The 56,960-nt window shown below is 72.5% G+C and carries 53 protein-coding genes, 1 tRNA gene and 1 pseudogene (2 of these 55 running past the window's edge); 25 read left to right on the top strand and 30 right to left on the bottom strand.

Translation table 11 applies throughout. The features are described from left to right. Positions 1 to 3,164, top strand: partial view of an NACHT domain-containing protein gene (locus QBL21_RS01375; protein WP_407560110.1) — the 3' portion only. Its footprint begins 91 nt before the window's first position; only the last 3,164 of its 3,255 coding nucleotides appear in the window; the start codon falls outside the window, past its left edge; the stop codon is at positions 3,162 to 3,164. Between the two features lie 9 nt (positions 3,165 to 3,173). Here QBL21_RS01375 and QBL21_RS01370 read toward each other — a convergent pair whose 3' ends face one another. The 4 genes from QBL21_RS01370 to dnaK are packed head-to-tail and all read right to left on the bottom strand — an operon-like array spanning position 3,174 to position 7,551. Then, positions 3,174 to 3,641 (bottom strand): heat shock protein transcriptional repressor HspR, encoded by a 468-nt coding sequence (locus tag QBL21_RS01370; RefSeq protein ID WP_407560109.1) that lies wholly within the window; start codon positions 3,639 to 3,641, stop codon positions 3,174 to 3,176. Between the two features lie 5 nt (positions 3,642 to 3,646). After that, a complete protein-coding gene (gene dnaJ / locus QBL21_RS01365; RefSeq protein ID WP_407560108.1) occupies positions 3,647 to 4,834 on the bottom strand; it encodes a molecular chaperone DnaJ in 1,188 nt (395 codons plus the stop codon). Positions 4,835 to 4,876: 42 nt separating this feature from the next. Continuing rightward, entirely contained in the window at positions 4,877 to 5,680 is an 804-nt protein-coding gene (gene grpE, locus QBL21_RS01360) for a nucleotide exchange factor GrpE (protein ID WP_407560107.1), read from the bottom strand. Continuing rightward, a complete protein-coding gene (gene dnaK / locus QBL21_RS01355; RefSeq protein ID WP_407560106.1) occupies positions 5,677 to 7,551 on the bottom strand; it encodes a molecular chaperone DnaK in 1,875 nt (624 codons plus the stop codon). The genes grpE and dnaK overlap by 4 nt, the downstream gene beginning before the upstream one ends. Positions 7,552 to 7,901: 350 nt before the next feature. Here dnaK and QBL21_RS01350 point away from each other — a divergent pair, with 350 nt between their 5' ends. The 5 genes from QBL21_RS01350 to QBL21_RS01330 all read left to right on the top strand — a co-directional run bounded on the left by QBL21_RS01350 (position 7,902) and on the right by QBL21_RS01330 (position 16,547). After that, complete coding sequence (locus tag QBL21_RS01350) at positions 7,902 to 10,226, top strand: heterodisulfide reductase-related iron-sulfur binding cluster (RefSeq protein ID WP_407560105.1); 2,325 nt, start codon at positions 7,902 to 7,904, stop codon at positions 10,224 to 10,226. Between the two features lie 292 nt (positions 10,227 to 10,518). Continuing rightward, positions 10,519 to 12,066 carry an FG-GAP repeat protein gene (locus QBL21_RS01345; RefSeq protein ID WP_407560104.1) on the top strand — a complete coding sequence of 516 codons (1,548 nt, stop codon included), beginning with the start codon at positions 10,519 to 10,521 and terminating at the stop codon, positions 12,064 to 12,066. 178 nt (positions 12,067 to 12,244) lie between these two features. Further along, the gene (locus QBL21_RS01340) at positions 12,245 to 13,738 is read left to right on the top strand and encodes an FG-GAP repeat protein (RefSeq protein ID WP_407560103.1); all 1,494 of its coding nucleotides are present in this window, start codon (positions 12,245 to 12,247) and stop codon (positions 13,736 to 13,738) included. A 214-nt stretch (positions 13,739 to 13,952) separates the two neighbouring features. After that, a complete protein-coding gene (locus QBL21_RS01335) occupies positions 13,953 to 15,413 on the top strand; it encodes an FG-GAP and VCBS repeat-containing protein (RefSeq protein ID WP_407560102.1) in 1,461 nt (486 codons plus the stop codon). A gap of 255 nt (positions 15,414 to 15,668) precedes the next feature. Beyond that, positions 15,669 to 16,547: a Yip1 family protein gene (locus QBL21_RS01330; protein ID WP_407560101.1), complete on the top strand. Its 879-nt coding sequence runs from the start codon at positions 15,669 to 15,671 to the stop codon at positions 16,545 to 16,547. A 15-nt stretch (positions 16,548 to 16,562) separates the two neighbouring features. On the opposite strand, the gene dcd is transcribed toward QBL21_RS01330, so the two are convergent. Beyond that, positions 16,563 to 17,138, bottom strand: coding sequence for a dCTP deaminase (gene dcd, locus QBL21_RS01325; RefSeq protein WP_407560100.1), 576 nt, complete (start codon positions 17,136 to 17,138; stop codon positions 16,563 to 16,565). 404 nt (positions 17,139 to 17,542) lie between these two features. Between dcd and QBL21_RS01320 the strand changes: the two genes are divergently transcribed. Continuing rightward, positions 17,543 to 17,616: transfer RNA gene (locus QBL21_RS01320), tRNA-Gly, on the top strand. A gap of 328 nt (positions 17,617 to 17,944) precedes the next feature. On the opposite strand, the gene QBL21_RS01315 is transcribed toward QBL21_RS01320, so the two are convergent. The 3 genes from QBL21_RS01315 to QBL21_RS01305 all read right to left on the bottom strand — a co-directional run bounded on the left by QBL21_RS01315 (position 17,945) and on the right by QBL21_RS01305 (position 20,624). Continuing rightward, entirely contained in the window at positions 17,945 to 19,015 is a 1,071-nt protein-coding gene (locus QBL21_RS01315; RefSeq protein ID WP_407560099.1) for a ParA family protein, read from the bottom strand. Continuing rightward, positions 19,012 to 20,208 (bottom strand): ATP-binding protein, encoded by a 1,197-nt coding sequence (locus tag QBL21_RS01310; RefSeq protein WP_407560098.1) that lies wholly within the window; start codon positions 20,206 to 20,208, stop codon positions 19,012 to 19,014. Before QBL21_RS01310 ends, QBL21_RS01315 begins: the two co-directional genes overlap by 4 nt. A 290-nt stretch (positions 20,209 to 20,498) precedes the next feature. After that, entirely contained in the window at positions 20,499 to 20,624 is a 126-nt protein-coding gene (locus QBL21_RS01305; RefSeq protein WP_407560097.1) for a hypothetical protein, read from the bottom strand. A 1,046-nt stretch (positions 20,625 to 21,670) separates the two neighbouring features. Here QBL21_RS01305 and QBL21_RS01300 point away from each other — a divergent pair. From QBL21_RS01300 to QBL21_RS01290, 3 genes and pseudogenes are all read left to right on the top strand, one after another. Then, the gene (locus tag QBL21_RS01300) at positions 21,671 to 23,443 is read left to right on the top strand and encodes a serine/threonine-protein kinase (protein ID WP_407560096.1); all 1,773 of its coding nucleotides are present in this window, start codon (positions 21,671 to 21,673) and stop codon (positions 23,441 to 23,443) included. Between the two features lie 207 nt (positions 23,444 to 23,650). Further along, complete coding sequence (locus QBL21_RS01295; RefSeq protein ID WP_407560095.1) at positions 23,651 to 23,818, top strand: hypothetical protein; 168 nt, start codon at positions 23,651 to 23,653, stop codon at positions 23,816 to 23,818. Positions 23,819 to 23,847: 29 nt separating this feature from the next. Beyond that, positions 23,848 to 24,138: pseudogene (locus tag QBL21_RS01290) on the top strand (NAD(P)H-binding protein); the annotation flags it as partial. A gap of 530 nt (positions 24,139 to 24,668) precedes the next feature. On the opposite strand, the gene QBL21_RS01285 reads toward QBL21_RS01290, so the two are convergent. From QBL21_RS01285 to QBL21_RS01265, 5 genes are all read right to left on the bottom strand, one after another. Then, positions 24,669 to 25,073: an Imm53 family immunity protein gene (locus QBL21_RS01285; protein WP_407560094.1), complete on the bottom strand. Its 405-nt coding sequence runs from the start codon at positions 25,071 to 25,073 to the stop codon at positions 24,669 to 24,671. Continuing rightward, positions 25,034 to 25,567 carry a hypothetical protein gene (locus QBL21_RS01280; RefSeq protein ID WP_407560093.1) on the bottom strand — a complete coding sequence of 178 codons (534 nt, stop codon included), beginning with the start codon at positions 25,565 to 25,567 and terminating at the stop codon, positions 25,034 to 25,036. Before QBL21_RS01280 ends, QBL21_RS01285 begins: the two co-directional genes overlap by 40 nt. Before the next feature lie 381 nt (positions 25,568 to 25,948). Continuing rightward, positions 25,949 to 26,344, bottom strand: coding sequence for a VOC family protein (locus QBL21_RS01275; RefSeq protein WP_407560092.1), 396 nt, complete (start codon positions 26,342 to 26,344; stop codon positions 25,949 to 25,951). Then, positions 26,341 to 26,634: an ArsR/SmtB family transcription factor gene (locus tag QBL21_RS01270; RefSeq protein ID WP_407560091.1), complete on the bottom strand. Its 294-nt coding sequence runs from the start codon at positions 26,632 to 26,634 to the stop codon at positions 26,341 to 26,343. The genes QBL21_RS01275 and QBL21_RS01270 overlap by 4 nt, the downstream gene beginning before the upstream one ends. A gap of 140 nt (positions 26,635 to 26,774) precedes the next feature. Continuing rightward, the gene (locus tag QBL21_RS01265) at positions 26,775 to 27,080 is read right to left on the bottom strand and encodes a hypothetical protein (protein WP_407560090.1); all 306 of its coding nucleotides are present in this window, start codon (positions 27,078 to 27,080) and stop codon (positions 26,775 to 26,777) included. A 166-nt stretch (positions 27,081 to 27,246) separates the two neighbouring features. On the opposite strand from QBL21_RS01265, the gene QBL21_RS01260 reads away from it, so the two are divergent. The 3 genes from QBL21_RS01260 to QBL21_RS01250 all read left to right on the top strand — a co-directional run bounded on the left by QBL21_RS01260 (position 27,247) and on the right by QBL21_RS01250 (position 29,093). Then, the gene (locus tag QBL21_RS01260) at positions 27,247 to 27,651 is read left to right on the top strand and encodes a hypothetical protein (RefSeq protein WP_407560089.1); all 405 of its coding nucleotides are present in this window, start codon (positions 27,247 to 27,249) and stop codon (positions 27,649 to 27,651) included. A gap of 779 nt (positions 27,652 to 28,430) precedes the next feature. Continuing rightward, complete coding sequence (locus QBL21_RS01255) at positions 28,431 to 28,622, top strand: hypothetical protein (RefSeq protein WP_407560088.1); 192 nt, start codon at positions 28,431 to 28,433, stop codon at positions 28,620 to 28,622. 117 nt (positions 28,623 to 28,739) lie between these two features. Beyond that, positions 28,740 to 29,093: a hypothetical protein gene (locus tag QBL21_RS01250; protein ID WP_407560087.1), complete on the top strand. Its 354-nt coding sequence runs from the start codon at positions 28,740 to 28,742 to the stop codon at positions 29,091 to 29,093. A gap of 27 nt (positions 29,094 to 29,120) precedes the next feature. Here QBL21_RS01250 and QBL21_RS01245 read toward each other — a convergent pair whose 3' ends face one another. The 3 genes from QBL21_RS01245 to QBL21_RS01235 form a co-directional block, all read right to left on the bottom strand. Continuing rightward, complete coding sequence (locus QBL21_RS01245; RefSeq protein ID WP_407560086.1) at positions 29,121 to 30,044, bottom strand: hypothetical protein; 924 nt, start codon at positions 30,042 to 30,044, stop codon at positions 29,121 to 29,123. A 304-nt stretch (positions 30,045 to 30,348) separates the two neighbouring features. Beyond that, entirely contained in the window at positions 30,349 to 30,933 is a 585-nt protein-coding gene (locus QBL21_RS01240) for a TerD family protein (protein WP_407560085.1), read from the bottom strand. Between the two features lie 1,458 nt (positions 30,934 to 32,391). Further along, on the bottom strand, positions 32,392 to 33,774 hold the full coding sequence (locus QBL21_RS01235) for a BTAD domain-containing putative transcriptional regulator (protein ID WP_407566266.1): 1,383 nt from the start codon (positions 33,772 to 33,774) through the stop codon (positions 32,392 to 32,394). 100 nt (positions 33,775 to 33,874) lie between these two features. On the opposite strand from QBL21_RS01235, the gene QBL21_RS01230 reads away from it, so the two are divergent. Beyond that, entirely contained in the window at positions 33,875 to 34,402 is a 528-nt protein-coding gene (locus QBL21_RS01230; protein WP_407560084.1) for a hypothetical protein, read from the top strand. A gap of 68 nt (positions 34,403 to 34,470) precedes the next feature. Here QBL21_RS01230 and QBL21_RS01225 read toward each other — a convergent pair whose 3' ends face one another. From QBL21_RS01225 to QBL21_RS01165, 13 genes are all read right to left on the bottom strand, one after another. After that, the gene (locus QBL21_RS01225; RefSeq protein ID WP_407560083.1) at positions 34,471 to 34,758 is read right to left on the bottom strand and encodes a type II toxin-antitoxin system RelE family toxin; all 288 of its coding nucleotides are present in this window, start codon (positions 34,756 to 34,758) and stop codon (positions 34,471 to 34,473) included. Next, a complete protein-coding gene (locus QBL21_RS01220; protein WP_407560082.1) occupies positions 34,755 to 35,042 on the bottom strand; it encodes a type II toxin-antitoxin system Phd/YefM family antitoxin in 288 nt (95 codons plus the stop codon). Before QBL21_RS01220 ends, QBL21_RS01225 begins: the two co-directional genes overlap by 4 nt. A gap of 63 nt (positions 35,043 to 35,105) precedes the next feature. Further along, positions 35,106 to 35,840, bottom strand: a complete 735-nt coding sequence (locus QBL21_RS01215) for a BTAD domain-containing putative transcriptional regulator (RefSeq protein ID WP_407560081.1) — start codon at positions 35,838 to 35,840, stop codon at positions 35,106 to 35,108. 193 nt (positions 35,841 to 36,033) lie between these two features. After that, positions 36,034 to 37,071 (bottom strand): ABC transporter ATP-binding protein, encoded by a 1,038-nt coding sequence (locus QBL21_RS01210; protein ID WP_407560080.1) that lies wholly within the window; start codon positions 37,069 to 37,071, stop codon positions 36,034 to 36,036. Next, positions 37,068 to 38,120 carry an ABC transporter ATP-binding protein gene (locus QBL21_RS01205; RefSeq protein WP_407560079.1) on the bottom strand — a complete coding sequence of 351 codons (1,053 nt, stop codon included), beginning with the start codon at positions 38,118 to 38,120 and terminating at the stop codon, positions 37,068 to 37,070. Before QBL21_RS01205 ends, QBL21_RS01210 begins: the two co-directional genes overlap by 4 nt. A 17-nt stretch (positions 38,121 to 38,137) precedes the next feature. Then, positions 38,138 to 39,040 (bottom strand): ABC transporter permease, encoded by a 903-nt coding sequence (locus QBL21_RS01200; protein WP_407560078.1) that lies wholly within the window; start codon positions 39,038 to 39,040, stop codon positions 38,138 to 38,140. Beyond that, entirely contained in the window at positions 39,037 to 39,966 is a 930-nt protein-coding gene (locus QBL21_RS01195; RefSeq protein WP_407560077.1) for an ABC transporter permease, read from the bottom strand. Before QBL21_RS01195 ends, QBL21_RS01200 begins: the two co-directional genes overlap by 4 nt. Then, entirely contained in the window at positions 39,963 to 41,042 is a 1,080-nt protein-coding gene (locus tag QBL21_RS01190; RefSeq protein WP_407560076.1) for a LacI family DNA-binding transcriptional regulator, read from the bottom strand. The genes QBL21_RS01195 and QBL21_RS01190 overlap by 4 nt, the downstream gene beginning before the upstream one ends. Before the next feature lie 19 nt (positions 41,043 to 41,061). After that, on the bottom strand, positions 41,062 to 42,597 hold the full coding sequence (locus tag QBL21_RS01185) for an ABC transporter substrate-binding protein (protein WP_407560075.1): 1,536 nt from the start codon (positions 42,595 to 42,597) through the stop codon (positions 41,062 to 41,064). Between the two features lie 15 nt (positions 42,598 to 42,612). Next, entirely contained in the window at positions 42,613 to 43,044 is a 432-nt protein-coding gene (locus QBL21_RS01180) for a hypothetical protein (RefSeq protein WP_407560074.1), read from the bottom strand. A 7-nt stretch (positions 43,045 to 43,051) separates the two neighbouring features. Beyond that, positions 43,052 to 43,987 (bottom strand): DUF6772 family protein, encoded by a 936-nt coding sequence (locus tag QBL21_RS01175; protein WP_407560073.1) that lies wholly within the window; start codon positions 43,985 to 43,987, stop codon positions 43,052 to 43,054. Then, positions 43,984 to 45,081: a hypothetical protein gene (locus QBL21_RS01170; RefSeq protein WP_407560072.1), complete on the bottom strand. Its 1,098-nt coding sequence runs from the start codon at positions 45,079 to 45,081 to the stop codon at positions 43,984 to 43,986. The genes QBL21_RS01175 and QBL21_RS01170 overlap by 4 nt, the downstream gene beginning before the upstream one ends. A gap of 206 nt (positions 45,082 to 45,287) precedes the next feature. Then, complete coding sequence (locus QBL21_RS01165; protein WP_407560071.1) at positions 45,288 to 46,226, bottom strand: threonine/serine dehydratase; 939 nt, start codon at positions 46,224 to 46,226, stop codon at positions 45,288 to 45,290. Between the two features lie 24 nt (positions 46,227 to 46,250). Between QBL21_RS01165 and QBL21_RS01160 the strand changes: the two genes are divergently transcribed. The 4 genes from QBL21_RS01160 (at position 46,251) to QBL21_RS01145 (ending at position 49,829) form a co-directional block, all read left to right on the top strand. Next, complete coding sequence (locus QBL21_RS01160) at positions 46,251 to 46,778, top strand: peptide deformylase (RefSeq protein WP_407560070.1); 528 nt, start codon at positions 46,251 to 46,253, stop codon at positions 46,776 to 46,778. Continuing rightward, complete coding sequence (locus tag QBL21_RS01155; RefSeq protein WP_407560069.1) at positions 46,775 to 47,446, top strand: GntR family transcriptional regulator; 672 nt, start codon at positions 46,775 to 46,777, stop codon at positions 47,444 to 47,446. The genes QBL21_RS01160 and QBL21_RS01155 overlap by 4 nt, the downstream gene beginning before the upstream one ends. Before the next feature lie 165 nt (positions 47,447 to 47,611). After that, positions 47,612 to 48,370 (top strand): hypothetical protein, encoded by a 759-nt coding sequence (locus tag QBL21_RS01150; RefSeq protein WP_407560068.1) that lies wholly within the window; start codon positions 47,612 to 47,614, stop codon positions 48,368 to 48,370. A 52-nt stretch (positions 48,371 to 48,422) separates the two neighbouring features. Further along, complete coding sequence (locus tag QBL21_RS01145) at positions 48,423 to 49,829, top strand: serine/threonine-protein kinase (RefSeq protein ID WP_407560067.1); 1,407 nt, start codon at positions 48,423 to 48,425, stop codon at positions 49,827 to 49,829. A 16-nt stretch (positions 49,830 to 49,845) separates the two neighbouring features. Here the strand turns inward: QBL21_RS01145 and QBL21_RS01140 are convergent, their stop codons facing one another. Beyond that, positions 49,846 to 50,520: a ribonuclease H gene (locus QBL21_RS01140; protein ID WP_407560066.1), complete on the bottom strand. Its 675-nt coding sequence runs from the start codon at positions 50,518 to 50,520 to the stop codon at positions 49,846 to 49,848. Positions 50,521 to 50,993: 473 nt separating this feature from the next. Here QBL21_RS01140 and QBL21_RS01135 point away from each other — a divergent pair, with 473 nt between their 5' ends. From QBL21_RS01135 to QBL21_RS01105, 7 genes are all read left to right on the top strand, one after another. Further along, positions 50,994 to 52,343, top strand: coding sequence for a polyprenyl synthetase family protein (locus QBL21_RS01135; RefSeq protein ID WP_407560065.1), 1,350 nt, complete (start codon positions 50,994 to 50,996; stop codon positions 52,341 to 52,343). After that, on the top strand, positions 52,340 to 53,137 hold the full coding sequence (locus QBL21_RS01130; protein WP_407560064.1) for a class I SAM-dependent methyltransferase: 798 nt from the start codon (positions 52,340 to 52,342) through the stop codon (positions 53,135 to 53,137). The genes QBL21_RS01135 and QBL21_RS01130 overlap by 4 nt, the downstream gene beginning before the upstream one ends. Before the next feature lie 17 nt (positions 53,138 to 53,154). Next, positions 53,155 to 53,733, top strand: a complete 579-nt coding sequence (locus tag QBL21_RS01125) for a hypothetical protein (protein ID WP_407560063.1) — start codon at positions 53,155 to 53,157, stop codon at positions 53,731 to 53,733. Between the two features lie 104 nt (positions 53,734 to 53,837). Then, positions 53,838 to 55,064, top strand: coding sequence for an FAD-dependent monooxygenase (locus QBL21_RS01120; RefSeq protein ID WP_407560062.1), 1,227 nt, complete (start codon positions 53,838 to 53,840; stop codon positions 55,062 to 55,064). Further along, on the top strand, positions 55,061 to 55,972 hold the full coding sequence (locus QBL21_RS01115; RefSeq protein WP_407560061.1) for a UbiA family prenyltransferase: 912 nt from the start codon (positions 55,061 to 55,063) through the stop codon (positions 55,970 to 55,972). Before QBL21_RS01120 ends, QBL21_RS01115 begins: the two co-directional genes overlap by 4 nt. Positions 55,973 to 56,026: 54 nt before the next feature. Then, positions 56,027 to 56,362: an ArsR/SmtB family transcription factor gene (locus tag QBL21_RS01110; RefSeq protein ID WP_407560060.1), complete on the top strand. Its 336-nt coding sequence runs from the start codon at positions 56,027 to 56,029 to the stop codon at positions 56,360 to 56,362. Positions 56,363 to 56,364: 2 nt separating this feature from the next. Continuing rightward, a protein-coding gene (locus QBL21_RS01105) for a cation transporter (protein WP_407560059.1) crosses the window boundary here: on the top strand, positions 56,365 to 56,960 show its 5' portion. The gene runs 100 nt beyond the window's last position; only the first 596 of its 696 coding nucleotides appear in the window; the start codon lies at positions 56,365 to 56,367; its stop codon lies beyond the right edge, outside the window.

Raw genomic sequence — 56,960 nt, 5'->3', positions numbered from 1 at the left:
GGCTCGCGGAGCGGCCGGTGCGGATGGCGGCGCTGGTGTCGTTCCGCGGCGAGCAGCGGGAGTTGGACGAGGGCGGCCTGCGCAAGCTCGCGGACACCCTCGTACGGCGTGCCCGCCGCGACGCCGGCCGGGCAGGCGACCGCGAGGCGCCCGTCCCCGCCGACGAGGCCGGGGCCGTCGCCGGCGCGCTCGCCCGCAGCCTCACCGCCCTCGGCGACCTCGACCTCGACGACGTACAGGCCGTCCAGCTCGGCCCCGAAGCCCTCGCCCGCCGGCTCCGCCAGGCCGCCGCGCGGAGCGGCGGCAGCGGCGGTCCCGTACGCGAACTGTCCGCCGACGCCGCCTACTTCCACGACGCCCTCCTCGACACCGCCTGCCTGCACATCCTGCACTTCTTCAGCCAGCGCTCCACCTTCGTCGCGCGCACCCTCGTCGAGCAGTCCCGCCGCCAGGCCGAGCAGATCGCCCGCCTCGACGCCCTCATCGCCCGCACCCCCCTGCCCGCCGCCCGCGACGCGGCCTTCGAGCGCGAGTACTTCGCCTACGTCGCCAGGAAGCACGGCAAGCTCACCATCTACGGCGTCGACCTCGCCGACTCACCCGCGAAGTGGCCGCTGGACGTGGCCTACCTGCGGCTGGAGGCTTCCGCCGAGCACCACACCGGCGCGACGTCGCACGACCCGCTCCCCTTCGACGCGTTCGCCGAGGGCGACCCCCTCCCCGACCCCGTACTCCCCGCCGACCAGGTCCTCGCCACCTACGAGCGCGTCCTCCTCCGCGGCGCCGCCGGCTCCGGCAAGACCACCCTCGTGCAGTGGCTCGCCCTCTCCGCCACCCGCGCCGACGCTCGAACAGCGGACGCCATGGACTACCTCGCCGGCCGCGTTCCGTTCGTCCTGCCGCTCCGCACCCTCACCCGCCACGGCCAACGCCTCCCCTCCCCCAGCGACTTCCTCTCCGCCACCGGCAGCCCCCTCGCCGGGGCCCAGCCCGACGGCTGGGAACACCGCGTGCTCGCCGCCCGCCGCGGGCTGCTCCTCGTCGACGGCATCGACGAGGTCCCCCGCGCCGAACGCGACCGCACCCGCCGCTGGCTCTCCGACCTGATCGACGCCTTCCCCGGCAACCGATGGCTCGTCACCTCCCGCCCCTCCGCCGTCGGCGAGGACTGGCTGGCCGCCGAGGGCTTCACCGAGCTGACCCTCGCCCCCATGCGCCCCGCCGACCTCGCCCGCTTCATCGCCCGCTGGCACGCCGCCGTACGCACCGGCGCCGGCGCCCCCGCGGCGGACGACGCGCAGTTGGCCACGTACGAGCAGCAGCTCACCGCCGCCGTACGGCACACCTCCGACCTCGGCCGGCTGGCCACCAACCCGCTCATGTGCGGCCTGATGTGCGCCCTCAACCGCGCCCGCCGCGGCTACCTCCCGCGCGGGCGCAAGGAGCTGTACGAGGCCGCCCTGTCGATGCTGCTCACCCGCCGCGACCGCGAACGCGACATGGCCGTGCCAGACCTGCGCGAGGAACCCCAGCTCCAGGTCCTCCAGCGCCTCGCGTACTGGCTGATCCGCAACGGCCGCACGGAGCTGGACCGCGCCCGCGCGGAAAGCCTCGTCGCCGCCGCCCTCCCGGCCGTCCCGGAGGTCGCCGCCCTCGGCGACGCAGCGGTGGTGCTGGAGCACTTCCGCGACCGCAGCGGCCTCCTCCGCGAACCCGCCCCCGGCGCCGTGGACTTCGTCCACCGCACCTTCCAGGACTACCTGGGCGCCCGCGCGGCGGTGGAGGAGGGCGACATCGGCGTGCTGGCCGCACACGCCGCGGACGACCAGTGGGAGGACGTCATCCGCATGGCGGTGGCGCAGGCCCGCCCGCGGGAGCGCGAGGAGATCCTGCGGGAGCTGCTGGCGGCGGCGAAGGCGAGGGAGGGCGTCGAGGGCGTACGCATCCGCCTGCTCGCCACCGCCTGCCTGGAGCACGCGGTGGAGCTGGCCCCGGCGGTACGGGAGGCGGTCGAGCGGGAGACGAAGGCGCTGATCCCGCCGCGGACGGTGGTGGAGGCACGGGCACTGGGCGCGGCCGGCCCGCTGGTGCTGGACCTGCTGCCGGGCCCGGAGGAGGCGGACGACGACGTGGCGCGCCTGGTTGCCGTCGCCGCGACTTACGTGGAGTCGAACCGCGCCATCGCCTTCCTCGCCCGCTTCGCCGCCCACCCCTCGCTCGACGTCCGCCGGCAACTGGCCTGGGCCTGGCACCGCTTCGACACCGAGGAGTACGCCGACGAGGTCATCGCCCGGCTCGATCCCGAGCTGCTGTTCTTCACCGTCACCTCCGACGCCGAACTGCGGGCACTGCGCCGCCTCGGCGGCCGTCCCATGGTCGAGGTCCGCGGCCCGCTGCACCCCGCCGAACTGCGCGCCGCGCTCGCGGAGTCCCGGCTCACCGAACTGATCGTCCGCGGCCAGCCCGGACTTGCGGACCTGGCCTGCCTGCGCGGGCAAGGCGAGCTGCGCTACCTGCGGCTGACCGAGTGCGTCGACCTCCGTGACGCCTCGGCGCTGGCCGGGCTGCCCCTGCACACCCTGGTACTCGACACGGTGCCGGGGCTGGCGGACGGGGTCCCCGAACTGCTCGCCACCGTCCCGTCGTTGCGCCACCTCTCGCTCTCGCCGGAGCGCCGGCACCCGCTGGACCTCGGCGCGCTGCCGGAGCTGCCGGAGCTGACGACGCTCAACCTGCTGACCGGCCACACCTCCGACCTGCGGCCCCTGGCCAGGTACGCCAAGCTCCTGTACCTCTACCTGGGCTGGCGGCACGAGCGTTCCGCGGACGACTGGCCGGCGATGGCCGCGCTCCCCCTGCTCAAGGGCCTGCGGTGCCGGCCGGACCTGCTGGCCGTCGCGCCCGCCGGCGCGGAGCTGCCCGGCATCGGGTTCCTCGGCCTGGTCGACGACCGGCCCGCCGACGAACTCGACCTCGGCCGTGTCCGGCAGCTCTTCCCGGGGCTCGACCAGCTCGTGCTCGATCTGCCGCCGGGCAGCCGCCCGCTGGACCTCTCCCCGCTCGCCGGGCTCGACTCGCTGGACCAGGTCTCCCTGCGGCCACAGATGAGAAACCTCCACGCCGGGCTTCCGCCCCACGTGGAGGTCACGTACCTCACCGACTGAGCCGCGAGGCTAGTCGCGCTTCTTCTTCGGCTTCCACACCACCAGCGCGCTCGTCTGCTGCACCTGCTGGTACGGCACCAGGTCCCGCCGGTACGACGCGTGCACCTGCGCCTCCCGCTGTGCCATCGCCGACGCCGCGCCGTCCAGCGCGTCCGTCAGCTCCGCCACCTTCTCCTGCAACGCCGCGACCTGCGTCTCCAGCTCGATGATCCGCTTGATCCCGGCCAGGTTGACGCCCTCGTCCTGGCTCAGCGCCTGGACCTGCCGCAGCAGCGCGATGTCCCGCGCCGAGTACCGCCGGCCGCGCCCGGCCGTGCGGTCCGGGGAGACCAGGCCGAGGCGGTCGTACTGGCGGAGGGTCTGCGGGTGCAGGCCCGAGAGTTCGGCGGCCACGGAGATGACGTAGACCGGCGTCTCCTCGGTCAGCTCGTACGGGTTGCGGCCGCGGGCGCCGCGTCCGCCGTTTCTGCCGTTCATCGTCGTCAAGCTCCCTTCGCGGCCTTGAACAGCTCCGCGCGCGGGTCCTCGCCCGCCGTCGCCTTCCGGTACGACTCCAGCGACTCGCGCGCCGTGCCGTCCGTCTCCTTGGGCACCGTCACCTCGACGGTGACGAGCAGGTCCCCGCGCGTGCCGTCCTTGCGGACGGCGCCCTTGCCGCGGGCGCGCATCGTACGTCCGTTGGGGGTGCCCGGCGGCAGCTTGAGGGTGACGGGCGGGCCGCCGAGCGTGGGCACCTTGATGTCCGCGCCGAGGGCCGCCTCCGGGAAGGAGACGGGGACCGTGACCAGCAGGTTGTCGCCCTTGCGGCCGAAGACCGGGTGGCCGTCGACGTGGACGACGACGTACAGGTCGCCGCCCGGTCCGCCGCGCTCGCCCGGGCCGCCCTTGCCGCGCAGCCGTATCCGCTGCCCGTCCTGCACCCCCGCGGGGATGCGGACCTGCATCGTGCGGGACGACTTGGCCCGGCCGCTGCCCTTGCAGATGTCGCAGGGGTCCTGGGCGATGAGCCCGCGGCCCTTGCAGTCCACGCACGGGTCGGTCAGCGAGAAGCCGCCACCGCCGCCGCGGGAGACCTGGCCGGTGCCCACGCAGGTCGGGCAGACCCGCGGGGAGCCGTTCTTGTCGCCCGTGCCGGCGCACGTCTTGCAGGGGGCCGACGACGACATCCGCAGCGGCACCGTGGCGCCCTCGATGGCCTCCGTGAAGCTGAGCGTGACCTCCGACTCGATGTCCTGGCCGCGGCGCGGCTGCGTACGCCCGCCGCCGCGGTTGAACAGCCCGCCGAAGACGTCGCCGAGACCGCCGCCGAAGCCGCCGGGGGTCGTCTGGCCGCCGGCGCCGCCCGGGCCGGGGCCCGAGCCGCCGAAGAGGTCGCCGAGGTCGAAGTTGAACGAGCCGCCGCCCGCGCCGGGGCCCGGGCGGAAGCCGCCGTTGCCGAAGAGGCTGCGCGCCTCGTCGTACTCCTTGCGCCGCTGGGGGTCGCCGAGCACGTCGTTGGCCTCGGAGACCTCCTTGAAGCGCTCCTCGGCCGCCGCGTCGCCCTTGTTGGCGTCCGGGTGGAACTGCCGGGCGAGCTTGCGGTACGCCTTCTTGATCTCGGCCTCGGTCGCGTCCTTCGGGACGCCGAGGACCTTGTAGTAGTCCTTCTCGATGAAGTCCTTGGTGCTCATCCCCGGCGTCCCTCCTCTCGTCCCTCGGCGGCTGCTACGGCGTCACCCCTCGTCCGGGCCACCGCTGTCCGTCTCTCCCCCGGCCGCCCCGCCGGACCCGGCGGGGCCCGGCTTCGCGGAGCCGGAGGCGTCCGAGCCGCCGGCGTCCGCGGAGCCGGCGGACGAAGGTCCGCCGTCGTCCCCGTCGGCCTGCTTCTCGTCCGACTTCTCGCCCTCCTTGCCCTGTGCCGCCGACGCACCCGGCTGCGGCTCCGCGACGGCGACCCGCGCGGGGCGGATCGTACGCTCGCCGATGCGATACCCAGGCTGGAGAATCTGCACGCACGTGGTCTCGGTGACATCCGGCGAGTAGCTGTGCATCAGCGCCTCGTGGATCAGCGGGTCGAAGGGCTCGCCCTCCTTGCCGAACTGCATGAGACCCATCTTGGCCACGACGGTCTCCAGCGACTCGGCGACCGACTTGAACCCGCCGACCAGCTCGTCGTGGTCCCGGGCGCGGCCGACGTCGTCGAGCACCGGCAGCAGCTCGGTGAGCAGGTTCGCGATCGCGACCTCCTTGACCGCGACCCGGTCCCGCTCCACCCGCCGGCGGTAGTTCTGGTACTCCGCCTGTAGCCGCTGGAGGTCCTTCGTGCGCTCCTCCAGCGCCTTGCGGGTCTCGTCCAGACGACCCGAGAGAGGGCTGTTCGCGTCCCCGTTCCCGGCGGCCCCCGGCCCGGCTCCCTCGGCGCGCCGTGCGCCGGGCGAGGTGGCCGAACCGTCGGTGCCGCCGGGCTGTGCCTCCGCTGTCTCTGCGTCGGTGGGGACGTCGGGCTTCTCCTCGAAGCCCGGGGTCTCCTCCGTCACGCGGCACCGTCCTTGGGCTTGTCGTCGTCCACGATCTCGGCGTCCACGACGTCGTCGTCGGCGCCGGCGGCGGCACCGGGGGCGTCGTTCGGCGCCTGCTGCGCGCCCTCGCCGCCGGCGGTGGCGGCGCCGGACGCCTGGGCGTCGGCGTAGAGCGCCTGGCCGAGCTTCTGGCTGGTGGCGGCGGCCTTCTCGGTCGCCTCGCGGATCACCGCGGTGTCCTCGCCCTTCAGCGCTTCCTTGAGGTCGCCGACCGCGGCCTCGACCTCGGACTTCACATCGCCGGGCACCTTGTCCTCGTTGTCCTGGAGGAACTTCTCGGTGGTGTAGACGACCTGCTCCGCCTGGTTGCGGGTCTCGGCCGCCTCGCGGCGCTTGTGGTCCTCCTCGGCGTACTGCTCGGCGTCGCGCATCATGCGCTCGATGTCGTCCTTCGGCAGCGCGGAGCCGCCGGTGACGGTCATCTTCTGCTCCTTGCCGGTGCCGAGGTCCTTCGCGGCGACGTGCATGATGCCGTTGGCGTCGATGTCGAACGTGACCTCGATCTGCGGCACGTTCCGCGGGGCCGGCGGCAGGCCGGTCAGCTCGAACATGCCGAGCTTCTTGTTGTACGCCGCGATCTCGCGCTCGCCCTGGAAGACCTGGATCTGCACCGACGGCTGGTTGTCCTCGGCCGTGGTGAAGGTCTCCGAGCGCTTCGTCGGGATCGTGGTGTTGCGCTCGATGAGCTTGGTCATGATGCCGCCCTTGGTCTCGATACCGAGGGACAGCGGGGTGACGTCGAGCAGCAGGACGTCCTTGACCTCGCCCTTGAGGACGCCGGCCTGGAGGACGGCGCCGACGGCGACGACCTCGTCCGGGTTGACGCCCTTGTTGGCCTCCTTGCCGCTGGTCAGCTCCTTGACCAGTTCGGCGACGGCGGGCATGCGGGTCGAGCCGCCGACGAGGACCACGTGGTCGATCTCGGCCAGGTCGATGCGGGCGTCCTTGATGACGTTGTGGAACGGCGTCTTGCAGCGCTCCAGCAGGTCCTGCGTGAGCTGCTGGAACTGCGCGCGGCTCAGCTTCTCGTCCAGGTGCAGCGGGCCCTCGGCGGACGCGGTGATGTACGGCAGGTTGATCGTCGTCTCGGAGGACGACGACAGCTCGATCTTCGCCTTCTCCGCGGCCTCGCGGAGCCGCTGGAGGGCCATCTTGTCCTTGGCGAGGTCGACGCCGTGGCCGTTCTGGAACTGCTTGACCAGGTAGTCGACGACGCGCTGGTCCCAGTCGTCGCCGCCGAGGTGGTTGTCGCCGTTGGTGGCCCTGACCTCCACCACGCCTTCGCCGATCTCCAGCAGCGAGACGTCGAAGGTGCCGCCGCCGAGGTCGAAGACCAGGATGGTCTGGTCTTCCTTCTCCATGCCGTAGGCGAGGGCCGCGGCGGTGGGCTCGTTGACGATGCGCAGGACGTTCAGGCCGGCGATCTCGCCGGCTTCCTTGGTCGCCTGCCGCTCGGAGTCGTTGAAGTACGCCGGGACGGTGATGACCGCGTCGGTCACCTTCTCGCCCAGGTACGCCTCCGCGTCGCGCTTCAGCTTCTGGAGGATGAACGCGGAGATCTGCTGGGGGGTGAACTCCTTCTCGTCGATCGGCTGCTTCCAGTCGGTGCCCATGTGGCGCTTGACCGACCGGATCGTCCGCTCGACGTTGGTGACCGCCTGGCGCTTCGCCACCTCGCCGACGAGCACCTCGCCGTTCTTGGCGAAGGCGACGACGGACGGCGTGGTCCTGGCGCCCTCGGCGTTGGTGATGACGCTGGGTTCACCGCCCTCGAGAACACTGACGACAGAGTTCGTCGTGCCCAGGTCGATGCCGACCGCACGTGCCATGTTGTCTATCCTCCGGATCAGATGCTCTGCCTTGAGCTGGTCAGGCTCAAGAGTGCCATGCCCACCACCCCAGGCGCAATTCACCTGAGTCACAGCCACTCAAGTTTTGTGCGTCAGTGCAGGTGGGAACGGGTTTTCGGGGTACGGGCCGGGGGCCGCGGCGGCGCCGGGGGCGCGACGCACATCACCGGCCGGGCGGCTTCAGAGGCCCGGGGACACCCGGGTACCCTCAGGCGGAGAAGAGATAAGTTACCGCTTAGTAGTAGCTGGGTAAGCCGAGTCAGTAGCACGTACCAGAGCACGTACCAGCACACCGCAGCACGCAGAGCAGTCAGGCCGAGGAGCCCTCCATGCAGCTCGCCGCCATCGTCGTATCGCTGGTGATCACCGCGGTCGGCGTCGCGCTCTTCGCTCGCGCCGTCGGGCAGATCATCAGCTTCGTCCGGCTCGGCACACCGGTCCCCGCCGGCAGCCGCACGGACGACCCGGTCGCCCGCAGCACCACCCTGGCCAGGGAGTTCCTGGGGCATACCCGGATGAACCGCTGGGGCGTCATCGGCTTCGCCCACTGGTTCGTCGCCATCGGCTTCCTCACCCTGGTGCTGACCCTCGTCAACGCCTTCGGGCAGTTGTTCAAGGCCGACTGGCTGCTGCCGGTGCTCGGCGGCTGGCTCCCGTACGAGCTGTACGTGGAGTTCATCGGGCTGATGACCGTGCTCGGCATCCTCACGCTGATCGGCGTCCGGCTGCTGAGCCTGCCGTCGCGGCCCGGCCGCAAGTCGCGCTTCACGGGCTCGACGATGTGGCAGGCGTACTTCGTCGAGTACGTCATCCTCGTCATCGGCGTCTGCATCCTCGTGCTGCGCGGGCTGGAGGGCGCACTGCACCACGTCGAGGGCTACGAGGCCGCCTACTTCGTGTCGTACCCCGTCACCGCCGCGGTCGACGGGATGGGCACCGGCACCGTACAGAACCTCGTCTACCTCGTCGCGATGATCAAGATCTCGGTCTCCTTCATCTGGGCGACCGTCCTCGGCCTCAACACCACCATGGGCGTGGCCTGGCACCGCTTCCTCGCCTTCCCCAACATCTGGTTCAAGCGCAACGCCGACGGCGCGGTCGCCCTCGGCGCGCTCCAGCCGATGGTCTCCGGCGGCAAGCCCATCGACTTCGAGACCGTCTTCGACGACGAGGACGGCGAGGAGGCGGTCTTCGGCGTCAGCCAGGTCGAGCACTTCTCCTGGAAGGGCATCCTCGACTTCTCCACCTGCACGGAGTGCGGGCGCTGCCAGTCGCAGTGCCCGGCCTGGAACACCGGCAAGCCGCTGTCGCCCAAGCTGCTCGTCATGTCGCTGCGCGAGCACGCCGCCGCCAAGGCCCCGTACCTGCTCGCCGGCGGCGGCAAGTCGGCCGAGGGCGAGGAGAAGGCGACCGCCGAGCAGCTCGCCGACGTGCCCGCGGACGCGCTCGCCGAGGCGGAGCGCACGCTGATCGGCACCGCGGCGCAGCAGGGCGTCATCGACCCCGACGTGCTGTGGTCCTGCACCACCTGCGGGGCGTGCGTCGAGCAGTGCCCCGTCGACATCGAGCACGTCGACCACATCGTCGACATGCGCCGCTACCAGGTGATGATCGAGAGCGCGTTCCCGTCCGAGGCGGGCACGATGCTGAAGAACCTGGAGAAGAAGGGCAACCCCTGGGGGCTCGCCAAGAAGCAGCGGCTGGAGTGGACCAAGGAGCTGGCGGCGGAGACGGGCATCGAGATCCCGGTCGTCGGCAAGGACATCGAGGACCTGGCCGGGGTCGACTACCTGTACTGGGTCGGCTGCGCGGGCGCGCTGGAGGACCGGGCGAAGAAGACCACCAAGGCGTTCGCGGAGCTGCTGCACATCGCCGGCGTGAAGTTCGCGATCATGGGCGGCAACGAGAAGTGCACCGGCGACTCGCCGCGGCGCCTGGGCAACGAGTTCCTCTTCCGGCAACTGGGCGAGGAGAACGTCGCGATGCTCAACACGGCCTTCGGTGCTGCGTCTGACAGCGGCTCCGCCGCGGGCGCGGACGAAGGGGTGACGGTCGAGAAGGCGAAGAAGAAGATCGTCGCCACCTGCCCGCACTGCTTCAACACCATCGCCAACGAGTACCCGCAGCTCGGCGGCCACTACGAGGTCATCCACCACACGCAGTTGCTCCAGCACCTCGTGGACGAGGGCCGGCTCGTCCCGGTGACGCCGGTCGAGGGGATCATCACGTACCACGACCCCTGCTACCTGGGCCGGCACAACAAGGTCTACACGCCGCCGCGCGAGATCATCGCCAAGGTCCCGGGCTTGCGGAACGAGGAGATGCACCGGCACAAGGAGCGCGGCTTCTGCTGCGGCGCCGGCGGCGCGCGCATGTGGATGGAGGAGCGCATCGGCAAGCGGATCAACGACGAGCGCGTGGACGAGGCGCTGTCGCTGAATCCGGACATTCTGTCCACAGCATGCCCTTTCTGTCTCGTGATGCTTACGGACTCCGTAAATGGCAAGAAGAACGCGGGAACGGCAAAGGAGTCGCTGACGGTCGTGGACGTGGCGCAGCTTCTGCTCGACTCGGTGAAGACGCCGGCGGAGGACCCGCCGGCGGACGGCGCCGCGGCGGCGGAGAGCGAGCCGGAGCCGCAGCCGGCGACGTAGGGGCGGCGAGCAGAACGGCGAGGCAGGGCCGCGGGCCGGGTCGTACGGCACGCGGCACTGACGGCGACACGGCTGCACAGCGCACAGCGGCACAGCGGCACCGCAGCACAGCGACACAGCGCAGGACGCCACAGGCAACCCCCCACGGCGGCCGGCCCCGTGACCCATACGGGGTCGGCCGTGGGCGTGTTGGCGCAAGCGTTGGTACAACCTTCGCGGGGCGAGGCGTGTCGTATGACGCGGGAGTGAACGCAACCCGCTGCTCGTCAGACCGTCACCGGAAGGACCCCCCATGCGCATCCGCACCCTCGCCGCCTTAACCGCCTGCCTCGCCACCGCCGGCACGGCGGCCGTCACCGCCCAGGCGACGGGAGCGGAGGACCCGGGCGGCGCGGCGCGTACGGTGTCGGCCTCCGGTGCCTCTTTCGCAGCCTCCGGTGCCTCCTCCGCGGCCTCCGGCGCCGCCGACGCCCGTGCCGTACGGGCCGACTTCGACGGCGACGGCTACGCCGACCTCGCCACCGGCGCCCCCGGCGGCACCGTCGCCGGCCACGCCGAGGCCGGCTACGTCCTCGTCAGCTACGGCTCCGCGGACGGCGTCGGCGCCCCCGCGTCCGTCGTCCTCAGCCAGCGCACCGCCGGCGTCCCCGGCGCCCCCGCCGAGGGGGACCGCTTCGGCGACCGGCTCGCCGCCCGCGACCTCGACGGCGACGGCCTGACCGACCTCGCCGTCACCGCCCGCTCCGACGAGGGCGACGCGGCCGGCTCCGTCACCGTCCTGTGGGGCCGCGAGGGCGGCCTGACCGGCGCCGGCGCCGCCCGCGCCCAGGTGCCCGGCGGCGGCGGCCTCGCCCGCGACCTGCACGGCGGCGACTTCGACGGCGACGGCGAGGGCGACCTGCTGGTGCCCAGCACCCGCAGCGACAGCGCCGAGGCGTACACCGTCCTGTACGGCCCGTTCACCCGCGCCGGCGTCCCCGCGCGCGAGGGCGGCCTCATCGAGATGAAGCCCGAGGACAGCCTCGACGGCGTGGCCGTCGGCGACGTCACCGGCGACGGCGCCGACGACCTCGTGGCGTTCTTCAGCTACCAGGGCAACGCCGAGGGCGGCTGGTTCTGGAAGGGCGGCCCCGACGGGCTGACGCGGACCGACGCCGCGCTGCCCAACGGTGGTTCGCCGACGATCGGCGACTTCGACGGCGACGGCCGGGGCGACCTCGCGTACCGCTCGATCGGCGCGAGCGTCGAGGACTTCCCGTACGACAAGGGCACGGTCAAGGTCGTCTACGGCACCGCGAACGGCCCCGACGGGACCCGGCGCCAGACCTTCACCCAGGACACCGCCGACGTGCCCGGCACGGGCGAGCGCGGCGACCAGTTCGGCGCCCGGCTCGCGGCGGGCGACGCGAACGGCGACGGCCGCGACGACCTCGCCGTGGGCGTGCCGTACGAGGCCATCGGCAGCAAGCGGGCGGCCGGTTCCGTGGTGCTGCTCAAGGGTGGCTCCGGCGGGCTGAAGGCCGCCGGCGCGCAGGCGTTCCACCAGGACACGGCCGGGGTGAAGGGCGTGGCGGAGGCCGGGGACCGGTTCGGCGCGGCGCTGGCGTTCGGGGACGTCACGGGCGACGGCCGGGCGGAGCTGGCGGTGGGCGCCCCGGACGAGAACGGGATGGGCGCGATCTGGTCGCTGCGCGGCGCCGCGAACGGGCTGACGGCGACGGGGTCGGTGGCGTTCAGCCCGGACAACTTCGAGGGGCCGGGTGCCACGGATGCGGGTGCGCGGTTCGGCGCGGGCTTCGCCGGAGAGGACGCGGGTCACTACCTGTGGAGCGGGGAGTGACGGGCAGAATCCGAATCCCGTAAACCAGGTGTATTCCACAACAAGTTCGCTGAAAGCCGGATGAAATACGGCTGTTCATCGATCGTTTGTACAACCTCGGGTGAACGTCGGGTGTCTCACAGGGTGAGAGGCCCACTGAGTATCCGCACCCCGCCGCACCGACGTTCAGGAGCCCGACATGCCGCACCACCGCCGTAACTCCACGACTGCCGCCGCCTTAGCGGCCTCTCTGGCCGTCGTCGCCGGCGCCGCCCTCGCGGGCGGCGCCGCACCGGCCGCGGCAGCGCCTGCCGCACCCGCAGCGCCCGCCGAAGCCGCCGCGGCGCCCGCGAAGTTCCACGACGACTTCAACGGCGACGGCTACCGCGACCTCGTCACCGCCGCCCCCTCCGGGACCGTCGACGGCGTCAAGCGCGCCGGGTACGTCGCCGTGCTCTACGGCTCGGCCGGCGGGCTCGACACCGCCAAGCGCAAGGTCGTCAGCCAGGCCACCGCCGGCGTCCCCGGCTCCCCCGAGGCCGGCGACGCCTTCGGCGCCACCCTCACCTCCGCCGACTTCGACCGCGACGGCTACGCCGACCTCGCCGTCGGCATCACCGGCGAAGACCTCGGCGGCGTCGCGGACACCGGCTACGCCGCCATCCTGTACGGCTCCTCCGGCGGCCTGTCCGGCACCGGCGCGGCGGGCATGCGGCCCGCCTCCCTGATCGAGGGCAACGCCTACGCGACGGGGCTGGCGGCGGGCGACTGGTTCCGCGACGGGTCGACCGCGCTGGCGATCCTGTCGAAGGACCACGTCGAGCTGTACGGGGGCTGGGGCGCTGGCCCCTCCGCACGGGTCCGGGAGGGCAACCCGCTCGGCGACTTCCCGCAGGACTTCACGCCCACCGGCCTGGTCGCCGGCGACTTCGAGGGCGACGGCGCGGACGACCTCGTCGTCACCGGCACGAAGTGGTACCTGGAGAACCTGGAGGGCCACTCCCTGTACCTCAAGGGCGGTGGCCCGGAGGGCTTCACGCGCACGGAGTTCGGCGGCGGGCCGGTCGGCGTCGCCGGGGACATCGACAAGGACGGCGCGGACGACCTCGCGATCGGCGACCCCACGGTGCTGGAGCACGGCGAGTGGGACCTGTCGGGCGGCGTCGTCGAGGTCTGGTACGGGTCCGCGGGCGGGCCCGGCGCGGGGCAGCCCGAGGTGTGGCAGCAGGGCAGCGGCGGCGTCCCCGGGTCGTACGAACTGGAGGACCGCTTCGGCAGCGACGTCTCGCTGGGCGACGTCAACGGCGACGGCTACCCCGACCTGGCGGCCGGCGCCGAGGGCGAGGCGATCGGCACCGACGACGACGCGGGCGCGGTCTGGCTGCTGCGCGGGGCGGCCGGCGGGCTGACCACGAGCGGGGTGCAGCACTTCAACCAGGACACCGCGGGCATCCCGGGCGCCGCGGAGCCCGGCGACCTCTTCGGCTCCGACGTCCGGCTGCACGACGCCAACCGCGACGGCCGGGCAGGCCTGATCGCGGGCGCGCCGGGCGAGAACGCGGGGCAGGGGTACGCGTGGGTGCTCCAGGCCCGTGGCGGAGGGCTGACGGCGGACGGGTCGTGGACGTTCAACGGGGCGTCGGTGGGCGCGAACGGGGCGAACGCGAGGTTCCCGGAGACGCTCGCGGAGTAGGGCGGGACGGGGTGTGGACGGGGTGTGGACGGGGCGATGAAGGCGGCGTGGAAACCGCCACCCATTCCCGTCCCACCCCACCGTTCTCCGTCCCCGTACACGGAATGACACCTTCTGTCACCATACGAACCAACTAGCCGCATTCATACAACCTTTGACCGCGGTCGGCGGTCTTCTGATCACCTTCTCCGAACGCCTGTCCGGGAGCTGCCGCATGCACCACAGAATCCGTATCGCCCTGGCCGCCGCGACCGCCGCCGCGGTCTCCGGCGGACTGCTCGCGGTCGCCTCGGGCCCCGCGTCCGCCGCCGAACCCTCAGGCGCGGTGGTCGACTTCAACGGCGACGGGGTACGCGACGTCGCGGTCTCCGCACCGGGCGCGTACGTCGCCGGGGTAAGGGACGCCGGCCAGATCGTCGCCCATTACGGCACGAAGAACGACGGCACCGCCGCCGGCATCTCCGGCAGCCGCGCCAAACGGCTCAGCCAGCACAGCGCCGGCGTCCCCGGCACCGCCGAGGACGGCGACGGCTGGGGCGGCTGGACCGCCGCCGCGGACTTCGACGGCGACGGGTACACCGACCTCGCCGTCGCCGCCCCCGGGGAGGCGGTCGGCGGCGACGTCTACGGCGGCACGGTCCAGCTCCTGTGGGGCGGGCCGGACGGCCTCTCCGGCGGTACGACGCTGCCCGACCCGCGCCCGTACGAGCACGACCTCTTCGGCCGCGGGCTGGCGGCCGGGGACTTCGACGGCGACGGCACGACGGACCTCGCCGTCGCCTCCACGAGTGCGTACATCGACGTCTTCGAGGGCGGCTTCGGCCGCACGAAGGGCGACCACGGCGAGTGGTACATGTTCGACTCGCAACTCCAGAACGGGCAGATCTGGGGCCCCGAGGGCCTGGCCGCCGGCGACGTCGACGGAGACGGCACGGACGACCTCGTCGTGGACGGCTACCGGGACGAGGCCAACGCCGCCTCCTACGTCCCGGGCACCGACAACGGCCTGGCCCTCCCCGAGACGCTGCTGCCCGGCGGCGGCTCGACCGTCCTCGGGGACATCGACGGCGACGGCCACGACGACGTCGTCACCGGCCAGGCCGACGAGAGCGGGCCCGCCACCGACCCCCTGCCGGGCGGCAAGGTCAGCATCACCCGCGGCTCGGCCGACGGCCCCGCGGGCACCACCGTCCTCAGCCAGGCCAGCCCCGGCGTGCCCGGGACGCCCGAGCAGGGCGACTCCTTCGGCGGCGAGGTGGCCCTGGGCGACGTGGACGGCGACGGCCACCCGGAGCTGGCCGTCTCCGCGGCGAACGAGGACATCGGCGCGGCGGAGGACACCGGCACCGTCACGGTCCTCCGCGGCGCGGCGGACGGCTCGGGCTTCGGCACCGCGGGCGGCACGCAGCTCCACCAGGACGCCCCGGGCGTACCCAACGCCAACGAAACCCGCGACCGCTTCGGCACCTCCCTCCTCCTCACCGACCTCAACGGGGACGGCTTCGCCGACCTGACCACCGGCACGGTCGGCGAGAACGCCAGCAACGGCGCGGTCTACGCCCTGCGCTCCACCGCCTCCGGCGTGGCGCCGGACGGGGCGGTGGCGATCTACCCGTCGTCGGTGGGGATGCCGACGACGGGCAGGCCGGGGTACGGGGCGGAGTCGGCGGGCTGAGGACGTAGGGCCGCCGCACAGACGGCCAGGGCCCGGACCTCCCCCGGCCGGGCCCTGGCTCACCCCAGGAAGGACAACCACACCCGCAAGCGCCCGCACCACCGCCGCACCACAACCCCCACCCCGCCCCCTCCCCCCTAAGGCGGATCCCCTACGGGAAGTACCGTCTTGGCCACAAAGGTCCCCCGTATTCCCGGGCTCCGGTGCACTCGGCGGGCGAGACCAGGTACGTTCGATTGCGTGGCAGGATTCAGGATGGGCCGAGGACGCCAGCCCCACGGCAGCAGGCAGCAGGGCCGGCCGCAAGGCCCGCCGCAGGGCGGCCCGCCGCCCCACGGCGGCCCGCAGTACGGCGGTCCCCCGCCGCCCCACGGACAGGGGCCGGGGCAGCCCCCGTACGGCGGTCAGTGGCAGCAGCCCCGGGGCAGCCACGGCCCGGGTCCCGAGTACTACGGCGGCGGCCACGACCCGTACGCCGCGGACCGGCCGGGCAACACCCAGCCGTACGGCGTGGGCGTCGGCCCCGACGACTACGGCCCGTACCAGGACGGCCAGGTCTACCGCGCGGGCGAGACGGCGGCCCCGCCCGTAGGCCCGCGGCTGCACTGGAAGGACCTGCTCCGCGGGATCGTCTTCCACCCGAACCGCACGTTCTGGCAGATGCGGGACCACAGCATGTGGGGCCCGGCGCTGACGGTCAGCTTCCTCTACGGCATGCTCGCGGTCTTCGGCCTGGAGCAGGCGCGCGACGAGGTGCTCAACTCCACGATCTCCGCGAGCATCCCGTGGATCATCTCCACGGGCGTCGCCGTGACGCTCAGCGGCCTGGTGATGGGTACGGTCACGCACACCCTGGCCCGCCAGATGGGCGGGGCGGGCGCGCTGGCGCCGACGGTGGGGCTGGCGATGCTGGTGGTGGCGATCACGGACGCGCCGCGGCTGCTGGTCGCGATGTTCATGGGCGGCGAGGACACGTTCGCGCAGGGCGTGGGCTGGCTGACGTGGCTGGCCGCGGGGGTGCTGCTGACGTCGATGGTGAGCAAGTCGCACGACCTGCCGTGGCCGCGGGCGCTGGGCGCGTGCTCGATCCAGTTGGTGGCGCTGCTGGCGCTGATCAAGCTGGGCACGCTCTGAGGCGTACGGCCCGGATCAGACGACCGTACGGTGGAAGTTGAGGAATGACCGGGACGGCGTGGGCCCCCGCTGTCCCTGATAACGGGAGCCGTACTTGGCGGACCCGTAGGGATGCTCGGCGGGCGAGCTGAGCCGGAACATGCAGAGCTGGCCGATCTTCATGCCGGGCCAGAGCTTTATGGGCAGCGTGGCGACGTTGGACAGTTCGAGCGTGACGTGACCGCTGAACCCGGGGTCGATGAAGCCGGCGGTGGAGTGCGTGAGCAGCCCGAGCCGCCCGAGGCTGGACTTGCCTTCGAGCCGGGAGGCGATGTCGTCGGGCAGGGAGATGACCTCGTACGTGGAGGCCAGCACGAACTCCCCGGGGTGCAGGATGAAGCACTCGTCGCCCTCGGGCTCCACGAGCCGCGTGAGGTCGCCCTGTTCGACGGCGGGGTCGATGTGGGGATAGCGGTGGTTCTCGAAGACCCGGAAGTAGCGGTCGAGGCGTACGTCCACGCTGGACGGCTGGATCATCACGTCGTCGAAGGGCTCGATCCGTACCCGCCCGGCATCGACTTCGGTCCGGATGTCCTTGTCAGAGAGCAGCACGCCCCGACCCTACCGGCTGCCCCGGCGCGCTACCGCGCCCCGTCCTTCCCCACCGGCACGACGTTCCGCAACCGCGCACAGCGCGGACACCGTACGAGTCCGCCGGACCCGATCCGCCGGGCGGCGCCGACGCTCTGCATCGGGAGCGAGTTGGTGCTGAAGACGTGCCCTTCGGCACATCGGACGACGGTGGACTCCATCAGGCTCCTTCCCCGTAAAGCAACAAAAGCCACACTACGGGACCAACCACCCCACCCCAACGCCACCCCCACCCACCGTAACCCCAACTCCCACCCCCACCTGGCCCCTCCACGCCGCAACACCAAGCAGCCCCCCGACGACCTCGCCGGGGGGCACACATACGGTAGAGTGACACCGGTGAGGCGCCCCACGGGGGCGCCCACGCGGGCGTAGTTTAATGGTAGAACATGAGCTTCCCAAGCTCAGAGCGCGGGTTCGATTCCCGTCGCCCGCTCCACGACGAATCCCCAGGTCAGCGACCTGGGGATTGTGCATCGTCTAGACCTGCATTGGGCCTTGCACCAGATCCGCACCAGTAGCTTCGGTCCCGGCCCGGGCTTGCGCCCCTCCGGCGCCCCCGGTCATCCACTGAAGCGGCGACTCACTCTGATGCCCCTAACCCGAACGTTCCCGTCCCTGCGACTAGCACCAGCCTGACCGCTACCGGGGAACCCGGCGCCCGCCCGACGGGACAGTCCTGCCATCAGCCTGGCCGCCACCATCCTGAACAACTGACACGGCCCACCGAAGGATCCGAGACTGTCACGAAAGTCAAAGAATCCAAGCTAGCTCGGGCCGGCCGGTGCCAGCGGGCGAACCCCCTCCAAGGGCTCGCCGACCCGTACGAGCACCTCGCGGGACAGCGTCTGGAACTCCTTAAAGCAGGTCTTCACGTACTGCTGGGTGCTGCCCAGTGCGCCGTCCGCCGGCTTCAGATCGAACATCGGCTTCCTTGCGTCGTGTGCCAGAGGCATCAGACTCCGGTAGTTCCGCATGGTCGCGATGCGGTGCTGGTCGTCGTCACGGGTGGGCTGCGACTCGGCGAGAACCGCTGAGGAGTAGACCCAGGGAATCCGCTTGAGCCACCGCTCGTACGCCCTGACCGGCCGGTCGAGTCGCATCTCCGGCTGCATGATCACGTACCCGAGGGGCCGCATCCCGGCTTCGGGCGCGGAGATGCTTGGCGGCACCCTGGGAAGGACGAGCTGCTGCCAGTCGGCGCGCCACTGGCGCAGTGTAGGCCCCAGGTTGCTGAGGCCCTTAAGCGAGAACAGGTCCGCGGCCAATGGCATCAGTACCGAGTCGGCGGAAATCAATGCGGCCCGGTTGATGGCTCCTAGGTTGGGGCCGACGTCGATCAGCACGATGTCGGCGGCCACAGCACTCGCCGCCTGCTCCATGATCCGGTGGAATGCTGTCGATGTACGGATGGCCGCGATGTCACCCGCGTAGGCACGTGACCATTCGTTGGACAACTTGTCCTCGAAGCGGCTGAGGTCAAGGCTGCCGGGCAGCAACCAGAGGTCGGGCTGGAGCCTGGCAGGCTCGATAGCCGCGATGTCGCCCGTCCCTTCGAGGATGGGGCGGACGGCATCGGCGATGGTCTGTCCGCTGCGAACCCGTCCGACCCCCGGCAGGCCCGCCGGAACCGCGCCCTGGTTGATGAGCTCGGAGGGGTTCTCCCAGAGCTCCTCGATCTCCGTCTCGTCCAGGCACATGGAGGTCAGGTTCGCCTGGGGATCCAGGTCGACGGCGAGAACGCTCAGACCAAGGCGCCGGATCATGTGGGCCAGGTGGTAGGTAAGGGTGGTCTTTCCCACGCCTCCCTTGTTGTTGAACAGGGCGATCGATGTCATGCAGCTCTCCTGATCACGACGACCCACGACGAATCGTCCACCTGGAACTCGGGGGGCGGATTTCTGTTGTCCTCTAGCGCCCTTCTCGCTCGCCCGATTCCCCGTCCGAACCGGTTCACATATCCAAGCCCTTTCATCGCGGCGGCCAGGGACGGATTGCGGTAGTCAGTAACACGGTCGAAGTTGTCGTCCCGGACTTGCCCGAACGGTCCGCCGGGATTGGTGATCTCGATTCGGTCGTCGAACCAGACGATCCGGGTCGGTGCGTAGGAGGTCTCGTAGTTCCGGTGCATGAGCGCGTTCATGCAAAGCTCGCGCAGTGCCTCCAGTGGATAGTCCGGGCGGGGCGTCTCCCGGAACCCGTCCTCCACGAGCCTCGTGCGCAGATTGCTGCGCAGGAGAGGTTCCAGACGTGCCGAGAGCCCTACCAGGTTCTGCCGGAGTTCCTGCTCATCGACGATCGGGGCATCGAGGTCAACGCCCTGGTAGCGGACGAACTGGACGTAGGCCCCGGGCACATGATTAGTGGGGTCGAGTCCAACGGCCAGCACTCCGAGCGTGGTCGGCGTGCCGCCGGGGGTCATCAGGTGGAGTGAGGAGAGCTGCCGGTCGATGGGGCGGCCGTTCTCCTCGATGACGTCCGGGGCGACCATGGAAGGCAGATACGACTGCCGGAACACATCCAGATCCAGGTCATCGACGCGGACCAGCTCCATTGCACGCGTGTCGAAGGGACGGTCTATGGCTCGTCGGCGCTCGGTGAGAACCCGCTCGTCCTCCCGGCTGGCCTTACGCGTGGTCGGGCCCGGACGGACCCAGATGACACCGTCGAACCGCACCGGCGGGGTCGCGGATGCGGCCACGTGGAGCCGGACGACGGGTTTGCCTCGGTAGACGGCCCGCTCGACCGTGAGGGACGGGCGGTCGAGGATGAGGCCGGAGTCTCGGATCTCGGTGAGCTGGAGGAGCGCACGATCGCTCAGATCGACATCGTCGACGGGCATCCCCTTGTCGTCCACTCCTACGAGGATGTCACCCCCGCCACGACCACTCAGGTCGTTGGCCATGGCGCATACTGCGTTGCCGATGGCGTCTCCTCGCCTGCCCTCGCGCTTGGGAGTGCGCTTGAACTCAAGGCAGGCGGATTCCTGAGTTCCCAGCAGGTCGGCCAGATCCACGTCTTCGTCGCTCACGATCTCATTCTGCCGTGCCGACCCGCGCTGCGGCCGGTAGGCCGGACGATGGCTTCCGGGCTCGCGGGGCCCACCGTCGGCATGCCCAGACCTCGTCGAGGGCTGCCGACCAGGCCGCGCGGGGGGCCGTCGAGCCGGTATCCGCCGCTACTGAACGAAAGGCTTCACCTGATCGAGCGTGAGCTGGCGACCGGCGCCACGCACGCGTACCCCATCCATTCCCGTTCTTGAACTTGTCGGCGTGATGTCGTCCGAGGCTCGCAGGTGGTGGGCTGCGCGGTACGCCCGGTCTATGAGACCGGGCCCGCGATCTCCTCCACCGCGTCGAACCCCTGCTCCAACCGAGTGATCGCGCCGACGCGCTGTAGCTCGTCCATCTCCGGAGCACCATCCGCGATCCGGTCGTCTACCGTCACGACGTACGTCACACCGTCAGCTTTGCAGGACTCATGCGGCTCACGGGAGCAAACGCCGGGAATGCGGCGCACTGGATCACCACGCCCGTCAAGATTCTGCCCATCGCCAGTGCAGCAACTGGCTGTCGCCTCGGCCTCCGTGCCACTCACGTGCCATACACCGCGGGGAAGACGAGACAACGACGGACAGAGAGTGCGCGCTCCTGCGAGCCACTTCAGGTGCGTCGCCGCAGGTCGGAATCGCATCGGCGGCTCAAGGCTGTGGGATTCCCAAGCTCAGAGCGCGGGTTCGAATCCCGTCGCCCGCTCCAGAAGAAAGTCCCAGGTCAACAACCTGGGCTTCTATGTTGTCTAGACCACTTCAACCCCCGCGTCGAGTGCGTCTGCAATCTCCCGCTGGCGTTGCAGGTTCGAGTGCTGGTAGATCAGCGCGGCCCGTCGGTGGACTGGCCGGCACGCACCATGCTGTCCTTCAGCGTCGCGCCGTCCCGCGTTCATCGCCCATACCCGCTCATACTTCATCGACAAGCCTGAACCACCGATCACCGGACAGACCACGGTTCTGTCCGCCGAGCGGCCAGCGGAGCACGTCGCCCAGGAGATACGGGTACTGGCCGACGACGGAGGTGGGCGAGCCTGTGCCGAGCGTCCTGTTCGTCTGGCGCCGTACCCCGCCATCGCTGTTGATCGGAGGCGCGGAGGTCTCCCCACAGCTGCTTGCCGAAGAGTTCGCTGCCGCCGGCCGGCAGGTGACGTACCTCGGATCGCACGAGGCTCGCGCCCTGGAACCGGGAACTCAACTGCCCACGGTGCGTCGCCATCTTGCAGCACACAACATGCCGTTACGAAGCTCGACAGCAGGTGATCCGCTACACCCCGGAACGACGTGCACTGCTGCGCCGTCACCCAGCCGTCTCAGGCGCTGTCCCCTCGGAGTCCGTCTCACGTTGGTGTCACTCGTCCGCCGGGATGGGGATCGGAAGTGGCGTTCGGCAGTCCGATCTCCTGCTCTGCCTGGTGCACGCCGCTCTGCAAGAGTGGTGGGCGTGGAGAATTTGAGAAGCCAGGATCCCAAGCGTCTGGGCGAGTTCAGGCTGCTGGCCAGGCTGGGTAGTGGCGGCATGGGACGGGTGTATCTGGGGCAGTCGCCGGGTGGGATGCAGGTGGCGATCAAGGTGATCCGCGAGGATTTCGCGGAGGATGCCGATGTCCTGATCCGGTTCCGGCGTGAGGTGGCGACGGTGCGGGTGGTGCGCAGCCCGTACACCGCTCGTCTCGTCGGCGCTTCCCTGGACGTGCCGCCGTATTGGCTGGCGACGGAGTTCGTACCGGGCCCGACGCTGCTGAAGGCATCACGCGGCACGCCACTCGAACCCACCCTGTGCATGGGGCTGTTCGCGGCGCTGGCGGAGGCGCTGGCGGCGGTGCACGGGCACGGGGTGGTCCATCGGGACGTGAAGCCGCACAACGTCATCCTGGCCCCGGGAGGGCCGCAGTTGATCGACTTCGGTATCGCCCGGGCGGCGGAACACACGCAGCTCACCCGCACGGGGCAAATGCCGGGTACCCCCGGTTATACCGCGCCCGAGGTGCTGCTGGGCGGCGAGGCGGGCCCGGCGGCGGATGTGTTCGCGCTTGGCGCGACGATGGCCGCCGGCGCGACCGGCCGGTCACCGTACGGCGGCGGGGAGTGGCCGGCCGTGAGCTACCGTGTGGTACACGGCGAGATCGATGTCGACGGCGTGGAATCCGGGCTGGCCGAGCTCATCCGGCAGTGCGTCGCCCGGGACCCGGCGCGGCGGCCTGACCCGCTGGAAATCGTCCGGCGGTGCGGCGTGACGCGCGCGCTGGCGGAGTTACCGGCGTACCGGCGGCTGACCGGAGTGGCGCCGCCGACGCTCCCGGCACCGCCGCGACGCCGGGGCTCGTTGATGGCCACGGCCGCCCTGGCCGTTGGAGCGCTCGCGGTGGCGACGACGGTATGGCTGCTGCCGTCGGGCGGTGACGGCGCGACAGCAGGCGACTCGCCAACCGAGTGCGCCACTGACTCCTCGGCCGAGTCCGGCTCCGGTGACGGTAGAGGGCGTAAGAGCCTGACGATCGGCATCATGCCCGACCAGTCGAACATGAGCTACTGCGACCGGGACGGAGAATACGTTGGGTTCGAGGTCGACGTCGCCAGGTACATTGCCGGCGAACTCGGCGTCGAGGCCGAGGACATCACGTGGCGGGAATTGTCCGCCACCGAGCGTACGAGCCTCCTTGTACGCGGCAAGGTCGACTTCGTCGTCGCGAGCTATGAGATCACCGACGCGCGGAAAGAACAGGTCAACTTCGCCGGCCCCTATCTCTCCGCCCGCCAGGACCTGCTGATGCGCGCCGACGACCGGGCACCGGATGCGACGGACCTCAACGACATGAGGCTGTGCGCGGTCGCCGGCTCCACCTCTGCGCAGGTCGTGAAGGAGGGAGGGGCACCGGGCGCGGACCTCACGGAGCGCGCCTCCTCTACGGAATGCCTCACCGCCCTGGACAAAGGCGAGGTCGACGCCCTGACCACCGACGACTCCCTCCTCGTCGGATACGCCACCCACGGTGGGAACGCCAGTGACTACCGGCTGGCCGGACTGGAACTCAGCGCCGAGCACTTCTACGGCGTCGGGGTACCCAAGGGCGAGACGGAGCTGCGCGACGACATCGACAAGGCGGTCGAACAGATGATCGCGGACGGCTCCTGGGCGGTGTTCGCCGAAAGGTACCTCGGGGGCGTGGCCAACTACGATGCCCAGCCGCCCGAGCAGGCCGCGACGACCGGCTGACGTGGCACGAAGTGGCCCCATGACAGGCGTTCAGCTCATTCTCCTGTCGCACATGGCCGGGCAAAGACCATCGTCCGCGAGAAAGGGACAACGGAAATGCGTGCCCAGGGCTGGAAGGCTCCCTGGGCGAAGCCGTTGTAGATGTAGCAGGAAGAGGAAGAGGACCAGCGTCGGGGCGATCACCAGGATCGCGCCGACTCGACCGTCGTGCGGTTCATCGCCCCCAACACCCCCAAGCAGGACCGCCTGCGGGTCGGCTTCTTCGGTACGGACAAGCTCGGCTTCGCCGTCAGCCGCGCCGACACCGCCGCGTTCACCGCCGCCCAGGTCGACGAGACCACCTACGTCGGACGCGCCCCCGCCATCAGCAACTGACCCCGCCCCCACGAAGGAAGAGAACCCCGATGACCCTCGCGATCATCGGCGCGACCGGCAAGCTCGGCGCCCTCACCATCGACGACCTCCTCGACCACAGCGTCCCCGCCGACGACATCCTGGCACTCGGCCGCAACACCGACCGCCTCGCCGAACCCGCCGACCGCGGTCTGCGCACCGCCACCGTCGACCTGGACGACATCGTCGGCACCGCCAAGACCGTTGATGGCGTCGCGGAACTGCTCCTCATCACTTTCGGTCCCGGCGAACGGGTGACCCAGCACGGCCACGCCATCGACGCCGCACGCCAGGCCGGCGCCGCACCTCGTCTACACCTCGGGTATTCAGGCGCCGACGACGATCCTGGAGCCGTGCACCGTCACCCGCGAACGCACGCCCTGAGTAACGCACCGCCGGGCCGACCGCCACGACGTACGCCGCAGCGCCCACCTGACAGGATCGGTAAGGCTCGCGGGAGCAAAGCCCACGACATACGACGGACGAGGGAAGCACCCGTGAGTCCGTCCGTCACCAAGACACCGATGTCCAACCGGCGTTCGACCCGCCGTGCCATACGCGTGCCATACGCCGTGGACAAGACGGGTCTGCCACGGACACGATGCGTGCCATGCCGCACCCCGATCGACCTACGTCAGTGCAGGTCAGAGGATCGCCAGCGCACCGAGGCGGTGGGATTCCCAAGCTCAGAGCGCGGGTTCGATTCCCGTCGCCCGCTCCAGACGAAAGGCCCGGGTCATCGACCCGGGCCTTTCGTGTTTTCCCGAGGCGCGCGGTCACGCTGCGCCTCCAGGACCTATCAAGCTCTGGATTACGCGCAAGGCCGTGGTGCTCAGGCCGTGAGGAACTTTAGTGCCGCGCGGACGGCTCTTTCCAGGTCCTTGGGGCCGCATGCGATCCGCAGGATGCTGCCGTCCGCAGAACTGTGCAGCCACGATCCGTCGGTTTCCTCCGCCAATTCTGGGGCGAGGGTGACGCCTTCCTTGCTCGTTCCGGGCAGATCGACCTGAATGAGCCATCCGGGGTTGTCCAAGGTCTCGATCTTCACCCCGAACTCGTGCTCCCGGTCGCCGTCGCACTGCTCTGCATACCAAGTTCCCAGCGCGCAGAGCAGCTCACGGGTTTCCAGCGGGGTTTTCTCCCAGGGTTCGGCCGGCCGGGCGGAGCTGCCGCCGACGGCCAGGGGAACGGGTCGTTCTAGCTCACCGGATACTTGCTGGCGCGGGAGATTGAGCACTCGAAGGTGGTGGTCTCCTGTAGCGGGCGGAAGGACTCGGACGGCACGGTCTGGCTCTGCCCGGGGGCGAGGCTGTCCAGCGACACCGTGTCGCTGCTCAGCAGCTTGTCGCCGGTGACTCCGCCTTCCTGCTCGTTCACTGCGATGAGGATGCGGTAGCGGTATGTCTGCGTGGAGGAGGAGTTGGTGATCGTCACGTCGGACGTGAACTCCTGGCTGGTCTCGTCGTAGTCGCAATTGGCTATGCGGACGTCGGCGAGGGCGTTCGAGTCGGTCGGCGTGGTGTCGGCGCCGGGCACACTTGTGCCGGGTATGTCGGTGTTTTCTTCGATGTCTATGTCGTCCTCTATGTCGTCGTCCCCGCCACCCGACGAGTAACCGCCCCCGGTGGTGGATGTGCTTGAACTGTCGTCGTCGTCACAGCCGCCGTCGCCGGATCGGCGGGCCCCGGTCAGGGTGATGAAGACGATGGCAAAGACGGCTATAGCACGCACGTGACGGCGCGTCATGAACTACCCCCCGTGAAAATTCCTGTAACTACTTCGTGTACCGCGACGTTTGGTCAGTGGCGGCTCGGCAGACCCAACGGTGCCCCGGTCCCGGCACTACCGAATTCTGCTGGGCGCCACGGTAGGGCAAGCCCTTCCTCCGCGCACCCGAGTCCCCCAGACTCACGCAACACCGTTGCGTTCGGGCACGCGGCTGTCGCCGCCGCCTCGGACATCGGGCCCAACCCGTAGTAAGACCGGTCCAGCCTGCGCCCGTTGGAGTTCGCCTTCGGACTCTTCTTCGCGCTGCGACCGCGGGCGCGCGCGGCCCGTTCGCGGGCGTCAGGTTGCTCAAGCACGCGGTACGGACGAGCCGGCCGGGTCCGGCTACACCTTGTTGTGGTGGACGATCTGGATGAGGTTGCCGCAGGTGTCGTCGAAGACCGCCGTGGTGACCGCGCCCATGTCCGCCGGTTCCTGCGTGAACACCACGCCCCGTTCGCGCAGCCGGGCGGTTTCCGCGTGCACGTCTTCGACCTCGAAGGAGGTGGCCGGGATGCCGTCGTTGACCAGTGCCTCCTTGTACGGCGGGACCGCGGGGTGGCCGGACGGTTCCAGTAGCAGCTCGGCGCCCTCGGGGTTCTCCGGCGAGACCACGGTCAGCCACCGGGCGCCGCCGCCGAGGGGGATGTCGTTCTTCTTCACGAAGTCCAGTACCTGCGTGTAGAAGCGTTCTGCCTTGGCCTGGTCGTCGACGAACACGTGGGCTACGTAGATCTTCACTTCTCCGGCTCCGATGCGTTGGGCTTGAGCCACCGGTCGACGATCTGCTCAAGCGGTTGCGTGATGAGGTCGTGGAATTTGTAGCGGCCTTCGCGCCGCGTCTTGATCAGTCCCGCGGCTTCCAGGACGGCAAGGTGCTGGCTGATCGCCTGTCGGGACAGGCCGAGACCGTGCTTCGTGGAGAGCCGCGCACAGATTTCGAAGAGGGTCTGGCCGTCCCGTTCCGTCAGCTCGTCGAGGATCGTTCTGCGGTTCGGGTCGGCCAGCGCCTTGAACACGTCGTCTGGCACACCCACACCATAGGCAAGTAGCCACTTGCATATCAAGAGGGGTGGCGGACCGGTGTGGGTGAAGGGCGGGACCCGCCGAGGGCGGTTTGCCCCTCCCTCCTGCCGGGCTTGGGCAGCACCTACTGAATGCGTACCGGTGATCAAGCCCTGCGGTCCTGCCCTGGGAGGTAGGGGGCGAAGTGATCTGCGACGGTCTCCGCGATCGCGGCGGCGTCGCGGGAGCCGTCCACGGCGATCACCCGGATGCCGAGCTGGTCAGCGCGGCGGACGGCGTCCTCGGCGACGAGTCGGTCGCGGGCCAGGCGATTGGCCTGCGCCCGGACGGGGTCACTGACGCGGTGTCCGAGAGAGGTGGCCCGCGGCAGCTCGCAAGACTGCCGGGCCCGGAACTCGGGCGTGGGCACCATCACGACCATCCGGCGCGGTGAGTCGAGGAGGGGTGCCACGAGTTCGGGTCGAAGCCCTCAGCCCTCGGCGATGATCGGGTGGCCGGACACGAGTGCGCGCAGGTCGTCCAGAGCTCATCGGGACCGGTCCGGGAAGCCGGCCAGGGTCTCGGCGGCCATCTCTTCCGGGGCGGTGCGGACCCAGGTCCTCTCCGGGTCAGGCTGAGTGACGGGCTCGCCGAGAGCGACGCTGCGGGCGATCCTGCGGTCGTTGTGGCCGCGGGCGGGGTGGGTCGGCTCTCCAGCCCCTGGCACCCGGTCCACCCCTCGTCACCCGGCGGCGGCCTTCGGCGGCGGCGGCCTCTTCACCAACGCGGGGACCGTCACCCTCTCCACGAGCCGGGTCGTCACGAACCGGGCGACCGGCGGCGTCGGCGGCGGGATCCTCAACAACGGCAGCCTCAGCGCGCTCCACCTCCACGACACCCCCGTCACCGGCAACCGGGCGGCCGAGACCGCCGGCGGCATCCTCAACGGGGGCCGCGTCACCGCCACCCGCTCCCCCGTCACCGGCAACCTGCCCAACAACTGCGCCGGCTCCCCCTCCCCCGTCCCCGGCTGCGCCGGCTGAGCGGGCGGACCGCCGATTCCGGCTGGCCGCCGACCACCTGCTGACGCATTTCGCCCGGTGGCCCGGGGACGAGGCGGCCGGGCTGATGCTCGACGTCTTCCACACCTGCGGCGACGCCGCGTACCGCGCGCGGGGCGACGCCCTGGTCGAGCAGCAGTGCGCCGCCGCCGGGCCGGACGACTGGGCCTGGACGAGCTGGCTGGCCTGGGTACGGGTCGAGCAGGGCCGTACCCAGGAGGCCCACGAGCTGGCGGACCGGGCCCTGGCCCGCAACCCCCGGTCCGGGGTGGCGGTGCACGCCCGTGCGCACGCGCAGCAGGAGGAGGGCGCGGGCCCGGCCGCGACGGCCTTCCTCGACCGGTGGCTCGCGGCCGACCCGCAGGCGATGCACTTCCGCCATATCAACTGGCACGCCGCACTCCAGTCCCTCGCCTGCGGCGACTTCGCGGACGCGCGCCGGCGGGCGGACGAGGTGCTGGCCCGCTCCGACGTGGGGATGCGGGCGGCGACCGACTGGCGGCTGCTGCTCATCCGGCAGACCCCCGCCGGGCGCTGCGAACCGGGCCACGTACGGGAGTTGCTGGCCGCTCCCGGCGGGATGGCGGAGGTCTTCCACACCTTCAACCTCGCGCTGGCCCTGGCCGTGGAAGCCGCCACGGACGATCTGCACGCCCTCGCCCGCCGGGCCGCCGCCGACCCGCGCCACGACTACCGCGAGGTCCTCGCCCCGGTCGTCGAGGCGCTCGCGGCACGTCACCGCGGGCCGGCCGCGGTCGGCGGTGGAGCTGCTGACCGGGCTGGGCGCGGAGGTGGCGCGGCTCGGCGGCGTACGGGTGGAACGGGAGATCGTCCAGGACACCCTGGCGCGTGCCCTCGCCGACGTCGGCGAGCACGCCCGCGCGGCCGAGCTGCCGCACGACCGCGTCAGCAGCCGCGACCACCACGTCTACGAGGACCTGCTCCTCGCCTGAAGCCGGGCGGTACCCCGGTAGGAAAGCGCGGCGCTCTGAGTAGCCGTACTCATGCCGTGGCGCGGTGGGCCCCCGGATACTCGGGCTACCCCCCGACCCGCTTTACGGAGGCCCGTCGTGGTGAGTACGCCGTCCTGGCACGACCTCGATCCGATTCCGCCGGAGCGTCCGACCGCGGGGCGGGGCGAGCCGTCCACCGCGGAGACCGTGCTCATGGTGGTCACCGCGTTGTTCCTGGACGCGGTCCTTGTTGCCTGGATGCTGTTCTCCATCAGCTGGTCCGAGGGCTGGATGGCGGGGTCCACCGACATGTCGGAGTCGGCGCGGGTCGAGGTCGCCCAGGTCGGCGTCGGCGTCATCGCGCTCTGGGTGCTGGTCCTCGGCATCGGCCGGCGCTGGCGCCTGCTCGCGTTCCAGGTGCTGGCGCTGGGGACGGCGACGCTGGTGCTCTGGCGCAGCGACTTCCCCTGATCGCGGCGGGCTCGTTCCGTTCCGGGCTCAGGTGGCGCAGAGCGGCATGGTGCGTACGTAGCCGCCGAGGTTTTCGTCGTCCGTGCCCAGGAAGGCGTCGGCGGATCCGGGGAGGCACTCCACGGCCTCGATCTTGTAGCCGGGGAACTTTCCGAGCACGTTCGGGGAGGCGGCGAGCGTGACGCGGACGCGGCCGTTCGCCGCTACGGTCACGCGGCCGGCGTCGCTCACCGCGGAGTCGAAGGGGCCGTCGTCGCCGGCGTCTGCCGCCGAACTCGCGAGGATACGACCGGAATCGGTGACCGTGATGTCGGAGATGTGGCGCGTGCCGTCGTCTGTCGGGTACGGCGCCAGGTAGGCGCGGCGCGTCACGGTGCCCCACTGCGGCTGGCCCCACGGGGCGAAGGTCAGGGCGGCGGCGTACAGGGTGGCGGAGCGGTCCGCGCCGGCTCCCCGGTCCGCCCAGGTGGCCGCGAGCTGGCCGTTCTGGGCGACGATCGCGAAGCTCTCGTAGTCGTCGCCCTCGCCGATGGCCGGCAGCGGGGAGTAGTCGGTGACCGTCGCCGTGGTGCCGGCGACCTTGAGGCGGTAGACGATGCCGCGGGCGGCGAGCGCCAGGTACTCGCCCGGCAGCCCGGGGACGGCCTCGATGGCCTCCAGGTCGACGGGTTCCGGTCCGTCCCAGGTGATCGGGGCGACGACGTCGGAGCCCTCCCCGTGCGTGATCCGGGACAGCCGCCGCTGCCCGGACCGCTTGTTGTCGTGTACGACGAGCAGGTCCGCCCCGGCCGCGGTGCCGCCCTCGTACGCGGCGCCGCTGACGCCGCTGCGGACGTCGCCGCCGACCTTCCGCCATGCGTCGTCCGCACCGGCAGGGGCGGTACCGACCGCCGTGAGCAGCGCGGCCGCCGCCGCGGTGAGCCAGGTCGTCAACCGCAGGGGGAGTTTCACCGGGGGCCCGCTTTCTCCGTCCGACAGGCGCGAGGGCTCGCGCCGGACGTCAGGCTATGGATCACGGTGCCTGCGCCCGGCGCCCGTTACGCCATCTGCCGGAGCGCGAAACCCGGCTCACGGAAGCACGCCCCGCGGCAGCGGCCCCCCGGCCCGTAGCACGGGTTCGCGTCCCGTCGGCCGCGGGCCGCCCTCGTCGGCGGCTGCTGCCGGCGGTGGGCGCCGGCCCGGCAGCAGCACGGCCGGGCGAGCGGAAAGCAGCGTCCACCCAGGAGGCGGCGGCCCGGGCGCACGCTGCCTCCCGTCACTTGCCCGCGGCGAAGCGCATGAGCGAGTGCTCGTTGCCCTGCTTGATCTTCCCCGTCTCGTTGATCACCTGAAGCTTCCAGGTCGCGCCGTTGCGGGTGGCCTTGGCCACGGCGCAGCCGTTGTCCGCGGAGAGCAGGCTCGGCCAGATGTCGGCGACCTGCTGCGTGCTGCCGCCCGTGGCGTCGTACACCTTGAAGCTGATGTTCCGCGCCTTCTGGAAGCTGCTGCCCTTCTTGTAGGCGGCGGCGACGAACACGATGCCGGTGATCTGGGCCGGAATCTTGGAGAACTCGACGGTCACCGTCTCGTCGTCCCCGTCGCCCTTCCCCGTCTGGTTGTCGCCGCTGTGCAGCAGCGCGCCGTTGCCCATCGGGTCAAGCGAGTCGAGGCCGGCCAGGCGGACCGGGTCGGCTCCCGCCATGGCGATGGCGATCAGGTCGAGGTCGGTGCCCTTGGTCTGGCGCAGCTTGCCGATCAGGCCACCGCTGCTTCCGACCGTGGGGTCCCAGGAGACCCCTATCGACAGGTGGGTAACCCCGGCCAGGTCCGCCGGGTCGTCTTCCTTGGTAAGAGTGATCATTCCCGATCCCTTGGTGGTGAGACGGTGCCATCCGAAGTGACTCCGGCGCGCATCGACCGCCGGTTTTAGCCACTCCGTACGGGAACATACCGTGCCGGGCCGGACGCCAGGGAGGGACGGCGGGCCTGGAGCGCCCCCGATGTCGACCTTCAGGTCCTCGGCGGGGTGTCTCGCGGTGCAGGTCAGCGGCGGGGGCAGGGGTGAGGGCAGGGGGCCGGGGGCCGTCCGGGGCCGCGGCCGCGGCGCCCGGGCCGGGAAGTGACCCGCCGCCGCGCACGGCTGCCGGCCGGCGCCGAACTCCCCTCTGCGGCCCCCCGGTTGTGCGCCCACCGCCGCGACACTCGCCGTAGGCGCCCCGCCGCCCCCCGCGCGGGCCGACGCCGCCGCCGATCTCGCCGCCGCCCGCTCCGCCTCCCGCTGGCTGGAGACCCAGCTCGCCGACGACGGCACGATCCGCAACCCGCTGGGCGGCGCCCTCCCCGACCACGGCCTGATGATCGACGTCCTCTACGCCCTGCACGCCTCCGGCGACGGCCGGCTCGCCGAGCCCATCGCGGCGTACCCGGACGAGGGCAAGCACGCCAGCGACTACTTCACCTGGGACGGGCTCGTGCCCGACGAGGGCTACGACGCCGTCGTCACCGGCGGCGCCGCGGCCAAGACCCTCGTCGCCGCCGAGGTCTCCGGCCGCGACCCGCGGGACTTCGGCGGCTACGACATGGTCGCCGAGACCCGGGCCGCCATCCCGCGCTCGGGCCCCGACAAGGGCCGGATCAGCGACTACTCCAAGGACCCCGACCTCGCGGACTTCGTCGGCAACAACTCCAACATGTTCGGCCAGGCCCTCGCCGTCATCGGCCTCGCCGGCGCGGACGCCAACGACCGGCCCGCCATCGACATGCTCCTCGGCCAGCAGTGCGCGGAGGGCTACTTCCGGATCTTCTTCGGGTACGTCCCCACCGACGAGACCGGCGACCACGTCACTCCGGACGGCCGCAAGCTGTCGACCTGCGACGAGGGCAAGGCGCACGGACAGTCCGCGCCCGACGGCGACGCCACGGGCCTGGCCCTGTCCGCCCTGCTCGCGGCGCGCGAGGCGGGGGCGACGGGACTCGACGGCGCCATCGACCGCACGGTGGCGTGGCTGCGCGACCGGCAGGACCCGGGCGGCGGTTGGGGCGGGGGCGTGAGCACGGAGGCGCCGAACACCAACAGCACGGGGCTGATCGTGCAGGCCCTGGCGGAGGCGGGGGGCGCGGGAGGCGGTCGCGAAGGGGCCGGCGTACCTGGCGTCCGCGCAGGCCACGGAGGCGGACGCGGGCGGGGCGCTGGGCGGGCACGTCGGCGCGATCGCGTACACGCCCGCGGAGTACGAGGCGGCGCGTACGGGCGGCATCGTCCCCACAGCCCGCCGCCGCCCGGAAGTAGCGCGTGCCGGGCGGGGACCGGGCGGGGACCTCAGGCGAGGCAGCCCGCGCGGTCCCGGGCCCCGCAAGTGCCCAGCGAGCACCAGCGCCGGCGGCCCGGGGCGTCGAGGAACAGCCAGCCGCAGTCCGGCGACGGGCACACCGTCACCGTGAAGCGCTGCGGGTCGGCCAGCAGGTCGGCGGCGCTGCGGGCCACCGCAAGCACCGGCAGCCGCAGGCCCGTCGAGGCAGGCAGCCGCCAGCGGCCGAGCCCGTCCTCGTCGCAGACGAACTCCGCCACCCGCGCGGCGGCTTCGGCGGCGCGCGCGACCTGCCTGAACGCGCGCCGGTCGGTCGGCGTGACGAAGCAGTCGTGCACCGCGGTACGCAGCTCGCGGGCCTCCGCCAGCGCCGCCAGGGCCGCGGCGGGCTGCTGTTCTGCCTGCTTGAGGAGCTGGGTGACCAGCCAGTCCTCCAGCAGGCCCAGGTGCCCGGCCCACACCGCCAGCGCCCGGTAGCCGGTCAGCCACTCCGCGCCGGTGGCGCGGGCGCCGTCCCAGCCGGCCCAGGTGTTGCAGAACTCCAGGGCGGGCTGGCCGCTGGTGTGCAGCGGCAGCCGTACGTCCCGGACCTGCACGGCGTACGCGGGCAGCGGCGGTTCGTCGAGCGACGGGTCGGCGCCGAGCACCTTCTCGTAGACGTCGCGCAGCGCCGGGCCGGGGGCGACACCCAACTCGGCGTCCAGGGCGAGGCGGGTGGTGCGGTAGACGTCGAGGGCCTCGGCCTGCCGGCCGGCGCGGTACAGCACCGTCATCAGCGCCGCCACCAGCCGCTCCCGCAGCGGGTACCGCTCGACCAGGGGCCGCAGTTCGGCGGCGAGCGGGCCGCCGTCGGCGCGTACGTCGCCGGGGGTGCGCGGGTGGCCGTCGAGGCCGACGCGCAGCCGGTCCTCGGCGCGCTGCTCCAGCGCGCCGAGCCGCAGTTCGGCCAGCTCGCCGCCGAGCCGGGCGCGCAGTTCGCCGTCCGCGAGGCCGTCGAGGAGTTCGCCGCGCCACAGGGTCAGTGCCTCCTCGGTACGGCGCAGCCGCTCGGCCGGGTCGCGGGTGGCGGCGGCAGCGCGGGCGCGGGCGCCGAACTCGGCGGCGTCCGTACGCCAGCCGCCCGGCTCGGCGGCATAGCCGTCGCCGCGGGTGGCGATGCGTACCCCGTACGGCTTGAGCACGGCCCGCAGCCGGCTGACGTAGGTGTGCAGAGTGCCGCGACCCCGCTCACCGTCCCCTTCCCACAGCAGGTCGGCGAGCCGGTCCGCCGCCACCACCCGCCCCGGGGCGAGCAGCAGCACCGCCAGCAGCAGCCGCTCCTGACGGCGCCGCGTCAACGGAACCGGGCGGCCCTCGTGAACCGCCTCGAAGGGCCCGAGCAGGCGGAACTCCAACACTCGCGGCAGCCTACGCCGGTGTGGTGAGCCGATGGTCAGTCAGCCGGGCCAGGCTCGGGGGGCGAACGCACCACCCGAGCCGAAGGAGTCACCAGCCATGCGCCGTTACGCAGCAGCCTCCGCCGCAGCGCTCTGCCTGACCGCCGCCCTCGCCGCCCCCGCGGCGGCCTCCGGAGACGAGGGCGACGGCGACGGGGGCTGGCGCCCGGTCACGTACGAGCCGGTCGACTACCCGGCCGGCGAGCGCTGCGACTTCGCCTTCCGCACGGAACCCGTGCACAACGAGGTCGTGGTCAAGACCGTCGCCACGTACCCCGACGGCTCCCCGAAGACGGAGCTGTTCAAGGGCGCCCTGACCGTCCGCGTCACCAACCTCGAAACGGGCGCCACCTACGACGAGGACGCGAGCGGCCGGGGCCTGGCGCGGTACGCCCCGGACGGCGGGTACACCTACTACGCCGTCGGGCCGTTCCTCGTCGGCTTCGAGGAGGGCCAGGGGAACCTGCCGCGCGGCGAGTACGTGATCGACGGCGTGTACACCTTCGCGTTCACCGCCGACGACCAGCGGACGGTGGAGTGGGTGGGCGAGAAGAAACTGATCGACGTCTGCGCCCAGATCGACTGACCGGGCGGTGCTGAAGGCCCGGGCCGCCGGTGGGGCACCGCGAACGGCGGCACCGACGAGGCCCCGGGCTACAGAGCGCGGTACACGTCGCGGCGGTCACCGACGGCGACGACCCAGATGAGGAGTTCGCCGTTGTCGACCGTGTAAACGACCCGGCAACCACCGACGCGCAGCCGGGACAGGCCCTCCTGGCCGGTCAGGGGCCTGATGTCGAAGGCCGAGGTGTCGCCCTTGTCCATGGCCCGCTGAAACTCCCCGAGGCGTATCAGGATCTTGCGCGCCTCGGGGAGCGGCACGGCCCGCATCTGGCGCTGCGCGGCGGGGGTGAACTTCGTGAGATGGACGCCGTCGGTCATGCCTGAGCGGCCTCGCCGAGGATCTCGGCGGCGAGGTCTTCCAGGGTGACGGCGGGCTCGCGGCCTTCGGCCAGGGAGGCTGCGGCAAGCTGGGAGAGCCAGGCGTCCTCGACACGCTCTTCGAGTTTCTTGAGGCGCTGGTACTCGTCCAGGTCGATGATCACGGCCTCGGCCTTGCCGCGCCGGGTGATGATGGTGGGTGTGGCTTCGCGGCGGGCACGGTCGATGGTGTCGGCCAGGTGGGCTCGCACCTCAGCCATGGGTTCGACGACCGGCTCATTCATGCAACCAACGTACCAGATGTACATCTGGTACGCCACGGCCATCACCCCGACCGGTCACCCGCCTCAACGCTCCGTCCGGCTGCGGTGCCGGGCCAGCGCCAGCAGTTCGCGCAGCCGGTCGCTGAGCGGGTCGGCGGCCGTGAGGTCGGTCAGGGCCTCGACGGCCTCGTCGTGGTGGCCCGTGGCGAGGTCGAGTTCGAGGCGTCGCTCCAGCAGGGCCCGCCGCCACCGGGACAGCCGCTCGCGGTGCCGTTCGGCGTACGGGCCGGGCAGGCCGGCGAGCGGTTCGCCGGTGAACGACTGGAGGGCAGCCGCATACCGGTCGCGGCCGCCTTCGGCGTCGCCCTCGGCGACGGCGGTCTCGGCGGAGGACGCCAGCTTCGCCGCGAGGGCGAGGTCCAACTCGCTGTCCTGGATCCGAAGCCGGTACCTTCCGGGCTCGCGGACGAGCGTGTCGTGACCGAGGCACTTGCGCAGCCGGTAGGCATACGTGGCCACGACGGTCCGCGCCGAAGCCGGTGGGTCGTCGTCTTGGAGCGCGGGGGTGAAGTCGCCGAGGTTGTAGTGGCAGAGGGCGGCCTGACCGGTCAGCTCCGCGGGTCCGCAGAAGGCCAGCCACGGCGGCGGTTGCGGCGAGGCGCGGTCGAGTTCCTGCTCCGCGCGGTGGAGCGATTGCCCGCAACGGCCGCGCTGGCCGGTGATGGAGTGTCCCAGGGCGACGCGGGTGCGGAGCAGGGCGGACAACCGCGGCTCGCGGCGGCCTCTGGTCGCGTCCAGCGCCACGCGGGCGATGGCCACGGCCTCGGAGCCGGAGCGGCGGGTGCCCGATGTGTGCGGCGGCTACGGACTGCTCTTGTCGGGGACTGGCAGCACGGTGGGGAAGTCGCCGAACGCGACGGGATCGGGAAGAAAGCCCGGGCGGTGGTGGTCGACGCGAGCACCGCCCCAACGCGGTGAAGCCATCGCGAAGTGACCTCGCGTCCGGCGGCCGTCAGGGTGCCGTCGCCGCCTCCTCGCCCGCGAAGTGGCATGCCGCCGGGTGGTTGCCCCCGGGCCGTACCCGCAGCTCCGGTACCTCCGTCGTGCAGACGTCCGCCGCCAGGGGGCAGCGGGTGCGGAAGCGGCAGCCGGTGGGCGGGGAGGAGGGGGACGGGACCTCGCCGGTGAGGGGGACGTCGGTGGCGGTGCCGGGGCGGTCGTGGACCGAGGGGGCCGAGGCGAGGAGGGCCCGGGTGTAGGGGTGTTGGGGGGATCCGAAGACCTCGGCCGCCGTGCCGCGTTCCACGATCGTGCCGAGGTACATGACCGCCACCTCGTCCGCGATGTGCCGGACCACGTCGAGGTCGTGGGAGATGAAGAGGTACGCGATCCCCAGCTCGCCCTGGAGGTCGGCGAGCAGGTTGAGGATCTGGGCGCGTACGGACACGTCGAGGGCCGAGACCGCCTCGTCACAGACGATGAGCTTCGGCCGCAGCGCCAGCGCCCGCGCGATGCTGACGCGCTGGCACTGCCCGCCCGACAGTTCGTGCAGGCGGCGGCTCGCGTACGAGGCGTCCAGGCCCACCTGGTCCAGCAGGCGGGTCACCTCCACCGCGTGGTCCGCGGGCGGGACCAGGTCGCGGTGGATGTGCCAGCCCTCCGCGACGATGTCCGCGACCCGCATCCGCGGGTTGAGGGACGTGTACGGGTCCTGGAACACCATCTGGAGGTCGTGCGCCACCCGCCGCCGCTCCCGGCGGCCCGCCGTCGCCAGGTCCAGGCCGGCGAAGGAGACCGAGCCGGCGAAGGGTTCCAGCAGGCCGACGACCGAGCGGGCGAGCGTCGACTTGCCGCAGCCCGACTCGCCCACGATGCAGACCGTCCGGCCGGCGTGGACCGTGAGGTCGAGGCCGGCGACCGCGTCTACGCGGCGGCGGCCGAGGCCGGCGCGGCCGGGGACCGTGTAGCCGGCGTGCAGGCCGCGGATGTGCAGCAGGGGCTCATCGGTCTGCCGCGGGCGCTGCTGCGGGGTCTTCTGCGCGGTGCTCATGACGCGGCCTCCACGCCGGTTGCCTGGGCTCGTACCTTGTCGCTGTGGTGGCAGGCCGCCGCGTGGCCGGCTCCCACGGCCGTCAGCGCGGGGTCCTCGGTGCCGCACACCTTCGTCGCGTACGGGCAGCGCGGGGCGAACGCGCAGCCTTCCGGCTGCCGGCCGGGCGCCGGCGGCTGGCCCTCGATGGGGATCAGCCGGCCCGGGCGGGCCGGGTCCGGGACCGCGTCGAGCAGGCCGCGCGTGTACGGGTGCGCCGGGGCGGTGTAGACGTCGTCCAGTGCGCCCGTCTCCACGATCCGGCCCGCGTACATCACCGCCACGTCCTGCGCGACGCGGGCCACCACGCCCAGGTCGTGCGAGACGAGCAGCATCGCCATCCCGGCGTCCGTCTGCCGCCCGGCGAGCAGCCGCAGGATCTGCGCCTGCACGGTGACGTCGAGCGCCGTGGTGGGCTCGTCGGCGAGCAGGACCGCCGGGTCCAGCGTGAGCGCCATGGCGATGACCGCCCGCTGCCGCATGCCGCCGGAGAACTCGTGCGGGTACGCGCCGTACTTCTGCTCCGCGTCGGGGATGCCGACGGTCCGCATCAGCGCGACCGCCTGCTCCCGGGCCGCGCGGCGGCCGGTGCCGCGGCGGCGCAGCGTCTCGGCGATCTGCCAGCCCACGGTGAACGACGGGTTCAGGGCGGCCATCGGGTCCTGGAAGACCATGGCGACCTTGGCGCCGCGCAGCTTGCGCCACTGCGCGTCGGTGAATCCGGCCGTGTCGCGGCCCTCGATCTCGACCGTTCCCGCGCTCACCCGCGCGCCCGCCGGCAGCAGGCCCATCAGGGCCAGCGACGTCAGCGACTTGCCGCTGCCCGACTCCCCGACCAGGGCGGTGACCCGTCCGGGTACGAGGTCGAGGTCGACCCCGCGGACGACGGGGCGGGTGCCCCCGCGGCCGTCGCCGAAGCCGATGTGGACGTCGCGCAGACGTGCGGCGGGTGCGGGTGCGGGTGCGGGTGCCGGTTCGCCGGCTGCCGTTTCGCCGACCGTGGAAGGCATCGCTCTCTCCTCTCTGCTCATATCTGGGACCGCGGATCCGACACGTCGCGGAAGCCGTCGCCGATCACGCCGACCGCCGTGACGACCAGCGCCAGCGCCGCCGCCGGCATCGTGGAGATCCACCACGCGGAGCCCAGGTAGTCGCGCCCCACGGAGACCGTGGCGCCCCACGAGGCCGTGTCGACCGGTACGCCGAGGCCGAGGAAGCTCAGCGATGCCTCCGCGACCATCACCAGGCCCACCTGCACCGTCGCCGCGACCAGCAGCGGCTGCCAGCAGGACGGCAGCACGTGGCGGACCATGATGCGTACGTGTCCCGCCCCCAGCACCCGCGCCGAGTCGACGAAGCCGAGCCGGCGCGTCGCCATCGCCGACGCGCGGGCGACGCGGGCGAAGATGACCCACCGCGTGATCGCCAGCGTGATGACGATGTTGGTGACGCTCGGGCCGAGCACCCCGGCGAGCAGGATCGCCAGCAGGATGGAGGGGAAGGCGAGCTGGATGTCGCCGATGCGCGAGGCGATGGTGTCCGGCCAGCCGCCGAAGTAGCCCGAGACCAGCCCGACGACGAGGCCGACCGCGCCGCCGACCAGGATGGTCGCGCCGGCGACGAGCAGCGAGATGCGGGAGCCGGCCAGCAGGTTGGCGAGCAGGTCGCGGCCCATCTGGTCGGTGCCCAGCCAGGCGATGTCGCCGCCGTCGGTGCGCTCCCCCGGTGAGAGCAGCCGGTTCGGCAGATCGGTGGCCACCGGGTCGTACGGGTGCAGCAGCGGCCCGAGGAGGGCGGCGAGGACGAAGAGCGCCAGCACCCCGCCGCCGATCCACACGCGCACCGGCACCCGCCGTGCGGCGTCGCGGGGGGCCTTGTCCGTACGGGGTTCTGCGGCCGGGGCGGGGGCGGCCGTGGTCGTGCTGCTCATGCGTCCTCCGGGGTGAGGCGCGGGTCGATGAGGAAGTAGACGACGTCCACGAGCAGGTTGAGGACGATGTAGGAGAGCGTGATCGTGAGGATCGCGGCCTCGACGACCGCGTAGTCGCGGTTGGTGATCGCGTCGACCATCAGCGAGCCGATGCCGGGCCAGGAGAAGACGACCTCGATGATGACGGCGTTCGCGATGAAGTTGCCCATCAGCAGGCCGAGTACGGTCACGACCGGGATGGCGATGTTGCGGCCGACGTGCACGTACTGGATCGTCCCCTCGGCCACGCCCTTCGCGCGGGCCGTGCGGGCGTAGTCCTTGCCGCCCTCCTCCAGCGCGCTGCTGCGCACCAGCCGGGCGAGCCAGCCGATGAACGGCAGCGACAGCGTGAAGGCCGGCAGCAGCACCGCGGCGGGTGAGCCGTCCACGGTCGCGGGCAGCCAGTCGAGATGGCGGGCGAAGAGCAGGATCAGGACGATGCCGAGCCAGAACGACGGGATGGCCTGGCCGGCGAGCGAGCCGGTGGAGACCACGAGGTCGAGCAGCTTGCCGGGGCGGCGGGCGCAGAGCATGCCCAGCGGGATCCCGACGGCGACGGTCAGCACGAGCGCCGCGAGCGACAGGGTCAGGGTGGCGGGGAAGCGGTCGAGGGTGTTGCTGAGGGCCGAGCCGCCGAGGCGCCAGGAGTCGCCGAGGTCGCCGCGTACGACGCCGCCGAGGTGGTCGACGTACTGCCGCCACAGCGGGTCGTCGAGCCCGAAGTCGGCGCGTACGCTCTCCAGTTGCTCGGGGGAGGCGTCGGGGCCGACGATCAGCTTGGCGGGGTCGCCCGGGACGACGCGGACGATGAGGAAGACCAGCGTCAGCGCGCCGAAGGCGACCACCACGGCCTGCGCAAGGCGTTTGGCGAGGAACGCACCCATCATTGCCCACCTCCTGGGAGTGGTCTGGCGGAGGCGCGGACGACGAGTTCGGGGGCGAGGAGCGTACGGATCGGGTCGCTCTCCTCCGATCCGGCCGTGACGCGCTCCAGCAGCCGGTCGACGCCGGCGCGGCCCACGTCGGGCGCGGGCAGCCGGACGGTGGTCAGCGCCGGGTCGAGGTACGCGGAGAACGGGTGGTCGCCGTGGCCGACGACGCCTATGTCGGTGCCGACCCGCAGCCCCCGCTCGCTGAACGCCCGGTACAGGCCGAGCGCGTGGTAGTCGTTGCCCGCCAGGACCACGGCGCCGGGCCCCGCCCGGCGGGCCAGCTCGGCCCCGACGGCGTACGCGGCCCCCGGGTCGAAGGGCCCCGAGACGGGCACTCCCTCCGGCTCCGGCGCGGCCCCCGGGTCCACGCGCACCACCGCGTCGTCGGGGGCGGCGATCCCGCGGGCCGCGAGGGTCTCGCGGAAGCCGCGGATACGTTCCGAGACCGGCGAGATGTCGAGGTCCTCCTCGACCAGGTACAGCTCGGTCGCCCCGCCGTCCAGCGCGTGTTCGGTCGCCGCGCGGGCACCGGCGTAGTAGTCGACGCCCACGACGTCCGCGTCCAGCTCCGGCAGGTGCCGGTTGAGCAGCACGACGGGCGTACCGGACTTGCGCAGCCGGCTCCAGTGCTCGGCGCCGTGCTGCACGGGTATCGCCAGCACGCCGTCCACGCCCCAGCGCATCAGCTCCTCGGCGGCGCGGCGCTCGTTCTCGGCGGAGTCCTCGGTGACCATCAGCATCAGCGAGTAGCCGCGCTCGCGCCCGCGTTCCTCGATCGCGGAGATGAGGCGGGCGTAGAAGGGGTTGGAGGGGTTGGTGATGACGAGCCCGAGGGTCATGGCGTTCCGCAGCACGAGGGAGCGGGCCATGGTGTTGGGCACGTAACCGAGGCGCTCGGCCTCCTCCTTGACGCGCTCGCGGGTCTCGGGGCTGACGGCGTCCTTGTCGGCGAGCGCCCGGGAGACGGTGTTGACCGACAGGTCGAGCGACAGGGCGATGTCGCGCAGCGTGGGTCGGCGGCGTGGGCTCATGGGATCCTCCGGCGCGGGGTCATCGGCGCCCCACCACGGCGAGGTCGGGCTGGTTGTTCGGGGCGGGGGTGAAGCCGGTCAGGTCCTTCGCCCGCCCGTACCCGCTGACGAGGGTGACGGGGAAGAGGCCGACGGCGTCCGACCATATGGTCCCGCAGGCGTCGCCGTAGAGGGCGTCGCGCTCGGCGCCCTCGGGCGCCGCGGCGGCCTGGGCGAGGACGGCGTCGAGTTCCTTGTTCGCGTAGCCGAGGCGGGCCGCCTCCGAGGTGTAGAGGCGGCCGATGGTGAAAGCGGCGTCGCCGGTGGTCACGGTGTTCGTCTGGAGGTTCATGTCCCAGTCGAGGCCGTTCAGCCGCTCCAGCCACATCGCCTTCTCGATGCTCTGCGGCTCGACGTCCACGCCGATGTCGGCCCACGCCGAGATCATCGCCTGCGCCAGCTCGCGGGAGAGGGGCCCGGTGGCGTCGAACCACATCATCGACGTGCTGAACCCCCGCCCGAGCCCGGCGCGCTCCAGCAGGCGGCGCGCTTCGTCCGGGTCGTACGGCCAGGGCTCCTGCGGCGCGAACCCGGCCACGGTCTCGGGTATCGGTGCGCGCATCTGCTTGCCGCCGCGGCCGAAGAGGGACTCCACGATCTGCGGCACGTTCACGGCCTGGCACAGCGCGCGGCGCACGTCGGGGTCGGTGAACGGCTCGCGCGCGCAGTTGAACCAGTTGAAGTAGTACGTCCAGGAGGGCACGGACTCGACGGTGACGCCGGACACGCCGGTGACCTCGGGCAGTTGGTCCGGCGGGACCGGCCAGAGCAGGTCGACATCGCCGTTGCGCAGGGCGGTGATCGCCGTGGAGGTCTCCGCGAGGTACGGCATGGAGACCGCGGGCAGCTCCGCCCGGCCGCCCCAGTAGTCGTCGAAGCGCGCCAGCTCGACGGAGGTCGACGGGGTGAAGTCGGTGACCCGGAACGGACCGGAGCCCACGGGGCTCCGCTTCTGCTCCGGGTCGGCGACCAGCCGCGCCGGGACGATGAACAGGAGGGTGAGGTTGACCGGGAGCGAGCCGAGCGGCCCGTCGGTGGTGAAGACCACCGTGTGGTCGTCGGGCGCCTCGACGCCGGTGACCGTCGCCCACAGCGGGGTCTGCGCGGAGGCGACCTGCTGCGTGTGCTTCAGGCACGCGACCACGTCGCGGGCGGTGACCTTGCCGCCGTCGTGGAAGACGACGCCGCGGCGGAGCGTGAAGACCCACCGGGTGTCGCCCTCGCGCCGCCAGTCGGTCGCGAGCCCCGGCGCCAGCTTCTCGCCCTCGCGCCGTACGAGGGTGTCGAAGACGAGCCGCTTGACGATCAGCGACGCCTCGTCCACGGCGGTCGCGGCGTTGTACGGGTCCAGGTCGGTCACCGGCTGCCCGAACGCCGCGCGCAGGGCGCCGCGGGGCGCGGCGCTGCCGATGCCGCAGCCGGACAGCAGCACCGCCGTGGCGCCCAGGCCGGCCATGGCGAGGAAGTCCCGCCGCCCCGGGCGGCTCCCGCCGCCCGCTCTGCTCGCCCCGGTCATCTCACCACCTCCAGGTCAGGACTTGAGTGCCAGGTAGATCAGGACCTTGACGGACGCGGGCGCGCCGTCAGGGCCGTCAGTGCCGCCGGGGCCGTTGGGGCCGTCGGGGCCGTCAGGGCCGCCGGGTGCGGTCGGCGCCGGGCCGTCGACGACGGTGCCGCGCAGCCGCAGCCAGCCGCCGAACTCCGCCGCGGGCCAACTGTGCAGCGGCCCCTCGGCGGGGGCGACGGACTGCTCCGTACCGGCGTCGAGGTCGCACCAGTGCAGGCCGTCCGGCGATATCTGGGTGCGTACGAGCATCCTCGGGGCGCGCCCCGAGGAGTCCAGGACGCGGACGAACCAGCGGGCCTCGCGGGCCCAGGCGGCCTCGTACGGCTCGGTGGTGAACTCTCCCGTCAGCCGCGCGTTGCGCTCGATGACGGCGGTGAAGGACTGTCGCATGGTCATGGGGCACTCACCAGTCCACCGAGATCAGCACGGAGTCGAGAAACAGGAAGTTCCGCACGTCGGTGTGGGTGCGGACGGAGACGTAGAAGTTGAGGAGGTTCTGGAGCGACCCGTACTCCTCGTCGTACGGCGGGACCTCGACGCCGGTCATGTCGTGGACGACGTCGTTGACCTGCAACTCGACGTTGCTCCGGGTGCTGGTGTCGATGACCCAGCGCAGGTAGTGCCAGTTGACCTTGGTGGGGACCTCGTTGAAGCAGAGGTCCTGCGGCTCGCCGAACTGCTGCCAGTCGGCGGGGTCGGGGGCGGTGAAGTCCGCGGTACGCGGGAGCTTGACCTTGCCCTCGAAGTGCTCGCGGGGCGTCGGCTCGGGGACGGTGGGCGCCATCCAGCGGTGCTGCACGCGGTGGTCCAGATCGGTGTTCTGGTACCGCACGACGTTGTGGTAGCGCACGCCGTCGCAGATGTCGGTGGCGACGGTGAGCGCCCCGAACTGCTGCTCGGACGGGTGGTTGTTGGCGTCCCACTTGCCTCCGCCGGCGGCGGTCGCGGCGCCGTTCTCCGCCGAGGCGGCCTCCGCCTTGTACGCGAAGTACGTCTCGAACTGCACCCGGCCGCGGCCGGACATCGTCAGCCGCCGGATGGCCACGCCGGTGTGGCCGGTGACCGGCCGGGTGGCGACCTTCAGGGCGTACGTACCGGACATGGCGCCGTGCGTGCCCACGTCGAAGAAGTTGCACGAGCTGAGCTGCGGCGGCCGGAAGTCCGACATGTGGGCGTCGACGGTGTCGAGGTCACCGTGCTGGTCGTGGTTGCCGATCAGCTCGATCCACCCGTGTGTGCCGGTGTTGAAGTCGTCGTGGACGAGGATGCGGCGCAGCGGGTTGAACTTCGCCAGCTTCGGGTCGAGCAGGCGCGGATCGGGGTGTGGTGCGGTCGTCACCGGTTTCCTTTCGTGAGACGGACGGTGGCGTAGGAGAGGTTGTGGTCGGAGCGCAGGAGGTCGGCCTGCGGTCCTTCGGTCGCGGTGGTCTGCGGGATCTGCACCCACTCGCTCACCTCGGTCCCCTCCCGTACGAAGAGGTGGTCGATCTTCTCGCCGAGGGGCAGCGGGATCTTGCCGCCGTTGTACGAGGCGTAGGCGTCGCCGGTGACGCGGTCGGCGACCGCGAGGCTGTCGACGAAGCCGACGTCGGCGAAGGCGTCGATGGCGCTGGCGCCTTCGGCGCTGGAGCCGGAGTTCATGTCGCCGGCGAAGACGATGGGCAGGTGGCGGGTGTGCCGGTTACGGAGGGTCAGTTCCTCGGCGGTGCGGCGGGCGTCGGCGTAGCGGACCTCGTCCCAGTTCTTGGTCCAGCCGTTGGGGTCGGTGGCGCCGTTCTTGCGGTACTCCAGGTGCATGTCCACGACGACGAACCGGGCGCCGGACCGCTTCTCGCGCAGCACGTTCCAGGTCATGGTCTTGCCGTAGATCTCGGTGGAGTCCGGCAGCCAGAGCAGGTCGTGGGGCAGCTCGCGTCCGCGCCTGTCGAGGTGGGAGTAGCGCGAGGCGTCGTAGTACGTGAAGCGCCCGGCGCCGGACTTGAGCGGGTAGCCCTGCTCGGGGTGCCGGGTCCCGGCGTAGTCGGCGGGCGCCTCGGCGTACCCGTGCTCCTTGAGCGCGGCGGTCAGGGGCGCGCGGAACGACTCGACGTCGACCGCGGGCTGGGTGGGCGTGGCGTTGTTGCCGATTTCCTGCGTGGCGACGACGCCGAGCCCGGCCTCGTCTATGTCCTCGGCGACGTCCGCGGCCCGCCCCTCGGCCCACGGCCGCAGCTTGGTGGCGCAGTCGCGGCCGATGACCCGCTCGCACTCCTCCTTGGTCGGCAGGCACCCGTGCCCGCACACGTTGTACGTCCCGACCCGGACCTCCACGGCCCGGGGGGACGCCGCGTGCCGGCTGTCGTGGCCCTGCCCGGCGGCCACGGCACCGGGCCCGCCGAGCAGCACGAGCGCCATCGCGACACCGGAGACCACGACGGGGGATATTGCACGCAATCTTGGACGCATCTCGGCTCCAGCCTCGACATGAACGTTAACGTGATCGTTGCGACACGCACGCTACGTGTGCCGTCGGCGGATGTAAACGGTCCTGACACGACTACTTGTTCGAGGGGCGCGCACGACGGCGCCCCCGGCCTCGGGTGCCGCGGAGGCACGGGGGCGCGGGGGCGGGAGGCGGGCCGCTCGGCCCGCGCGAGCAACTACGCCAGTTCTGCGAGGAGTTCGGGGGAGAAGTTGCTGCCGGTGACGATCGTCGCCAGGGTCCCGCCCGCGAACCGGTGGTGCAGCGCGGCGGCGACGCCGAGCGCCGCGGAGGGTTCCAGGATCAGGCCCACGGTGTCCCGTACGACCCGCAGCGCCTCGCGGATCTGCGCGTCGTCCACGAGCACGACGTCGTCCACCAGCCCGCGCATCCGCTCCACCGCGGCGGGCACGGGCACCCGGACCGCGACCCCGTCGGCGATGGTCCGCGCCGCGGTCGAGACGACCGGCTCGCCCCGGCGCCAGCTCTCGGCCATCGAGGGGGCGCCGGCCGCGCAGACCCCCACGACGCGGGTGCGGGGCGCGCGGGCCCTGGTCCAGCAGCCCACCCCGCCGATCAGGGCGCCGTTGCCGAGCGGCACGAGGAGCGTGTCCGGCTTGAGCGGCGCCAGTTCCACGGCGATGGTGCCGGCGCCCTCGGAAATGCGGGTCTCGTGGCCGTCCTCGACGAAGCGGCGGTCCGGGCGGGCGTCCGCGTACGTCCGCGCGGCGTCCTTCGCGGCGTCGAAGTCGTCGCCGTCCAGAATCACTTCGGCGCCGAGTTCGCGCATCCGGGCGACCTTGACGGGGTTGGCGGTCCGGGCGCAGAAGACCGTGACCGCGATGCCGCGCGCCCGGCCCGCGTAGGCGATGGCCTGGCCGAAGTTGCCGGCGGAGGCGCAGACCACCCGCTGCCGGTCGCCCGCTTCGCGCATGAAGTAGTCGGCGCCGCGGCCCTTGAAGGAGCGGATCGGGTTGAACGTCTCCAGCTTGAGCGCCAGGTCCCGGCCCACCCGGCGGGCCAGGGCGGTGTCCTCGACGTGCGGGGTGTCGCGGAAGACGGGGTCGATGAGGTGAGCTGCTTCCTCGATGTTCTGCACCTGTAGTGGCTTCACCATCTGCGTATCGTATACGATACGCAGATGGCCGTACGATCGACTCTCCAACTCGGCGACCCCGCACTGCGCATGCCCGCCGCCGACGTCCCGGAGCCGGGATCGCCGCGGACCGCCGCCACCGCCGCCGACCTCGCGGACACCCTCGCCGACTGGGTGGCGCGCACCGGGTACGGCCGCGGCATCGCCGCCCCGCAGATCGGCGTGCCCAGCCGCCTCGTCCACCTCCACCTCGACCGCCCCTGGACGCTGGTCAACCCGGTGATCACGGCCCGGTCCGAGACGACCTGGGAGGTGTGGGACGCCTGTCTCAGCTTCTCCGTCCAGTTCTTCTGCAAGGTCCGCAGGCCGACCTGGGTGGACGTGACCTACCTGTCCCCGGACGGCACACGGCACGACCTGCGCGCGGACGGCGACCTCGGCGAGCTGCTCCAGCACGAGATCGACCACCTCGACGGCATCATGGCCGTCGACCGTATGACCTCCGCGACCACCCTGTGCATGCGCTCGGAGTTCGAGCACCGCCACCGCGACGAAAGCCCCTATCACCCATGACCTCGCACCCCGCCGCCACCCACGAGCCCATCGCCCGGGCCGAACCGCTGCGCGAAGCCGTCTACCTGCGCATCGTCGCCCTCGTCTCCTCCGGCGCGTACGCCCCGGGCGCCCCGCTCACCGAGGCCGGCCTCAGCCGTACGCTCCAGGTGTCCCGCACCCCGGTGCGCGAAGCGCTCCTGCGCCTCCAGGCCGAGGGCGTCCTCCAGTCCGCCCTGGCCCGCGGCTTCACCGTCCGCCCCCTCGTCCGCCGCGACGCCGCCGAGCTGTACCCCGTCCTGGCGGCCCTCGAAGGGCTCGCCACCCGCACGATCACCTCCATGGGCACCGCCACGACGAAGCGGCTGCACACCACCCTCGACGCACTCGCCAAGTGCACCGACCCGGTACGCCGCTGGCAGCTCGACACCGAGTGGCACACGACGATCGCCGCCGCGGCGGACAACCGCCACCTGCTCGGGATGATCACCCAGCTACGGACCAACCTGTCGCGCTACGAACTCACCTACATGCGCGAGGTGAAGCAGCGCGCCGAGGTCGACCGGCAGCACCGGGAGGTCCTGGCGGCCCTCGTCCGGGGCGAGTTCGCCCACGCCGCGGACCTGCTGGAGGCCCACTGGCACGACGGCATGCGCACCATCCTCGACTGGCTCGACGGCACGGAGTGAACCGCCGGGCCGCTGCCCCCGCCCGGCCCGCGCCCGCCGGCCCGGGGGCGCGGGGTGCTTTTGGCCGCCCGGCGGTGCGCGGGTAACGTGTGCGCCTTCTCCGGGCGGGTCGGCAAGGTCAACTCGCCCCGGACGCACCACAGTCGAGAGTGAGCGAAGGTCGACATGAAGCACGTCATACGTGGGCACCGGAGCGCCGTCGCAGCAGCCGGGACGGTGGCCGGGGCGGTGGTGCTGCTCGCGCTCACCGGCTGCGGCAGCGACGACGACGGCGGGAGCGGGGCCGGCGACGGGCCCGCTCAGGCGGACGCCGTCAAGGCGATGCGCACGGCCGAGTCCGTGCACGCGGTCGGCGAGATGCTGTGGGTCGCCGACCCCGCCGAGATCGACGTGCGGGTGGACAAGAAGGGCAACTGCGTCGGCAGCGCCGGCAACGAGCAGCAGGGCTCCGTCGAGTTCGTCATGCGCGACGGCACCATGTGGCTCAAGCCGGACGCCGCCTACCTGAAGTCGGCGTACGCCTACGACGCCGAGGTGATCGCCGAGGTCGAGGGCTCGTACCTGGAGGAGACTGAGGCCGACGCCCCGACCGACCTCGTGGACCTGTGCACGCTCGACACGTACGTCGAGGAGACGGACAGCGTCGTGTCGTTCAGCCCCGGCATGACGCAGAAGGAGAAGACGAGGCACGAGGGCGTGGCGGTCGTCCCGTACGTGAACGAGGACCCGTCGACCAGCGACGGCGCCAGCATGAAGATCGCCGCCGAGGGCAAGCCGTACCCGGTGACGATCACGGACCCCGAGGGCGCCGAAGTCGACCTGGCCTTCTCTGCGTTCGGCGAGCCGATCAAGGCGGAGGCGCCGGCCGCGGAGAAGGTGCTCACCAAGGACCAGCTCTCGGACATCCGGCTGGAGCTGATGTAGCGGCCGGGCAGACCCGGAGGTCACGGCCTCAATCCCTGCATACGATGGGGACATGGCTGGGGCGAGCGGTCTGCTGATCGCGGGCCGGTACCGGTTGGACCGGCCGGTGGGGCAGGGTGGCATGGGCCGGGTCTGGAGCGCTCGTGACGAACTGCTGGACCGCCGGGTCGCGGTCAAGGAGATCCTCTTCGCCGCCGACGTCGGGGACAGGCAGCGGGAGAAGCTGCTCCGGCGCATGATCGGCGAGGCCCGCGCGGCGGCCCGGCTCAACCACCCCGGCATCACCACGGTGTACGACGTCGTCGAGCACGACGGCGCCCCGGTGATCGTCATGGAGTTCGTCGCCGGCAGCTCCCTGGCCGCCGTGCTGCGCGAGCAGACCCGGCTGCCGGTGAAGCGGGTGGCGGAGCTGGGCGTCCAGGTCCTCGACGCGCTGGCCGAGGCGCACGCCGCGGGCGTGGTGCACCGCGATCTGAAGCCGGACAACATCCTGGTGACCGAACGCCGCGCGGTCATCACCGACTTCGGCATCGCCGCCATGGCCGACGCCGCCATCGGCCCCGAGGGGTCGGCGGGGCTGACGACCACGGGCGGCATGCTGGGCACGCCCGCGTACGCCTCGCCCGAGCAGTTGAACGGCGAGCCGGCGACCGCCGCCTCCGACCTGTGGTCCTTCGGCGCCACCCTGTACGCGGCCGTCGAGGGCCGCCTGCCCTTCCGCGGCTCGAACCTGTGGACGCTGCGCCAGGCCATCTGCGAGTCCGACCCCGCCCCCTTCCGGTACGCCGGGTCGCTGGCGCGGCTCCTCACCGCGCTGCTGGCCAAGGAGCCCGCCCAGCGCGCCACGCTCGCCTCGGCCGCCGCCGAGCTGCACCGCCACACGGGCCGTACGGCCGCACCGGAGCCCTCCGGCCACCCCCCGGCGCTGCCCGGCCGCAGACCACGCCGCGGCTGGAAGCTCCTCCCCGGCCGCCGCTCCCCGGCCGCCCCCGCGGCCCCGGCCGCCCCCGCCACGTACGCCCCGCAGGAGCCCCCGACGCAGGCCTTGCGCACCGACCCCGTGGAGGAGCTGGAGCGCGCGGCGCGCGAACGGCTGCACGGCCAGGTGGAGGTGCACCTCGGTCTCCTCGACGTCATCGCCGAGGCACCGCCCTCGGACGCGGACCTGCTCACCGGCCTGAAGAACCTCAAGGACACGCACACCCACCGGGTGGGCCGCATCCTGGAGGACGAGGCGGGCAAGCTGCTGCGGTTACGCAACCTTCAGAACGAGGAGACGTGGCAGGCCATGGAGCCGTACGCCGCGCACCACGGGGAATGGCTCGCCACCCGCCGCCGCGCGCTCGCCGCGCTCGCCGAGTCGCTGCCGCTCTCGGCGAGCATGCTGACGGAGGACAGCCCGCGGGAGGCGCTGCTCGCGGCGGTCGCCGTCTTCAGAAGGCACATGCTGGAGCTGTGAGGGCCGGGGCGCGGGCTCAGGACTCCACGCACTCCACGTGGCCCCAGCCCGTCCCGTTCTTCGCGATCGTCGTGCCCGCGTCGTAGGACCGGCCGCAGCGGCAGCGGCCCGGGTACCTGGCCTTCAGCGTCGCCCCGCCCGCCTTGCCGGAACGCCGCTTCGCGGCGGCGCCCTTGGCTGCGGTGGCCCGCGCCGGGGTGTCCTCCCCCATCGGGAGCGGGGAGCCGTGGGCCGTGCCCGCGGGGTTCTGGGTACGGGCCGCCTGGGCCGCCGCCGCGTCGGCGGCGGCGTTGTAGGGGTCGCCGTCGACCTGGTGGGCGCGGACGTGCACCAGGCGTACGTCGCGGCCCGTGAGCCGGTCGTCGATGCCGCGTACCAGCTCCTGGTTGGCCACCGGCTTGCCCGACGACGTCTTCCAACCGCGCCGCCGCCAGCCCGGCAGCCAGTCGGTGACCGCCTGCATCGCGTACGTCGAGTCCATCCGCACCTCCAGCGGCACGGCAGGATCCGTGGACTCCAGCAGCCGCAGCAGGGCGGTCAGCTCGGCGATGTTGTTGGTCGCCTTGCCCAGCGGCCCGGCCTCCCAGCGTGCCACCCCGCCGTCCGGGCCCGCCACGACCCACGCCCACGCGGCCGGCCCCGGGTTCGGACTCGCGGCGCCGTCGCACGCGGCAATGATCACGTCAGCCATGCGGCCGATTCTTCCATCCGGCCCGCTCGCGGCCGTCAGCGAGTGGTGGCCGCGGGCGCCGGGGGGAGCACCGGGCGGGGCGCCGGGCGGGGAGACCTGCCGCAGGCGGCGCGCGAAGTCGGTCCCGCGGCCCGCCGATGCCGTGCACGAACGCCAACCGGACCTGGTCGGCACCGCTCATCGAGTCCCCCTGCGCCGGGTGGGAACTGCCGCAGAATACCGCTGTGTCGGTGCCGTGCTTCGTGAGGAGGGTGACGGTCGCGGCGGTGCCGTCCTGCGTGGCGTCGAGCGCCACCCCTCGCCGGAGCCCCGGGCTTTCACCCGCGCGTCAACCGGAGTACTGCGACGTCCACGCGCGCCCCGCGCGGGCCAACGAGCCCCCCGGTGGGGTGATCCGCAGTGCCCTGCGCTTTCGCGCCGTCGTTACCAGTGGGCGCCTACGCACTCTGCCCCCGGGAAGGCGGCTTCTCCTCATGCAGCGCACCGACGCCGGCCCGGCGGGCTTCCCGCTCGCCGAACTGCGTCACGCCGTCGACTCCGGCATCACCGCCTGGCTGGAGCGCGGCGGTTCCGGTGCCGCCGCGTCCGACGCCCTTGCCGCCGCGCACCGGTGGGCGCTCAGCCCGCCCGGCAAGCTGCTGCGGCCGATCACCCTCCTCGCGTCCGCCGGTGCCGTCGGCGGGTCGTACGACGCCGTGATGCCCGCGGCCGTGGGCATCGAACTCGCCCACGTCGCCACCCTCGTGCACGACGACATCATCGACGGCGACGAGCTGCGCCGCGGCAAGGTCGCGGCGCACCGGGAGTTCGGGCTCGCCCACGGGGTGCTGGCCGCCGACTCGTTGTTCTTCGCGCTCTTCCAGCAGCTCGGCGGCTGCCGGCGCACCGGCGTGCCCGACCGGTGCGTCCTCGACGCCGTGGAGGCCCTCGGCGCCGCCGGGCAGCAGACCGCGCGCGGCGTCGCGCAGGAGATCGCGCTCAGCGGCAGCCTGCGCGAGGTGACCGCGCCGCCGGACGGTGGGATCGCCGCGTACGTGGAGATGGCGCGGCTGAAGAGCGCGTCGCTGTTCCGCGCCGCGTGCCACGTGGGCGCGCTGCTCGGCGGCGGCAGCCCGGAGCGGGCGCGGGTGCTCGCGGCGTACGGGGAGGCGATGGGGATCGCGTTCCAGATCCGGGACGACCTGCTGCCGTACGTGTCCGACGGCGAAGGCGCCGGGAAGCCCGTCTGTAGCGACCTGCGCAACCGCCGCCCGGCCCTGCCCGTACTCCTCGCCCACCGCCTCGGCGGCCGTGCCGAACGGGCCGCGCTCGCCGAGCTGGTGGACGGCACGACGGACGAACGCGCCCGCCGGCGGCGGCTGACGCGGCTCGCCGTCGACACCGGCGCGCTGCGCGCGGCGCAGAGCATGGCGCGCGCGTACGTCGACCGCTGCCACCGCGCGCTCGCCCCCGTGCCCGCGGGCGCGGACCGTGACCGGCTGGCGTGGCTGGCGGACGAGGTGGCGGGGACGGCGTACGACCGGGACGACGGGCACGGCTACGGGCGCGACGAGGTGCGGGGCGGCGGGGACGTCGTCGGACACGGCCACGGGGACGACCGCGGACACGGCCACGGGGACGGCCCGGACGACGGCCGGGACCGGGGCCGGGGCCGGGGGCCCGAACCGGACCGGGGCCGGCGCGTCGACCCCGAACGGGACCACGCCCCCGACCGCGGCCACTCCCCCGACCGCGGCCACTCCCCCGATCCCGCCCCCGACCCCGTCGCCGAGGCCGCCACCGGTGGCCTCCGTACCGCGCGCCCCGGCGGTGACCGGCCGTGAACACCGCGCCCCCGCACCGGATCTCCCCCGCCGGCATGCCCCGCGGCGGCCCCGGCGCCTCCCGGTGGGACCGGCTCTTCGAGACCGACCGGGACGAGTACATCGACCGCCCCGACGCCCCCGCCCGGTGCCGCCGCGTCCTGCGCGGCCTCGACCGGTTCCAGCGCCTCACCCTCGGCTACCGCACCTGCGGCCGGCTCACCGCCGCGGAGTTCGGTCCGGCGGCGCACCCGCGGGTCCTCGAACTCGGCGCCGGCTGCGGGCGCCTGGCGTACGGCATCCTCCGCCGCCACCCCACCGCCCGGGTCACCGCGAGCGACGTCAACCCGGCCGTGGTCGAGGCGCTGCGCGCCGGGCCGCTGGGGCGTCATCCGCGGGCCGACTGCGCGGTGTTCGACGCCACCGCGATCGACGCCCCGGAGGGCGCGTACGACGTGGCGGTGATGGCGATGTCGCTGCACCACCTGCCGCCCGACGGGGTGGCGGCGCTGCTGCGCGAGGGCACGCGGGTGGCGCGGACGCTGCTGCTCGTGGACGGGTGGCGGCATCCGCTGAGTCTCGGCGCGGTGCCGCTGATGTTCCTGACCGGAGGCCCCGCGCAGGCGCACGACGGCGTGATCAGCCTGCGCAAGGTGTACAGCGCGGACGCCGTACGGGCGTTGGCGGGGATGTGCGGAGCGCCACTGCGGGTGCACACTCGGTTCGCACTGCCGGGGTATCTCGTCGCCACCGCCACGCGGTCGTCGTACGCCCCGGCGGCTGCCCTCCCGTCCCGTCTCCGTACCCGAAAGTGAGCCGCAACGGTATGCCCATGAGGACCCAGCTCCTTCCCGCAGCCCACGACGACAGCTTCGACACCCCCGGCACCGACACCGCCCGCTCGGCGATCGCCCTGTTCCGCAGCCCGCTGACGCGGATGCTGCTCAGCAGCGACGGCCTGACGACCACGCTCCTGGAGTCGTGGGCGGGAGCGGCCCTGCACGTCGGCGACGTGACCCTCCGGTTCGTCCGCCCCGAGCGCGCGCCGCGCGGCGCCGCCGCCCTGCTGGGCACCGACGACGACGTGCTCGTGCGGCACTCGACGCTCACCGACACCCGGGGCCGGATGTGGTCGTGGAACCAGGTCGTCGCGGGACCGGCCGGCGACCCCGCGCTGCGGCGCTGCCTGACGGACGCCTCGGCGCCGCTGGGCCCCGCGCTGCGGGCGGCGGGCGCCGCCGGCATGGGGCGCACCGTCGTACGCGCCGGGCTCACGCCGTGGCCGCCGGAGCCGCGGGAGGCGGCGGCGTTCCGGACGTACCGGCTGTGGTGCGGGGACGACGTGCTGGCCGCCGTCCACGAGGTGTTCAACCCCGCGCACGTACCGGCGGATGTGCGGGAGGCGGCGTGACAGGCATGCCGGGACCGACACCGACAGGACCGACAGGATCGGCAGCGCCGACAGGACCGGCAGGGGCGGCAGGGGCGACAGGGGAATCGGGGCCGCGGCGGCGGGTGCGTACGCAGGTCGCCATCGTCGGCGCCGGACCGGCCGGCCTGGTGCTGGCGAACGTCCTCTTACGAGCCGGTGTCGACATCGCCGTCGTGGAGCGCCGCTCCCGCGCCGAGGTCGAACGCCGCGCGCGGGCGGGCCTGGTGGAGCACCGGGTCGTCGAGTACCTGCGCGCGCACGGCCTGGCCGACCGGCTGCTCGCGGAGGCCACCCGGCACGGCTGGTGCGACTTCCTGTGCACGGGCCGGGTGCTGCGCTTCGACTACGGCGCGCAGTCCGGGGGCGTACGGCACTGGGTGTACCCGCAGCAGCTCCTCGTCCGCGACCTCGTCGCCGACCTCCGCAAGGCCGGGCACGACCCGCAGTTCTCCCTGCCCGCCACCCGCGTGCACGTGGCCGCCGACGGCTCCGGGCCCGCGCGCGTGGAGTGCCCCGGGCTCGACATCGAGTGCGACTACGTGCTCGGCTGCGACGGCCCGCACGGCATCACCCCGCTCGCGCTGCCCCCGCAGGCCGCGCCGCAGGGCGAGCTGGACGAGCGCTACCCGTACGACTGGCTCACGCTCCTCGCCGAGGTCGACCGCGGCGTGCCGGGCGTGGTGTACGCCGTGCACGAGGACGGCTTCGCCGGCGTCATGCCGCGTACGTCCCGGATCGCCCGGCTCTACCTGGAGATCCCCGCCGGGGACGCCACCGCCCGCTGGACCGCCGCCCGCGTGCACGAGCGGCTGCGCACCCGGCTGGCCGGCGCGGGCGCGGCGGTACCGCGGCTGGGGCGCATCAGGGAGACCGGCGTGCTGCGGATGCGCAGCAGCGTGCGGCAGACGTTCCAGCACGGGCGCCTTTTCCTGGCCGGGGACGCGGCGCACGTGCTGACGCCCTCGGGCGCCAAGGGCATGAACCTCGCCGTCGCGGACGCCGCCGACCTGGCCGACGCGCTCATCCGGCGCTACCGGTACGGCGACGAGGCGTACCTCGCGGGCTACACGTCCCGCAGGCTCCCCGAGGTGCTGCGCACGCGGGACCTCGCCGCCGGGTTCCTGGACCTCCTGCACCCGCAGGGGCAGCACCCCGCCGACCGGCGGGCGGAGCTGGCGCGGCGGCTGGAGCGGTTGAGCGAGCTGGCAGAACCGGGGGCCGCGGGCGCGGCGTTCGCGCACTGGTACGTGGGTGCGGGCCCGGATCTCCCTGCCCCCCACACGGCGGCACCCCGGGAGTCCACTCCATGAGTCTTGCGGTCCAGGCGCGGGCCCTGTACGGCTTCTCGCGCGGCAACCAGGCGCTGCTGAGCATCGCCCAGCCCCTGGTCGGCGCGCTGCTGGCCACAGACCACCCCGCGCCGGGCCGCCTGACCGCCGCCGTACTGGCCACCGCGGCTGCCTTCTTCGCCGTCTTCGCGGCGAACGACCTGTTCGACGCCCGGCTCGACCGGCGCAGCGCGGCGATGGCCCACACCCGCGCGGCCCCGGACATCGACAGCGCGGGCGGCCGGCACCCGCTGGCGCAGGGGCGGCTGCGCTTCGTACCGGGGCTGGTGTGGGTACTGCTGCTGGGCACGGTCTCGCTGGCGGTGGCGGTCGCGCTGAGCTGGGTGTGCGCGGTGCTGTTCGTGCTCGCGGCGCTGCTGGAGGGCGTGTACTGCCGGCTGGCCACGGTCACGGCGTACAAGTTCCTGCTCAGCGGCGCGATGGTCGCGATCGGCGCGTGCGCGGGCTGGTTCGCCTTCTCCGACAGCGTCGACCCGCTGCGCCTCGGGCTGCTGGCGCTGTGGATGGCGGCGTGGGAGATCGGCGGCCGGAACATCCCCAACGACCTCGCCGACGTCGACGAGGACACCCCGCTCGGCATCAAGACCGTCCCGATCGTCTACGGCCCCCGGGCCGCCGCCCGCCTCGCGGCGGCCCTGCTCCTGCTCGCCGCGGCGGCGGCCTGCGCGCTGGCCGTCGCGGCGTGGCCGTCGTACGGCGCGGTGGGCCTCGCGGCAACGGCCCTCACCGCGATCCCCACCCTCGTCACCCCCGCCGCCCGCCTCCTCCGCCACCCCGACGGCCCCACCGCCCTCACGGTCTTCAACCGCGCCTCGTTCCACCCCCTGGGCGTCCTGGCGGCGTTCGTGGCGGGAGCGGTGGTGACCTGAGGCCTTCTCGGTTCACACTTTCCTGAATCCAAGGGATTCTGTATCGTCCTTGATGTGCTGACCACCGCCACGGACATCGACGTGCTGGCCCGCTTCGGCCGCGCGCTCGCCGACCCCATCCGCTGCCGCGTGCTGCTCGCCCTGCGCGAGGCCCCCGGCTACCCCGCCGAGTTGGCCGACGCGCTCGGGATCTCCCGGACGCGGCTGTCCAACCATCTGGCGTGCCTGCGCGACTGCGGGCTCGTCGTCGTCTCGCCCGACGGCCGGCGGATGCGGTACGAACTGGCCGACCCGCGGCTCGGGCACGCGCTGGACGACCTGCGGGCCGCCGTCATCGCCGTGGCCGCCGACCGGACCTGCCCGGACGCCGACGCCGACGGGTGCTGCTGACGATGGCGGCGAGCACCGGCATCGGCCCCGGACCGGGCCGCGCGGCGCTGCTCACCCGCCGGATACGGCTGCTGGTCGCGGCGACGATCGCGTACAACGTCGTCGAGGCCGCCGTCGCGCTGACCGCCGGGGCCCTCGCCTCCTCCGCCGCGCTCGTCGGCTTCGGGCTGGACTCCGTCGTCGAGGTCTCCTCCGCCGCCGCCCTCGCCTGGCAGTTCTCCGCCGCCGACCCCGCCACCCGGCAGGCCCGCGAGGGGCGGACGCTGCGGATCATCGCGGTGTCGTTCTTCGCCCTCGCCGCCTACGTCGCCGCCGATGCCGTACGCGCCCTGCTCGGCGGGTCCGAGGCGGAGCCGTCCGTGCCGGGCATCGTGCTGGCCGCGCTGTCGCTGGCGGTCATGCCGTTCCTGTCCGCCGCGCAGCGCCGCGCGGGCCGCGAACTCGGCGCCGCGAGCGCCGTGGCCGACTCCAAGCAGACCCTGCTGTGCACGTACCTGTCGGCCGTCGTGCTGCTGGGGCTCGTCCTCAACGCGACCGCCGGCTGGGCCTTCGCCGACCCGGTCGCCGCGCTCGTCATCGCCGCCATCGCCGTCCGCGA

It is taken from the genome of Streptomyces sp. 184, from assembly GCF_045781775.1.
Classification (GTDB): domain Bacteria; phylum Actinomycetota; class Actinomycetes; order Streptomycetales; family Streptomycetaceae; genus Streptomyces.
Note: the sequence above shows the minus strand (reverse complement) of the source record. Positions and strands in the feature narration are given on the sequence as shown.

Coding starts and splice junctions, on each gene's coding strand:
- QBL21_RS01145 (WP_407560067.1), top strand. CDS start 48,423: ATGGCTGGGGCGAGCGGTCTGCTGATCGCGGGCCGGTACCGGTTGGAC.
- QBL21_RS01345 (WP_407560104.1), top strand. CDS start 10,519: ATGCGCATCCGCACCCTCGCCGCCTTAACCGCCTGCCTCGCCACCGCC.
- QBL21_RS01340 (WP_407560103.1), top strand. CDS start 12,245: ATGCCGCACCACCGCCGTAACTCCACGACTGCCGCCGCCTTAGCGGCC.
- QBL21_RS01240 (WP_407560085.1), bottom strand. CDS start 30,933: ATGATCACTCTTACCAAGGAAGACGACCCGGCGGACCTGGCCGGGGTT.
- QBL21_RS01335 (WP_407560102.1), top strand. CDS start 13,953: ATGCACCACAGAATCCGTATCGCCCTGGCCGCCGCGACCGCCGCCGCG.
- QBL21_RS01200 (WP_407560078.1), bottom strand. CDS start 39,040: ATGAGCAGCACGACCACGGCCGCCCCCGCCCCGGCCGCAGAACCCCGT.
- QBL21_RS01155 (WP_407560069.1), top strand. CDS start 46,775: ATGACCTCGCACCCCGCCGCCACCCACGAGCCCATCGCCCGGGCCGAA.
- QBL21_RS01195 (WP_407560077.1), bottom strand. CDS start 39,966: ATGATGGGTGCGTTCCTCGCCAAACGCCTTGCGCAGGCCGTGGTGGTC.
- QBL21_RS01370 (WP_407560109.1), bottom strand. CDS start 3,641: ATGAACGGCAGAAACGGCGGACGCGGCGCCCGCGGCCGCAACCCGTAC.
- QBL21_RS01115 (WP_407560061.1), top strand. CDS start 55,061: ATGAGTCTTGCGGTCCAGGCGCGGGCCCTGTACGGCTTCTCGCGCGGC.
- QBL21_RS01205 (WP_407560079.1), bottom strand. CDS start 38,120: ATGCCTTCCACGGTCGGCGAAACGGCAGCCGGCGAACCGGCACCCGCA.
- QBL21_RS01180 (WP_407560074.1), bottom strand. CDS start 43,044: ATGACCATGCGACAGTCCTTCACCGCCGTCATCGAGCGCAACGCGCGG.
- QBL21_RS01135 (WP_407560065.1), top strand. CDS start 50,994: ATGCAGCGCACCGACGCCGGCCCGGCGGGCTTCCCGCTCGCCGAACTG.
- QBL21_RS01140 (WP_407560066.1), bottom strand. CDS start 50,520: ATGGCTGACGTGATCATTGCCGCGTGCGACGGCGCCGCGAGTCCGAAC.
- QBL21_RS01165 (WP_407560071.1), bottom strand. CDS start 46,226: ATGGTGAAGCCACTACAGGTGCAGAACATCGAGGAAGCAGCTCACCTC.
- QBL21_RS01230 (WP_407560084.1), top strand. CDS start 33,875: ATGCGCCGTTACGCAGCAGCCTCCGCCGCAGCGCTCTGCCTGACCGCC.
- QBL21_RS01160 (WP_407560070.1), top strand. CDS start 46,251: ATGGCCGTACGATCGACTCTCCAACTCGGCGACCCCGCACTGCGCATG.
- QBL21_RS01185 (WP_407560075.1), bottom strand. CDS start 42,597: ATGACCGGGGCGAGCAGAGCGGGCGGCGGGAGCCGCCCGGGGCGGCGG.
- QBL21_RS01220 (WP_407560082.1), bottom strand. CDS start 35,042: ATGAATGAGCCGGTCGTCGAACCCATGGCTGAGGTGCGAGCCCACCTG.
- QBL21_RS01225 (WP_407560083.1), bottom strand. CDS start 34,758: ATGACCGACGGCGTCCATCTCACGAAGTTCACCCCCGCCGCGCAGCGC.
- dnaK (WP_407560106.1), bottom strand. CDS start 7,551: ATGGCACGTGCGGTCGGCATCGACCTGGGCACGACGAACTCTGTCGTC.
- QBL21_RS01330 (WP_407560101.1), top strand. CDS start 15,669: ATGGGCCGAGGACGCCAGCCCCACGGCAGCAGGCAGCAGGGCCGGCCG.
- QBL21_RS01150 (WP_407560068.1), top strand. CDS start 47,612: ATGAAGCACGTCATACGTGGGCACCGGAGCGCCGTCGCAGCAGCCGGG.
- QBL21_RS01315 (WP_407560099.1), bottom strand. CDS start 19,015: ATGACATCGATCGCCCTGTTCAACAACAAGGGAGGCGTGGGAAAGACC.
- QBL21_RS01210 (WP_407560080.1), bottom strand. CDS start 37,071: ATGAGCACCGCGCAGAAGACCCCGCAGCAGCGCCCGCGGCAGACCGAT.
- dnaJ (WP_407560108.1), bottom strand. CDS start 4,834: ATGAGCACCAAGGACTTCATCGAGAAGGACTACTACAAGGTCCTCGGC.
- QBL21_RS01125 (WP_407560063.1), top strand. CDS start 53,155: ATGAGGACCCAGCTCCTTCCCGCAGCCCACGACGACAGCTTCGACACC.
- QBL21_RS01350 (WP_407560105.1), top strand. CDS start 7,902: ATGCAGCTCGCCGCCATCGTCGTATCGCTGGTGATCACCGCGGTCGGC.
- QBL21_RS01190 (WP_407560076.1), bottom strand. CDS start 41,042: ATGAGCCCACGCCGCCGACCCACGCTGCGCGACATCGCCCTGTCGCTC.